Origin of the sequence: Neisseria sp. P0020.S005 (genome assembly GCF_051957055.1) — a bacterium.
GTDB classification, from domain to species: Bacteria; Pseudomonadota; Gammaproteobacteria; order Burkholderiales; family Neisseriaceae; genus Neisseria; species Neisseria subflava_A.
Window position 1 is genome coordinate 1 of record NZ_JBQCWV010000003.1, and the last position, 57,671, is coordinate 57,671.

Here is a 57,671-nt window from a genome sequence, read left to right on the forward strand (position 1 = left end):
GTGGGAAACGGTCGATGTGTTTGGCAATCATGGCTTGTGCGGTTTGCTGGAAGAAGGTGCTCATGGAAAATCCCCTAAATGTCTTAGTAGGAATTTAGGGGATTTTGGGGAATTTTGCAAAGGTCTCGGCCTTTGTCGTCATCAATCGACAATCCTTTTGCCCAAAATCACGACGTCTGCCAACATGGTGTCCAAATCGCAGACTTGCGGCAGCCGCCCCCATTCTTCAAATCCGAAACGGTGAAACAGGTTCAGGCTCGGATAGTTGTGGCCGAACACAAGCGCGATGACGTTGCGGATGCCTAAGGATGGCGCGCGTTCGAGCATATGCCGCAACAGGATTTTGCCCACGCCTGCGCCGCGCATATCGTGGCGGACATAAACGCTGACTTCCGCACTGATGTGGTAGGCGTAGCGCGGATGGTAGTCGCTGAAACTGCCCCAGGCCAATACGGTGCCGTCGGTGTCGTAAAGGGCGTAGATCGGGCGTTTGTCCGTGTGTGCGGCAAACCATATTTCGCGTTCGGCAACCGTGGTCGGCGACAAATCGGCCGTGGATTGGCGCGTGGCCACAGTGCTGTTGTAAATATCGACGATGGCGGGCAAGTCTTGGCGCAGGGCTGGGCGGATGGTGTATTGCATTTCAGACGGCCTGTTATTGAATCAGTTTGGAGATAGTCTTAAAGGCCGGATGTTTGGCATCACCGAGCAGTTGGAACAAAATACTTTCGACATTGGAAATGATAATGTCCTGACGGCTCATTTGCGCCAAACCATTGTCGCGGTTGGCTGTTGTGCGCGAGGCGATGCATTCGAAAGGCAGGGATACGGCGTAACCTTGCGCCTTCAAATCCAAGGCCGTCTGAAGCATACAGATATGCGCTTCCGCTCCAACTAAAATAACGTTTTTGACGTCGTTTTTGCGTAATATTGCCTGAATTTCAGGTAAAAACGCTGAAAATCGGGTTTTCTCGACAATCGGCGTGCCTTCGGGCAACAGCAGCGATACGGCGGACACAGTGTTGCCCAAACCTTTCGGATATTGTTCGGTTACGGCAAAGGGTACATCCAAAGCCGTCAAGCCTTGAATCAGCAGGCGGCAGCGTTCCAACATTTCGTCCGCGCCGGAAAGGGCGGGCAGCAGGCGTTCTTGAATATCGACAATCAGACAAAGCGTATTTTTTGGGGTCATGGCTTTTCCTTTCAGACGGCCTTTACAGCAAAATCGTTGAATCAGAATGCAATCATATAACAAGCCACTGGAAAAGTATTGCAGCTTGCCCTGTTTTAAAGCCCGAAATTCTTTTAAAATACCGCCTGATTTGAATTGATAGAGACCGACAACATGAATTTATACCAAACCGTCGAACGCGAAGCCGCCGCTGCCTTTGCCGCCGCAGGCATCGCCGACAGCCCCGTTGTTTTGCAGCCGACCAAAAACGCCGAACACGGCGATTTCCAAATCAACGGCGTGATGGGTGCGGCGAAAAAAACCAAACAAAATCCGCGTGAGTTGGCGCAAAAAGTGGCCGAAGCATTGGCGAGCAACGCCGTGATTAAAAGCGCGGAAGTAGCCGGCCCGGGCTTTATCAACCTGCGCCTGCGTCCTGAGTTCCTCGCCCAAAACATTCAGACGGCCTTGAACAACGCGCGTTTCGGCGTAGCGAAAACCGACAAACCGCAAACCGTCGTTATCGACTATTCTTCGCCTAATCTGGCCAAAGAAATGCACGTCGGCCACCTGCGTTCCAGCATCATCGGCGACAGCATTTCGCGCGTATTGGAATTTATGGGCAACACCGTTATCCGCCAAAACCACGTCGGCGACTGGGGTACGCAGTTCGGTATGTTGGTTGCTTATTTGGTCGAACAGCAAAAAGACAATGCCGCGTTTGAGCTGGCGGATTTGGAGCAGTTTTACCGCGCCGCCAAAGTGCGCTTTGACGAAGATCCTGCCTTCGCCGACACCGCACGCGAATACGTTGTGAAGCTGCAAGGCGGCGATGAAACCGTATTGGCATTGTGGAAACAGTTTGTCGATATTTCGCTCTCGCACGCCCAAGCCGTTTATGACACGCTGGGCTTGAAACTGCGCCCTGAAGACGTGGCAGGCGAATCGAAATACAACGATGATTTGCAGCCTGTGGTCGATGATTTGGTCGAAAAAGGTTTGGCAGTCGAAGACGACGGCGCGAAAGTCGTGTTCTTGGACGAGTTCAAAAACAAAGACGGCGAACCTGCCGCATTTATCGTGCAAAAACAAGGCGGCGGCTTCCTTTATGCTTCCACCGACTTGGCGTGTTTGCGCTACCGCGTCGGTACGCTTCATGCCGACCGCCTGCTGTACGTCGTCGACCACCGCCAAGCCCTGCACTTTGAGCAACTCTTTACCACTTCCCGCAAAGCAGGCTATCTGCCGGAAGATGTAAAAGCCGAGTTTATCGGCTTTGGTACGATGATGGGCAAAGACGGCAAACCGTTCAAAACGCGCAGCGGTGATACCGTAAAACTGGTTGACCTGCTGACCGAAGCCGTTGAACGTGCCACCACTTTGGTGAAAGAGAAAAATCCTGAATTGGGCACAGACGAAGCAGGAAAAATCGGTAAAACTGTCGGCATCGGTGCAGTCAAATACGCCGATTTGAGCAAAAACCGCACCAGCGATTATGTATTCGACTGGGACGCCATGCTCTCGTTTGAGGGCAATACCGCCCCCTATCTGCAATACGCCTACACACGCGTACAAAGCGTGTTCCGCAAAGCAGGCGAATGGGACGCAACCGCGCCAACCGTTTTGACCGAACCTTTGGAAAAACAACTGGCCACCGAGCTGCTGAAATTTGAAGACGTGCTGCAAAGCGTGGCAGACACGGCGTATCCGCACTACCTCGCCGCCTACCTCTATCAAATCGCCACCTTGTTCAGTCGCTTCTACGAAGCCTGCCCGATTTTGAAATCAGAAGGCGCAACCCGCAACAGTCGCCTGCAACTGGCGAAGTTGACCGGCGACACACTGAAACAAGGCTTGGAGTTGTTGGGCATTGATGTATTGGATGTCATGTAAGTTTTTGAATAAAACGATGAAAGGCCGTCTGAAACGTTGCAGGTTGCAAGGTTTCAGACGGCCTTTTTTATGCTTTGACAGATGTCGTCATGCCGTTGTTTGAGTCTAAGCGGTTTTGAATTTGCTCAGATAATACGTTCAGACGGCCTTATCTTTATTTCAAATTGCTTGCCAACAACCAAGCCTGTGCTTCGGCAGCGTCGCTGAAATATTTGGGATGTTGGTTGGTCAGGAGGCTGGAAAGGCGCGCGCCGAGTTTAATCCAAATGTCGTCGGTAATGACGGCAACGCGGCCGAAGTCGGTTTCGTGTTGGTTGAGAAATTTGATTTGCTCGACCGCCATATCGATGGTGAAGTCTTTCAGCATGGACAAGTCTAACAGGATGTCGGGCAGATGGATTTTTTGTTTCGCGGCCAACAAGGCTTCTTCCAATTGGCGGAAATCGTCCAAAGTGAACTCGTTGTACAGCGCTACGTTTAAGCCGTAAGATTGTTCGCGGATGGAAATCATGGTGTTCTCCTTGTTAAATTATTGCTTCATCAGAAATTTTTTGATTGAGGCCGGAGTAAAACTGCTGAACACGCCGCCTGCAACAATGATAACCATGCCGACAGTTTCCTGCCAAGTGATTTTATCGCCGAAAAGCAGTACGCCGGATAAGGCGGAGAAAACGACGGTCAGGTAGGAAAGCGAGGCAACGGTAAATTTCTTGCCGACCTTGTAGGCGCGGGTCATGGCCAGTTGGGCAATCATGGCGGAGATGCCGATGCCGGCCAGATAGGGCAGGGAAGACGCGGTCAGCGGATGCCAGCCGGTAAAGCAGCTCCAAATGGCGGACATAATCAGGCCGGTAAGCGACAGATAAAACACCACGCGCCAGCCCGGTTCGCCCAAAAGCGAGAGTTCGCGCACTTGCAAATACGCCCAGCCTGACATGGCGCCGCCTGCCAAACTGACCAGTGCGGCAAATTCCTGTCCGCCTTGAAAAGATGGGTTGAGCAGCAGGATAACGCCGACAAAGCCCATAACCAAAATGGCTTGGGTATAAAGCGTAATTCGTTCTTTTAAAATGAAAAATGAAAAAATGGCCAGCCAGATGGAGGAGGTGTAGTTGAGTGTGACGCCTGTTGCCAGCGGCAGATGTATGACGGAATAAAGCGTGCACATCATGGCAAGCGTGCCGATGACGCTGCGGTTGAGATGGGTTTTCCAATGCGGCGTGGAAAATGTGTTGCCTTGCGCTTTGGCCATGATGCCTAAGAACAGGGTGGAGACCAGCATGCGCCAAAAGACCAGCTCACCGCTGGAAAAGCCGAAATGTGTAGAGGCGGCTTTGACGGAGAGGTTCATGACGGTAAAGCTGAGCGCGGCAATAACCACCCATGCCGAGCCGAGCGGATCTTTTCTGATGGTTTCCATTTGATGGGTATGTAAAGCGATTTTATTAATAAGAAAATATTATACAGGTCAATCAGGCCGTCTGAAAAATATCGTTGGGTTTCAGACGGCCTTTTTATTAGAAAATAAGAATTATTATTGAGTAATGAGGTGGGTTTTTATAGAATGGAAGCCCTATTTTAAGAAAGGCTTGCCATGAAAGTATCTAATATTTCTGCTGTATTGCTGTCTGCTTTGTTTTCCGTTGCTGTTTCTGCCGCGCCTTTGGGAGAGGTTTCTTCCGAAAACGGTAAGATTTTCAGCGGCGAAAATTACATGGTCGTTAAGAAAGACATGAAAAAAGGGGAACAGATTAAGCCGCACGATCATCCGGGTTTTAAAACGCTGATTTTTGCCGTTGGAAAAGGAAGTTTTGACGTAACGTTGAATCAGACTGAAAAACATACTGTCGGCGCAGGCTCGGTGTTGCGGTTTGGCGGCGATGCAGTGATTGAGGCAGTTGCAACCGAAGATGCCGATGTAGCAATTACTTTGATTAAGTAAACCGATAGAGGATAAAAGGCCGTCTGAAAAATGATGTTTCAGACGGCCTTGTTTATTCATCCAACCGTTGCCATTAAGCGCAAATCAAATAGATGAAGCCGGAGCCGAACATATCTGCCAAGGCGTGAATCAGGAAAAACGGCAGCAGGTTTTTAACTTTGTATTTGTAGAAGAAGTAGTACATCAAGCCGAAAACAACGCCGATAACGGTCGCCCAAAGCATACCTTGATAAGTATGGAAGGAGATGCGCACCAAGGTCGAATAGGCCAATGCCTGCCATTTGTATTTGTCTTCCACGCAGGTTAAGAGGCCGAGGAAACAGAATTCTTCGTAAAAGCCGTTTAAAAGGCCGTAGAGGATGGCCATCGGCGCAAGGGCGGCGAATTTGTCGAAGATGGATAATGGTTTGATGTATTGGAAAATTTCAGTGGTGAAGTAATTGTAGCCGCCGCTTAACGAAGTCACCGCATCGGCGGTCAGACCCATCAGGATAAAAATCACAGGGGTCCAAAACAATACGCCTAAATTAAAGCGAATCGGCAACTGTTTGAAGTCGAAACGGCGGATAACGAGGTAAATCAGAGCAATAGCAAGCAGCGTCAACTGCAGGCTCATGTTTTCCGAATAAGCCACGCCGGTTACCGCAGTATCGCGCGCCTCTTCGGTAACAGCGGCCGTTTCTATTTGTGGCATCAGGCTGGCGATATAAAGTTGAGTAGAACGGTAGGCAAATTGACCGAACAGGATGGCGGTAACAATCAGCATGTCAAACCAGCGCAGATGGCGCAAAGGCTCTTTAGGGCGGATAGTGGCGAGCATGCTCATAATTCTCCTCTTTACTCTAATTAAATGGCAGTGCGCAATAGTTACATAAACATACAAAAATCGTCAACAATTATCGTAATAAAACATGAATTAAAAATCAGGCTGTTTCAGACGGCCTGAAGTGCTTCTAAAATGCCGTATTTTCAGAAGGGTTTATCTTCAAAAATATGGCATAATCACTTTATTGCAAACTAAGGAATCTTATCGTGAGTATTTCTCTGTCCCAATATCTGCTGTACCTGCAATACATGTTGGCAGGTATCGCCATGACTGTAGTTTTCGGTGCCGTATATCTGCGGATTACCCCCGCCGAAGAATTGCGCCTGATTAAAAACGGCAACCTTGCCTGCGCCTTATCGTTTGGCGGCGCGTTGGTCGGTTTCTGTCTGACGCTTGCCTCAAGCATTGCACACAGCGTCAGCTTCATCGATTTTATCCTGTGGGGACTTGCCGCAGCAGTGATTCAGATTTTTGTCTATTTCGCTGCAACAATGATGATTAAAGACGCTACCCCAGAACTTATCGGCAACAATGTCGCCGTCGGCGCGCTGTTTGGTGCAGTGTCCATCTCGATCGGCATTTTGAACGCTGCTTGCTTGACTTGATTTTGATGGTCGGTTGGATAGCAAAAGATGTGCTGATCCTGACTCCTGCCTGGAAAAATTATCGGTATATTTTTTTGACTGATAAGGTCTTATGTCTGATGGTATTGGCGTTATAGTGAAATTCTGAAAGCATCAAAAAATTCAGACGGCCTGTTATATACAAGGCCGTCTGAAACATTTTAACTACTTAAGTTCATCAAATTAGAAAGAGTATTGCAATCTTACGCCCGCTTCGTGGGTGTGGTTTTTAGGTTCTATAGATCCCAATTCATATGAGTCATACTCTTCCGTAACGGTAAGGTTCGATTCTTTAACTTTCCAGCCGCGATAGAATGGAGTGAGGCTGATTTTGGAGCCGTTAGCGAATTTTTTAGATATAGGCACTTCAACCTCAATACCTTGTCCGCCGCCTTGTTTCATTCGGGTTTCTACCTGGTCGGGTTCGTAAGAATATTGGCGGCCTTTCACGGCACGATTGTAGGCAATGCGGGGAGATATCTCAAAGTTTGCAGGAAGGGCGATATTTACTCCAGTATTGATTTGCGCATATGTGGTTCGGTTTTTGCGGTCATAATCATTAGGATCAATGCGGCTGCTTAAGTCTCTCAGAACACGGTGTCCCAAGCCGGCTCCGGCAGTAATACTAAAGCGATTGTTAATCGGGAGTGTATATTCGTATAAGGCACGGATATCGTATGCGCGGCGTGGTGCATTTTTGAGTGTGGCTGAGCCATAACTTGCTGAATCGTCGATATAATCCTCAGTTATATATTGTACGCTTCCTGTGTAATCTGTTTTACCGCGCGAATAACGGCCTTCTAATTTTGCCGCATGGCGATCGTTGAAACGGTATTTTACACCGGCATTAATAGACCATAAGTTGCCTTTTTGCTGCATTAAGCGACTACCATCTTTTTCGTATTCGCGATAGGTCTCGTTGTAATATTCGCTACCAACGGTAAATTCAACAGGGCGGGCAGCCTGTGTACTTACGGCAGCAGAGAGTGCTAACACTGCAAAACAGAAATGAGCAGAATTTTTCATATAAATTCCTTTTACTTTATGAAAGCCAATGTGATAATTTGACAATACAGCATGATGAATTTCTAGGATTTGGTAAATATTAACAGGTGTAGTGAACGCTTGGTATGGTGTTTAATGATTTTCTACCTGTATTTGTCTTTTTTATGATATAGCGCAGGTAAAAGCAGAAAAATAGTGTAAAACAGAGTCTGCATGAATTTTAATGATATGTTAATGTTTCTGGGTTGGCTAGTGGGTTTAATACTAAAAATAGATAGAGCAACCCACTCTATTCCCATGCATAAAGACATTTTGAATGTTAATATCGTATGACATTCTATTTATATAAAATAAGCGATATTACCGACCAGGCAAATTGACCTGACTGCCCATTAAGTTATCCCTTCTTCTTCAAATAAGGAACTGCGATGTTCAACTTTATCAAGAAACAGTTTATCGACGTCATTCAATGGCCGAATCCCGATGACAGCCTGCTGATGTGGCGTTTTCCGATTGCCGATGAGGAGATCCAAAACGGTGCGAGCCTGACTGTGCGTGAGGCGCAGATGGCGATGTTTGTCGATGAAGGCGTAACCGCCGACGTGTTTAGTCCGGGGCGTTACACGCTTAATACGCAAACGTTGCCAGTACTGACCAACTTGAAAAACTGGGACAAGCTCTTTGAATCTCCGTTTAAATCGGATGTTTACTTTTTTAATACCAAACAGCAGCTTGCACGAAAATGGGGTACGTCCCAACCTGTTACCGTGCGCGATGCCGAGTTTGGCGCGGTGCAATTGCGTTCGTTCGGTATGTATTCTTACCGCATCAGCGATCCGGCAAAATTCTTCAAAGAAGTCAGCGGCGTGGCGGCGCAATACAGCGGCGTAGATTTGGAAAACCAGCTGCGCAATATTGCAGTCACCCAGTTGGCGGCCGCGTTTGGCAGCTCCGGTATCCCATTCTTGGATATGGCGGCGAACCAAGTTTTGCTGTCACAAAAAATCGGCGAATTGCTTGGCGCGGAATTTGCCAAGCTGGGTTTGGCGCTGGAAAACTTCACTGTTGAAAGCATTACCTTGCCTGCTTCTATCCAGGCTGCGTTGGATAAGAAAATTTCGATGGGCGTTATCGGCGATTTGGGACGTTACACCCAATATCAAACCGCCGAATCCATCCCGCTTGCGGCACAAAATGAAGGCGGACTTGCCGGAATTGGTGCAGGTTTGGGCGTAGGTGCCGGTATTGGTCAAGCGATGGCGGGTGCCATGGCGGGCATGATGCAGCCGAATACGCAACAGGCTCAGCAAAATGTTCAGCCGGCTGCCGAAGATCCGCAGGCGAAATTGGTGAAACTCAAGTCTTTGCTGGATGGCGGTTTGATTTCGCAAGAAGATTTTGATAAGGCCAAGGCTGAAGTGTTGAAGCAGCTGATTGGTTAATCAATTGAAGGCCGTCTGAAAAATATCATTCAAAGAAGCGTTGAGCTGCTTCTGTGAAAAGGTTTCAGACGGCCTTTTGAATCATTTGATTGAGTCTGTTCGGCGTTTTAATCTGAAATCATTGATAAAACCAGTTGATATAAACGCTAAGGCCGTCTGAAACACTCCAACCCATTCTGGAAAAGCAAATCCATGTCTCAAACTCCTTTCTTCAAAACCGACTGCCCAAGCTGCGGCGCACCTGTCGAAGCGCATTCTGCTTCTGCCGTGACGCTGGTGTGCGGCTATTGCAACAGCATGCTGGTGCGGCAAGATAACGGCGTTGTCGACTCCGGCCGCGATTCCGCATTGCTGGAAGATTTTAGTCCGCTGCAAATCGGAACCAGCGGCACATTTGTCGCTCAACGCTTTACCTTGGTCGGACGGCTTCAGGTGCAATACGACGATGGTGCGTGGAATGAATGGTATGCGCTATTTGACGACGGCAGAGCCGGTTGGCTTTCTGAGGCGGGTGATTTGTATGTGATGACCATGCCGGTCGAAATCGATAATCCGCCGAAATTTGAAGACACGCGAGCCGGATTTAGCGAGCTGACTTTTCAAGATAAGCACTATATTGCCTCCGATGTCCGCAAAATCAGCTTGAAACGCGCCGCCGCACAGGGTGAATTGCCGTTTGTTTTGAAAGAGGATACAGAAAATCGGGTTTCCGACTGGCGTTGCGAAAACCTTTTCATCACGCTCGATTACAGCAACAAAACACCCAAAGCCTTCTTCGGTCGGATGGTAAACCTAGATGATTTGAAGCTGGAAAACACGCGCCACGAAGATGAAATTAAAGAAAGCGCAGGCCGTCTGAAAGGCAGTATTACTTCAGAAAACTGTCCTAACTGCGGCTCATCCATTCATTGGGTAAACGGGCTGACTTCCCATCTGAACTGTCAAAGTTGCGGCAGCGAATTGGCAGTCGGCAAAGATAAAGCGGAGCTTATTACCGCCAACAATCTGCGTTTGTCCCAAAATACGATGTTTACTTTGCCTGTCGGCTCGACAGGCTGTCTGAAAAATAAAGAGTTTCATGTTATCGGCGCAATCAGATATTTAGAAACAGATGCGCAGGAAACATTTAATAACTTGTTCAAAGGTGCCAAACATACATTGGCACCAGAAGGGCAGTGGACAGAGTATTTGCTTTACAACCCAACTCAGGGTTTCTTATGGCTGGTTGAAGCTGATGAAGGTTGGAATATTTCTGAAACCTTGAACGATTGGCCGCGCCTCGACCGCAACCGCCAACCGCAAGGCTATGGCAAACTTTATGACTATGGCGGACGAGTCAGGATTGCCAGCGGAGCATTTTATTGGCGTGTCCGAAACGGTGATTTGAACTATTACAGCGATTACCGAGACGGACAAAGCCGTAAGATTGGCTCCGAACTAAACAGTCACGAAATGGCATGGACTAGAAGTGCCCCAATTACTTATCGGGAAATTGCGGACGCATTTGAATTGACCAATAAAATATCATCTTACACCGTGAAAATGAGTGCAGATGATATCGATGAAAAATTACGACTTCTGATGATTGCTATTTTGGTTATCGTCAATATTCCGTCATTGTTTATGAATGGCTTCGATGCACTATTCGATATATTTCTTATCGGTTGGGGTGTCTATGCTCTTTTTATAGTCGGACGGAAGAGAGATGAAAATGGCGAACAGAGTATCTCTCGAGTGGGATATGTTATTTGCGCAATGGCTTTGATTGTTTTTGTTACGATGATGAATTATGCAGATTTGTCCGATTTGGATGATGACAGTAGCCGAGTTCATTCAGGAGGAAGCTACGGCGGTTATTCAAGCGGCTATTCCGGAGGCCATAAATGACCCATGCCCCCGGTAACCATGGCCTATTGGACTTATACGGTTGCGACGAAGCCATCTTAAAAGATGAAGGCCGTCTGAAAACCGCTTTGGCAGCTGCCGCACAGGCTGCAGAAGCCATCATATTGACCGAACATTTCCATACCTTCGGCGGCGCAGGCGGCGTAACCGGCGTTTTGCTGCTCGCCGAGTCCCATATCAGTATCCATACTTGGCCTGAACACCGTTTTGCCGCTATAGACGCATTTATTTGCGGAGGTATGAAATTGGAAAAAGTGAAGGAAGTGTTGTGCAGGGAGTTGGCGGCGGAACGGGTGGATTGGACGGTTGTAAATAGAGGCAGTGATTTGACTTTATTTTAGTTTTATCAATATTGGCAAGAGGGGCAAAAGTTCAACGCCAAGCATACGCCATTTGATATTTCAGGAGATGTTAATTTATTGCTGGTTAAGTAAGTGTTATCGGTTCTATAACATGAAGGCATTTGGAAATAATGGGTATCTTACAGAGAAAAGGGTGTATGACTTGCTTTCCTAAAAAATACTGAAAAGCAATAATTTATTATGCTAACCCGCCGTCAATTTCTCAGCTATACCGCCGCGCTTGGCGCTGCCTCTGCTTTCTCTAGGCAGACTTATAAGTACCTCAACCGCAAACCGCCGGTTTCTATTAACCGTGTCGGCTTGCCGTTGGGGCATTTGTTGCGCGATCGAAAATTGTTGCAGGCACCGGCTCGTCGTTATGAATGCAATACGTTGATACTCGGCGGCGGTGCGGCTGGGTTGGGGGCGTTGTGGTATTTGGCGAAGCATAATCACCGCGATGTATTGTTGGCAGAAGGGTTTGAACGTAATGGCAACAATGCCGCCTATACGTCTTCAGACGGCCTGAAAGCGCCGAGTGGTGCGCATTATTTGGCTTCGCCGTCGAAAGAAAGCGTGTATGTGCGCGAGATGTTGGCGGATTTCGGTATTTTGCAGTCGGACGGCAGCTTTAGGGAAACCGATTTGGTCTATGCGCCCGAATCGCGCCTCTTATATCAGGATAAATGGGTAGAACATCTATTGCCGAAAGAAGATGCGGATTCCAAACGGTTTTTTGATTTGATAGGCCGTCTGAAACAGGCTTACGGCAATGATGGTAAGAAAATTTTTGCCATTCCGATTGCGCTGTCATCGGTAGATGAGACATGGCGCAAACTTGATGATTTAACGTTCAAACAATGGCTTGAGCAAGAAGGTTACCACTCGCCCGAGCTTTTGTGGTATCTCGATTATTGTTGCCGCGACGATTACGGACAAGGCATCGGGCAAGTGTCTGCCTTTGCCGGATTGCATTATTTTGCCGCCCGCAACAGCGCGGAAACCGTTCTCACTTGGCCCGAAGGTTTGGCACATCTTTCTGAAAACCTGCGCCGTCATGCTGGTTTGCAGGAAGGCTGGCAATGGCCATCTGAAAACCGTATCCGTTTGGAGAAACCTGCTTCGGTTAATGCTTCCGCCGTCAAAATCAAATCGTTTTCAGACGGCCGGATTGAAGTGTGGCTGCGTGATAATGCAAAAGGGGGAACCGTTGCAGTCACCGCACAAAACGTTATCTCCGCCATGCCGCTGATGGTTGCCGCCCGCATTATTGAATCTCCCGAACAATTTGGTCTAGACATTCCCGAATACGCGCCATGGCTGGTTTCTAATTTTGAATTGCACAGTTTCCCGAAAGAAAAAAACAACAGCGAACTTGCGTGGGACAATGTGGTTTACGGCAGCCAAGGGCTGGGCTACGTTGTTGCAACCAACCAGTTTATTCGGGTTGCCCGTCCTGAACGCACGATTTTTACCGCCTACGCCGCGCTCAACCACGATACGCCACAAGCCGTCCGCCGCCAGCTACTTGAAGCAAGTGACGAAGAGTTGCTCCAGCTTGCCGCCCAAGATCTGCTTACCGCTTACGGCGAAGGCTTTTGGCGGCACGTTTCCCATGTTGACATTATCGTTCGGGGGCATGGCATGAGCGTGCCGAAACCCGGCTATTTAAGCGATGAGGATTTATTAAAAATCAGAAGTCAAAATACCGGATTATTATTTGCACACAGTGATTTAAGCAGCTATTCGGTATTTGAAGAGGCTTTGTATTGGGGTGTGGAAGCGGCACGGAAAGTGTTGGAACAGGGATAATTTGAATTAGGCGGATACTGGACTAAATATCTGTTTGTATTTAAATTTTAATTCTAAAAGGAAATATATGAAATATTTGAGCTTTTCTCTGATTGTTGCCTTAGGATTAGGGAGTGCGGCATTTGCCTCTGCTGAAAAAATGCTGCCTCTGGACGAAACAGGCTGCATTGACCAACCCTTACAGGTTAAACGTGGCCAAGTGTATGGTTTTAATAGTTCGGCAGATGCCGGTTTAGTGCTTTCATTCGCGCCTGTTAGTCCCGGTGTCGTTGTGAAAGACCCGAAAGGCAAACGGATTGCTTTGGAAGTAGGGGCTGATGGTGATACGCCTGAAAACCGCTTCAGCTTTGCCGAAATTGATCAGAAAGGACGTTACACTATCCGCTTCCCGAGGGCGGGTAAGATTGAATCTTTGTGTGTTAATGCCGCCAGTTAGGATAAATATTAAACCGAATAATGTTTGATTCGTATGCTTGCAGTAAAAAAAGGCCGTCTGAAATCATATTCAGACGGCCTTTTCTTTTTTAACCTATAACCTGATTAGGCTTTTGGTTTCAAAGCGGCAGCTTCGCGAGCCAGACGGGTGATGGTATCCCAGTCTTTGTTTTTGATGGCTTCTTTCGGAGTCAGCCATGAGCCGCCGACGCACAAGACATTAGGCAGCGCCAAGTACTCGGGAGCGGTTGCCAGGCTGATGCCGCCGGTTGGACAGAAGCGCACGTCGGCGTAAGGGCCGTACAGGGCTTTGAGCATGGCTTTGCCGCCAACGACTTCAGCAGGAAAGAGTTTGAGGGTGTCGATGCCGTGTTCCAAAGCCAGCTGGACTTCACCCGGAGTGGCAACGCCGGGAATCAGGGGAATGCCGCTGTTGTGGCTGGCTTTGGCGAGGGATTCGTGCAAACCCGGGCTGATGGCGAAAACCGCACCTGCGTCTTCGACGGCTTTGAGCTGTTCGGGATTGGTTACCGTACCCGCGCCGACGATGGCATTGGGCACTTCTTTGGCAATCAGGCGGATGGCGTCGAGGCCGACAGGGGTGCGCAGGGTGATTTCGAGGGTGGGAATGCCGCCTTCGACAAGGGCATGGGATAAATCGACGGCAGTGCTCAAGTCGTCAATCGCCATTACCGGTACAACTGCGCCGGCAGTCAGAATTTCACGAGGGGTCAGTTTAGACATTTTAGGTCTCCGTTGGGGACTGTATCGTAATAGGGTCGATAACATGGTTTCAGACGGCCTGTTTGTTTTAAGAGGCCGTCTGAAAAGGGTTTAGGCAAATTCGCCGCCGAAGCTCATGGCACCGGTTTCTGCGCTGCTGGTCATGCTGCGGAAGTTGGTGAAGAGTTCGCGGCCGCAACCTTGTTGGTTCGCGCTCAAATCGATACGTTCGACTTCGCGAGCGTTCCATTCGGCTTCGTCAATCAGGACGTTGAGTTCGCCGGTAACGGAGTCGAAGCGGATCAGGTCGCCGGTACGAATTTTGGCGATATTGCCGCCCATCAGGGCTTCGGGCGTCATGTGGATGGAGGCCGGAACTTTACCGGACGCGCCGGACATACGGCCGTCGGTCAGCAACGCCACTTTGAAGCCGCGGTCTTGCAGGATGCCCAAAGGCGGGGTCAGTTTGTGCAACTCGGGCATACCGTTGGCGCGCGGGCCTTGGTAGCGGACGACGCAGACGAAATCGCGTTCCAACTCGCCGCGTTCAAATGCGGCCAATACTTCGCGTTGGTCGTTGAATACGATGGCAGGCGCTTCGATGATGCGGCAGCCTTCGCGCACGGCGGATACTTTAATTACGCCGCGACCGATGTTGCCTTTCATCAGGCGCAGACCACCGTCTGGGGAGAACGGATTGTCGGCTTTGCGCAGGATGTCTTCATTGCCGCTGGTTTCGGGTGCTTCACGCCATTCGAGTTTGCCGTCGATGAGGAAAGGCTCTTTGGTGTAGTGGCGCATACCGTGTCCGACGACGGTATCGACATCGTCGTGCAACAGGCCTGCGTCCAACAATTCTCGGATGACGAAAGGCAGGCCGCCGGCAGCAGTAAAGTGGTTTACGTCGGCTTTGCCGTTGGGATACACACGGATCAGCAATGGGATGATGGAGGAAATTTCGTCGAAGTCGTCCCAGTTCAAAATCACGCCTGCGGCACGCGCCATGGCGACGAGGTGCATGGTGTGGTTGGTCGAGCCGCCGGTTGCCATCAGACCGATCAGGGCGTTGATAAAGGATTTTTCGGTCAACATTTCGCCCAATGGTTTGATGGTGCCGTTTTTAATGCCGCGTGCAAGGTGTCCGGCTGCGTAGCGGGTCAGAGCTTCGCGCAGGTCGGTATAGGGATGGACGAAGGCGGCGGCAGGCAGGTGTACACCCATCATTTCCATCATCATTTGGTTGGAGTTGGCGGTGCCGTAGAAAGTACAAGTACCCGGGCTGTGGTAAGAGCCCATTTCGCTTTCAAGCAAGGCATCGCGACCGACTTTACCTTCGGCAAAAAGCTGGCGGGTACGGGCTTTTTCTTTATTGCCGATACCGCTGGACATCGGGCCTGCCGGAACGAAGATGCCCGGAATATGGCCGAAAGACAACGCACCGATCATCAGGCCGGGAACAATTTTGTCGCACACGCCCATAAACAGGCTGCCGTCAAACATTTGATGCGACAGACCGATGGCGGTACTCATGGCAATCACGTCGCGGGAAAACAGCGACAATTCCATGCCGGCATAACCTTGCGTGATGCCGTCGCACATGGCGGGTGTGCCGCCGGCGACTTGTGCGGTCGCGCCGTTTTTCTGTGCTTCGTCTTTGATTTGGTCAGGGAAGTCTTTAAACGGCTGGTGTGCGGAAACCATGTCATTGTAGGCAGTGATGATGCCTAAGTTGGGGACGGTTTCCTGAAGCATTTCGATTTTGATGCTTTTGGGCATGGCGGCATAGCCGTGTGCTAAGTTGCTGCAGCCGAGCTGGTTGCGCTCTAAGCGTCCCATCTGTTTGGCGCTGCGGATTTTCGCCAGATACTTTTCACGCGTCGGGCGGCTGCGCTCGATGATGCGCTCGGTAATTTCGGCGAGTTTCGGGTGAATAGGAGTGGGGTTCATGTGCGGTCTCCTGGCTAAACGATATGATAGGGATTTTGTTTGCGCGTTTCTGATTTTTGTATTGGGTATGTTTCAGACGGCCTTGAGCTGTGGGAATGAATAATAAGGACCGTCTGAATATTTGAAGATTTTCTCTTCGAAGCGTCCGCATATTATAGTACAAAATCTGTAATTTTGTTACAAAATAATTTACTAAGTGGAAGAAATTTGATTTAAATCGAGGTATGGTCAATTCGTAAAATGGCAGGCTGCAAAAGTCATCAAACTTTTATGTTAAATCAAACAATTTGTAAAAATGAGAATAGACAAAATGTGTAGCCATGTGTAGTATTACTACTCATTAGCCCGCTTGTTTGAAATTTTGGTGCAGGCGATTGGTTTTTTACTGCTTATTGCTTAAAGGCTTTTGATTCTAATCGATTTTTATAGATGACGACAGTCCAAAAGTTTTGAAGCAAGCTTCCTCAACGAGAGATGAAACAATGAGTACACAGACAAATTTTGATTTGGTGTTGTTTGGCGCGACCGGCGATTTGGCAATGCGTAAACTTTTGCCTTGCCTGTATCAGGCGCATGTAGCCGGTTTGCTTCATCCCGAAGGTCGTATTTTGGGCGTAAGCCGTAGCGAATTGGATACCGCCGGCTTTTTGGCTAAAGTGGAAACGAATTCTAAAATCCATGTCAAACAAAACTTCTCAGATGAAGCGTGGGCATCGTTCATCCAACGTCTTGAGTATTTGAAAGTCGATGTGACAAAGAAAGGCGATTTCATTGCCTTGGGCGACTTGGTAAAAGCACGCAAGAATACTGAAAATGTCGTGATCTACCTCTCAACTGCGCCGAAATTCTTTGCGCAAGCCTGTGAAAACCTTGCCGAAATCGGTTTGAATGCCGATAACGTGCGCGTGGTTTTGGAAAAACCGTTGGGTACGGACTTGGCCTCTTCCCAACAAATCAATACAGATGTGGCCCGTTATTTCAAAGAAGAGCAGATCTACCGTATCGACCATTATTTGGGTAAAGAAAGCCTGCAAAACCTGCTGGCCTTGCGTTTTGCCAATGTGATGTTCGAGCCTTTGTGGAACAATAAATATATTGAAAGCGTACAGCTGACCATCGCCGAGCAGTTGGGCGTGGAAGAACGCGGTGAGTTTTACGACATTACCGGCGCATTGCGCGATATGGTGCAAAACCACTTGATGCAAATGCTTTGTATGACTGCGATGGAAGCACCGGCGAGCTTGGATGCCGATGCCGTACGCGACGAGAAAGTGAAAGTCATCAAATCTCTGAAACCGCTGACCATCGAATCCGTCAACGAAAATGTTATTCGCGGCCAATATGTTGCAGCAAACGGCATGAACGGCTATCTGGAAGAAGTCGATGTACCGAAAGACAGTTTCACTGAAACCTATGTCGCCATCAAAGCCGAAATTGAAAACGAGCGTTGGAAAGGCGTACCTTTCTACCTGCGTACCGGCAAACGCATGGCAGGCAAAGTGGCGGAAATTGTGTTGAACTTCCGTCCGCTGCAAAACCATATTTTTGACAACAGCCAAGCCGCGCCGAATCGTTTGGTTATTGAACTACAACCGACCGAATCCGTCCGCCTTTACACTCAAGTAAAAACCCCGGGTGCAGGCAACAAAGTCGAAGTTACACCGATTGGCGTAGACTTGGGCACAGCCGTAGAGGGCCGCCGCGCCGAGGCTTATGAGCGCCTGCTGCTGGATGTGATTAACGGCAAACTCGCTTTGTTCAACCGTCGTGACGAACTCGAAGCTGCTTGGGAATATGTGATGCCGATTTTGGAAAACTGGGCGAACAATACAACGCCTCCACATGCTTACGAAGCCCATTCTTGGGGCCCTGAAGCTGCGCGCGCGCTGTTGGCCCGTGACGGCAACAAGTGGCACGAAGAGCAATAATATTTCTTTCAGACGGCCTTGTTTTCCAACAAAAGGCCGTCTGAAACCATGAAAGGACGAAACATGTTTGTTTGGCACGAACAAGAAAACGCTGCAACTGCCGCGCAAGCTTTGGCTGATGCCGTTGCCGCGGCATTGCAAGCCGCATTGAATGAGAAAGGCCATGCGGTTTTGGCCGTTTCCGGCGGCCGTTCGCCGATTGCGTTTTTCGAGGCTTTGTCGCAAAAAGATTTAAATTGGCAAAACGTCGGCATTACTTTGGTGGACGAACGTATTGTCCCGACCACGCATACCGACAGCAATACAGGCTTGGTACGCGAATATCTGCTCAAAAATAACGCGGCCGTTGCCACATGGATTCCTGTTATTGAAGACGGAAAGTCTGAAACTGAATTACAACCTGAAGTTGTCGTTGCTTATGCATTGAAACATTACAAGCAACCTGACGTGCTGGTGTTGGGCATGGGAGGAGACGGGCATACAGCGTCGTTGTTCCCTCAAGCGCCTCAATTACAGGCCGCAATCAATGAAGCTGATGACCCGACATTGATTCATACTACGCCGGTTACCGCGCCGCATGAGCGTGTGAGCATGACTTTGGGTGCGATTGCCAAAACGCCGAATGTATTTTTGGCCATTCAAGGCGCAGAGAAAAAAGCGGTATTCGACAAAGCTGCTGCAAGGGTCGATACCGAATATCCGACCAGCCTGATTCTCAATCACCAAGGAATTAACTGCCATGTCTACTATGCACACTGAAGCTTATCCCCGCCTGGTCGCCGATATCGGCGGTACGAATGCCCGTTTTGCGCTTGAAACTGCACCGCAAGTGATTGAGAAGGCTGAAGTTTTACCTTGTAAAGATTACGATACCGTCGTTGATGCCGCCAAAACTTATTTGGAACGCGCAGGCAGCCCGAAAGTTTTGCACGCCGCCTTTGCGATTGCCAATCCGATTTTGGGCGATTGGGTGCAGATGACCAACCACCACTGGGCATTCTCCATCGAGACTACCCGTCAGGCTTTGGGTTTTGAAACGTTGATTCTGTTGAACGATTTTACCGCCCAAGCTTTGGCAGTGACCAAAACTGAAAAGAATGACTTGGTACAAATCGGCGGTCAAAAGCCCATCGAATTTGCACCTAAAGCCGTTATCGGTCCGGGTACAGGTTTGGGTGTCAGTGGTTTGGTGCACAGCGCTGCCGGTTGGGTGGCGTTGGCAGGCGAGGGCGGCCATACCAGCTTCCCGCCGTTTGACGATATGGAAGTGTTGATTTGGCAATACGCTAAAAACAAATACGGCCATGTTTCTGCCGAGCGTTTTTTGAGCGGCGCAGGTTTGAGCCTGATTTACGAGGCATTAGCCAAACGCGACAACATCAAACAATGCCGTCTGAAGCCTTCTGAAATCACTGATAAGGCATTGAGCGGAACATCGCCGATTTGCCGTCAGACTTTGGATATTTTCTGCGCCATGCTGGGTACGGTTGCTTCCAATTTGGCTTTGTCATTGGGTGCGCGCGGCGGCGTGTATTTGTGCGGCGGCATTATCCCGCGCGTGTTGGATTACTTTAAAACGTCCCCGTTCCGCAGCCGCTTTGAAAATAAAGGCCGCTTTGAGGCTTATCTTGCCGCTATTCCCGTGTATGTCGTATTGAGCGAGTTTCCGGGCATCGTCGGCGCGGCGGTCGCGTTAGACAATCATTTAAATAACGTTTAAACACACAAACGGCGGTGCAGGGCAGGGGGTGGAAAAAACCCTTGTCCTGAACGTCAAAAAATCAAAGGGTAGAGTATATGTTAAGCAAAATCAGCGAATCATTGTCCAACCTCTCCGGCGCAGAACGCAAAGTTGCCGAATCTGCGTTGGCCGAGCCGAAATGGTTCGTTCATGCCGCTGTGGCGGAAATCGCCGAGCGTGCTTCCGTCAGTCAGCCGACTGTAATCCGTTTCTGCCGCAGCTTGGGTTACAAAGGCTTGCCTGAGTTCAAACTCGCTTTGTCTGCCAGCATCGGCCATGAAGGTATGCCTTACGTTCATGAAGAATTGAACGCCGATGACAACATGAGCAGCGTGGTCGAAAAAGTATTGGGCAATGCTGCAGCCTCCCTCTTGGGCGAGCGCCGCTTCCTGAAAGAATCCGAGCTGGAAAACGCGATTGCCATTCTGATGCACGCGCGACGCGTTGAGTTTTATGGTGTCGGCAACTCCGGCATCGTTGCCCAAGATGCGCAACACAAATTCTTCCGCTTCGGTATGTCCACCGTTGCCTATGTCGATACGCATACCCAGCTGATGGCGGCTTCCGTATTGACCGAGCAGGATGTATTGGTGGCGATTTCCAATACCGGCTCGTCTATCGAATTGCTGGACGCGGCCAGTATCGCCAAAGAAAACGGCGCAGCCGTTATCGCGCTGACTCGCAATGATTCGCCGTTGGCTCAAATGGCCGACTGCGTATTGAGTATTGCCACTCAGGAAAATGCCGAGCTTTATACGCCTATGGTGTCCCGTCTTCTGCAGCTGGCCGTTATCGACATTCTTGCCATCGGCTTGGCCTTGCGCTTGGGCGATACTGCCAGCACGCAACTGCAAAAAAGTAAAAAAAGCATACATAACAAACACATCGAATACGATAAAGATTGATTCTTCACTGATATCTTCAGACGGCCCCAACCCACATCAAGGCCGTCTGAAACCTCAAAAAACGGAAACCACCCCGTTCCCGTTTCAGACGACCTCACGGCCGTTTTCTCAACAAAACTGTCCAATATCCAGGAGAGCATCCGATGAAACACCTTCACGATTTACCAGCTTGGTCAAAATTATGGATACATTTTGACGAAACCAAAGAACAACATATGCGCGAAATGTTCGAGCAAGATCCCGAACGTGCCGAGCGCTACTGGCTGCAGGTTGGCGGCCTGACTTTGGATTATTCTAAAAACCGTATCAACGACGAAACCATGTCGCTTTTGTTCGAGTTGGCTCGTGAAGCAGGCGTGCCGGAACGGATGCAGCAAATGTTCCACGGCGAAAAAATCAATACGACAGAAAACCGCGCCGTACTCCACGTTGCCCTGCGCAACCGCACCAATGCCCCCATCGTCGTGGATGGCGAGGATGTCATGCCTAAGGTCAACCATGTCCTGCAACGCATGGGCGAATTCGCGCATGAAGTCCGCAGCGGCAGCTGGTTGGGCTATACCAATCAAGTCATTACCGACGTCGTCAACATCGGTATCGGCGGCTCCGACCTCGGCCCTCTGATGATGTGTACTGCGCTCAAGCCTTTCGGTCATCCGCGTTTGAACATGCACTTCGTCTCCAATGTGGACGGCTCCCAACTGCGCGACGTATTGTCCAAAGTCCACCCCGAGACCACCCTCTTCATCATCGCCTCCAAAACCTTTACCACCCAAGAAACCCTGACCAACGCCCTGACCGCGCGTAAATGGTTCTTGGATCATGCAGGCGATGAAAGCGCCGTGGCCAAACACTTCGTTGCCGTATCGACCAACCAAAAAGCCGTTGCCGAATTCGGTATCGATACCGCCAATATGTTTGAATTTTGGGACTGGGTCGGCGGACGATACAGCCTCTGGTCAGCCATCGGCCTGCCGATTATGCTGTATCTCGGCGAAGAGAACTTCATCGAAATGCTCAACGGCGCGCACTTGATGGACCAACACTTCATCAACACGCCACTGGAGCGTAACCTGCCGGTTATCCTTGCCCTTATCGGCATTTGGTACATCAACTACTACGGCGGCGGCAGCCACGTTATCGCGCCTTACGACCAACATCTCCACCGTCTGCCCAAATTCATCCAGCAGCTCGATATGGAGAGCAACGGCAAACAAGTTACCCTCGACGGTAAACCGGTCGGTTACGAAACTTCCCCGATTATTTGGGGCGAAACAGGTATCAACGGTCAGCACGCCTTCTTCCAACTGCTGCACCAAGGTACGCACATCACACCGATTGACCTCATTGCCTCTCTTGAAAAACGCAGCAATTTGCAAGGCCATCACGAAATCCTGTTGGCCAACGTCTTTGCCCAAGCCGAAGCCTTTATGCGCGGTAAAACGCCTGACGAAGTACGCGCCGAGCTTCAAGCACAAGGCATGGAAGCAGAGCGTATCGAAGAGCTGGTTCCGCATAAAACCTTCTCAGGCAACCGCCCGACCAACCTCATCCTCATGGACAAAATCAACCCGCGCAATATGGGCAGCCTGATTGCCATGTACGAACACAAAACCTTCGTTCAAGGCATTATTTGGGGCATTAACAGCTTTGACCAATGGGGCGTAGAACTCGGCAAACAACTGGCCAAAACCATTCTTGCCGAATTGACCGGCGAGACCGAAGTGCAAAAACACGACAGCTCGACTACACGTCTGATTAATCTTTATTTGAATGCCAACAAATAAAGCATTTATTTAAAACAAAAGGCCGTCTGAAAGTTTCAGACGGCCTTTTGTTTTATTCCGGATCATCCGTAAACGCATTTTCCCGAAATATCGGTACAAACGTGAAAAGATACAGTACGAACACGGCGATGGTCAGAAGCGCAGGAACGGTAATGAAAAATATCGGGTTCACGTTCATCAAGAAAGCGCGCGAGACGGCAGCCATAAAGAGAAGGGGGACGGCAATGCGGCAGAGCTTAGGGTAGTCGAGTTTGGTAAAGCCGCTGTGCCACAGTCCGGCGGTCAGCCACACCATCATCACGCCGCCCATCATACCGCCGAGGGTAATCAGGTGTAATGGGGCGGAGGAGGGCAGATTTTGCAGTTTCGCCGCGCCTGTCCACAGATAGCCTGCGGCGGCAAAAAGCTGGAGCAGGTAATAAGTGCGGACGTAGTGTTTGCGCAGGAGTTCGTGATGGTGCAGTTCGCGCAGCTTGGCGAGCAGGATGAAGCCGACGGCGAGCGCGGTAAAACCGGCGGTTTGCGCGGGCAGCCAAAGCTCGGCGGCGGCGTGCAGCAGCAGGAAGGTGATGGCGATGTTTTTATAGACGACGTTGGGGATGAATACGGGGTCTTTCAGACGACATTCTTTAAGGGCTTCCGCGCCCAGAAGGACGCTGACGCGGACGGATACAAACATGACCGCCGCCATGTTCAGATGCACTTGCGCGCGCAACAGGTTCAAATCACCGCTGACGGCATAGGCCGTCTGAAAAACGGTGAACGCGGCAAGTAACATTAGCAGGGCAAAGTTGTCGGTGTTGCGGTCGAGCCAAATCAGCCAGGCGCAGAACAGCAGCAACACCAGCCAATAGGCGGCGACGAAAAACGAAGAGGTTTGCGTCGCAAACGGCAACAGGACGGATGCGGCGAGCAACAATGCCGCCATCAAAGTAGCAACAGGTTTCAGACGACCTTTATAACCCGTCCATTCGAGCATGGCGGCAGTCAGAAAACCGCCGTATGCCGCAGGCAGCATGAGTTCTAAGAAGATTTGGCGGTGCAAGACGATGGCACCGGGGCTGATGAGAAACACCAACACGCCGAGTATGGCAAGTACCGCCGCGCCGACAAAAAACGGCCGCATGGGGTGGGTGAAAAATTTATTCATGACTTGGCTTGATTCTGCATGAAGATGCTTTCGGATATGGATTTATTGGGCGGACAGGGCCGTATCTTTTGACAAAGAGGCAAGCCTGCGGCTTGCTTACCCTCTCCCTAGCCCTCTCCCACGGGGAGAGGGGATTAGGCTGTCGAGCCCGAGCATTTTCAGGTTTACCTGCCATCTGATTTTCAATCCTGCGCTCTCTGATTTTCAGCAACCTGTTCCCCTCGCCCCGTGGGAGAGGGTTAGGGAGAGGGTAACGAACCGCAAGGTTTGTCAGATACTCAAATGCCCGTATCATTCATATTATTGATATTATTGTTTGAATTGTATTATTTTCAATAATAATAAATAATCCTAAACCAATATAAATAACAGCCATTATCCAACGACTAAACTTCTCTACAATTTCACCAATACCTGAAATATTAGCCAATCTTTGTGCTGTATATACTAAAACAAAAATCAATATTAAAAATACAAGAAGAGTAACTAATAAGTCGACAAGATCTAAAGTCACAAAGTAAGGAACAAAAAGTCCAATATTATCTGCACCACAACTAGCAACTGTAACCAAAGCAACAATACCGACTAATTTTGACAACCCTTTTTCATCCAATTCTTTTTTAGCTCTTTTTTCGCCCTCACAATCGTCGTAAATAGCAACTTTAATACCTAAGTAAATCGGTATTAAACCTAATAAACCCAACACCCATTTTTCCGGAACATAATGCAAAACAAAAGCTAGAAATAAACTAACTAATATTAAAATTACAGAACCTAAATATTGTCCGATATAAATATCTCGATATTCTTTTCTAGTATTTGCTCTAGCAAAAAATATTAATAGTATTACCAACAAATCTACTGCTGTAGCAATATATAAAACAGCAGCAGTAATCACAGTCGAAAACATAAAGCACCTCATAATGAATCCCCTGCCCCCTTGGCACCACGGCTTTTTCAAAAACCGAATCGCGTTCGGATAACAGATTCGTATCTTTCGCTAAAGAGGCAAGCCTGCGGCTTGCTTACCCTCTCCCTAGCCATCTCCCACGGGGAGAGGGAATTGGGCTGTCGAGCCTGAACATTTTCAGGTTTACCTGACATCTGATTCCCAATTCTACGGCTCTCTGATTTTGAGAAACCTGATCCCCTTTCCCCGTGGGAGAGGGTTAGGGAGAGGGTTAGGGAGAGGGTTAGGGAGAGGGCAACGAACCGCAAGGTTTGTCAGAAATTTAAATTCCTATCACTCATAATAATGAATCCCCTGAAACTCTCTTGCCACCACGGCTTCTTCAAAAGCCGAATCGCGTTCGGACAGCGGCGTAGGCAGGGTAATCACGTTTTGCACGTTCATGCCCTTAGTGGAAAGCAGCATGATTTCATGGCTCAGGCGTGCGGCTTCGAAGCGGTCGTGCGTTACCAGCATACACGCCATGCCCTGCCGCTCGATTTTTTCCACCAGCATGGCGACCAAAATATCGCGCAAATCGCGGTCCAAACCGACGAACGGCTCGTCCAGCAAGGCAAGGTCGCAGCCGCACAGCAGCAGGCGCAAAAATGCTACCCGTTTCGCCATGCCGCCGGACAATTCGGTCGGATATTTGTTCAAATCGCCCGCAGTCAGCCCGACTTTCGCCGCCAGCGCGATGATTTCGCCTTCATCGAGTTTGTCCATAAAAATAGCGATATTCTGCATCGCGGTCAAGTTTCCCGGCAGGCGGTTTTCCTGAAACAGAAAACCCGTTTTGCGGAAAGTATTGCGTATCGTGCCCGATTTCGGCGTTTCCAAACCCGCAATCAGCCGCAAAACCGTCGTCTTGCCGCAGCCGCTCGGCCCGAACAAAGCTTTTACTTCGCCGTGTTGCAGGTTCAAACTGAAATCGCGCACAATGGGATCGCGGAGAATTTCAAAACGCACGTTTTCAAGACAGAGCATCATCTCCTCCACGGCATAAACAAAATTTCCAAAGGCTTGGTAATCAGGTATTCAAACAGCGATACAAACACGATAACCAGCACCACATAAGCCATCACCGTCGAAGTTTCCAGCATCGCCCTCGCGTCCGCAATCCGCGCTCCCACGCCTTCGCTCGCGCCCAAGAGTTCCGCCATAATCACCACCTTCACCCCCATCGCCACCGCCACGCCGATGCTGGAAATCACATAGCCCGTCAGATGCGGGATATACAGATAACGGATTTTTTTCAGACGACCCAATTTATAAGCGTCAAACAATTCCTCATGCTGCTTGTTCACACTCGCCATCCCGACCGCCGCACTCGCAAACGTCAGCGGCGCGACCAACACAATGATGGTAAACAGCACGCTCGGATTGCCGAAACCGAACCAAAACAACGCCATCACCACCCAAATAATCGGCGGCATCGCCAACAAAACCGTAATCACAGGCTTGAGCAACGCCATCGCCGTCTTAAAACTGCCCGCCACCAGCCCCGCCGCCAATCCCGCCGCCAAAGCAACCGAAATCCCCACCACCGACCGCCACAGCGAAATCCCGATTTCGTTTTCCTGAAAATGTTTCAATAAATCCAAAGACTTTTGAAACACCTCCACCGGCGCAGGCAGCATAAACTCACCAAACACGGCACTGCCCCATGCCCACAACGCCACCACCACCATCGCCACGCTCAGTCCGGCAAAGCCGCTCCAAAGGTAGTCGATGATGTAAAACACCGCAGGCTGCGGTTTGCGGATTTTGTCGGTTTTAATCATGGTTTGGGTATTGGTTGGTGGGGATGGTTTGGGAACGGTAGGTCGTCTGAAAAAATGGTGATTGGGTTAGATGGAACACCGTAACCCAACGAAACGGTTTGATTTCCCAAAATAGTGTTTTCAGACGACCTTGGTTTGGGATTCATGGTTGGGTTACGACTGTGGCTAACACGACCTACGTTTGTTCTTAATTTAAAGAAAACTGTAAAGGCTGCGGAGCAATTACATTTTTTATGCTTTCTACTTGATTGGAATTTGTACTAATTGATACTTGGTGAGAGTCAGTAATCAAGAGCCCAGGTTGAGCAATAGGAGCAAGAGAATCAATGGCTTCTAAAACGGTTAATTCTCGTCTTTCTTCCAAGCGTTGTGCAACTATTCTGTGAGAACCAACAGAAAGATATTCTGGTTTGGGCATTTTTGCATCCCAATAAATAAAGGATTGAATAATCTGCCATGCAGAGTAAAAAATCTCCATAAAAGAACCGTCATATGGCAAAGGGCACACTACAAGGTTACGGTTTGAATCAAAGACTATTTGATCACCCTTTCCAAATGTTGAAGGAACTATACCTATTCTTAACCCTTGAGCTCCTTCTAACTGAGATTTGTTTATTTTAACGGTCGTTCCCACCCATCTATCAGTATCCCTATTTCCTAGAAATAAATCAGCCTTCCAAAGTCCAGAAATACTGCTAGGCAGTTGATCTCTATAATTCTGCCTACGAAATGCCTGCATTAAGTCTTGAATATATTGTTTTAATTTTGGTGGTTGTGCCTGCGCTCCTGTTAAAATCCTAGAATCATCAGTGAGTAAATCATCTGCATTACCAATAAGCTGCAAAGCTCCGGTCTTTTCTGCTCCAAATAAAATAGATGCAGTATCGTTACCTGGTACACGACAAAAACGGGTCAAACTATCATGCACCCGTTCAATGATCATAGGGTCTTTTCGTTGAATTGCATCATGGACAGCATATTCGAAGCAAATGCCGCAATCACCAGACCCAGGCCTATAAACACGAGGTAGCATAAACAGTTTTAAATTATGTATACCGCCTGTTTCATTTACAACATCATTTTTTATTGCAAATAATAATCCGTGAAGAATTGGACGAATAACCGCAATCAATGCACTTACTTCATCTGCAACACGTCCTTGTTGTTGTTCTACTTGAATATTAATTGAGTTCATATTTTACTCCAGTAAATGGTAATGTTTGTCTTAGTCGAGCGATGGGTTAAGCCGCTGCTTAAAAGTTCGCGGACGGCAACAATGGAGGTGAACGTTTTGGCTCACAAGCCGTCTGAAAATACAATGGGAATGCGACAATTGTTTACTATACCACGACGCGTCCTTACCGATTGTTTACCCGTTATTTTTCCAAACAAGGCTCTTTGTGTACTGTTCGAACTATTATCTGATGGGTCGTCTGAAAAGGGTATATTGGATTCCCCAATACAACTTCCCCCTTTTTCAGACGACCTCTCCTCCTTTTAAGCCAAGAAGAATCCATTATCCGGCAGCTTGCCGCCCAAAAGTTTCGGGTTGAACTGCATCAGGATTTCGTAAAACTTCAAAATCTCGTTCTTCACTTCGCTACCTTTGGTTACCGTCAGCCGCGCGCCGTCCAAGCCCATGACTAGGGCGGGTTCGGGGGCGGGTAGGTAGTTTTTGCCGATTTTCGCGGCGCTTTGGCGGTTGGCCAGTATCCAGTTGAGCGCGTTTTTCAAATCCTGATGGAAGATGTCGAACTGCGCCTTGTGCGCGTGGAAATATTCTTCGTTGGCGATGATGCCCGCCATCGGAATCAGCGGTTTGGTGTCAAACGCCTGCCCCCATGCTTTCACTAAGTCAAAACCGCGCACGACGTTTACGCCCATGGTTTTGCCTTTCAGTAGGCTGGCGGTTGCCATCGGTTCAGGCAGGATGGCGGCGTGGTAGTCCTTGCTTAAAAACAGTCCGACTGCTTCGGGCGGCGTGGCGGTGTAAGTGATGCCGACTTTGTGTACGTCGATTTTCAGTTTTTTCAACAAGGCTTGCAGCACGATGTCGGGCATGTCGTTTTTAAACGGCACAAGGATTTTTTTACCGACCAAATCCTGCGGCGAGGCAATCGCGCTGCCTTTGCACATCAGCTGCGTGATGCCGTTGGTCAAAATATTGACCATACCGACTTTCTGCCCTTGGTTGCGCAGGTTCACGCCGACATTGCTCGGACTCATCATGACTTTAAATTGTCCGCTTGCTACACCTGCGCGCAGTTGGTCGGGCGAACGCCAGATTTTCAGCGATACATCCGCCTGCTTCGCCAGCTTGCCTTGCAACGCCGCTACGGCAATGGTTACGCTGGGCATTGCCGGTGCGCCGTACACGGTAAATTGTTCTTTACCGGCAGCCAACAATGAAGGCGAAACGCCTGCGGCTGCCAGCGCGGCGGTCATTTTTAAGAAATCGCGTCTTTTCATATCCATTTTTTATCTCCTAATTCTTAATAAGCCAGTGTAGGCATTCTTTCAGACGGCCTGATTTTAAAAAGCCGCATGCAAACTTAACCAATATGTCCTGCCCGGTGCATACACCACGCTGGGGGATAGGGCGAGGACGTGGTCGCCGCTGATGTATTCGGCGTATTTTTTGTTGAACACATTGTTCACGCCCAAGCGTAAGCCGTATTTGTCTTTGATGTTTACGCCTGCGTAAAGGTCGGCAACGGTAAAGCCTTTGGCGGCTTCGCGTTTGTCTATGCCCAGACTGCTTGCCGCGTCAAAATCGCCGCGCGTTTGTTTGGCGACAAAGCGTGTTGCGGCGCCGATGTTGTAGCTGCCGTGGGCAAAGTAGTTTTTGTAGTCGGCTTGGACGGCGGCTTCAAACGGACGGATTTGATAGAGCGGCCTGCCGTCGGTTTCATTGTGTCCGTAGTTGTAGGCGGCTTTGATACCTGCCGCCCAATGCGGATTGAAGTTGTAACGCGCGTAGGCCTGCGCGGTAAACAATCGTGCGTCCACGTTGCGTGTGATGATGCCGCTGCCTTTGGAAGCTGTGCCGCTTTGTCCGTGGGCGCGGTCAAAAATAATCAGGTCTTTGACTTTGTCCGCCACAAGTGTGCCGCCCACGTTCCAGCCTGCGCCTGCCAACGAGTTCATGTAGCCGTTGTAGTAGTCGTTGCGGCTGTCGGCGGTGAGCTTGATGCGGTTGTGTTTTTCGGTTTTCAGCAGGGGATTGCCTGCGATGGCGGCGGCTGGATTTTGGTTCATCAACGCGCTGTTCATGCGGTTTTGCACGATTGCGGCAAGTGAGTTGAAGCGTTCGGTGTTGTCGCCGATTCGTTCTAAGTGAGCAAGGGAAACGCTGTATTTTTGAGTTTCAGACGGCGTGAAATCGTATTTGAGTTCGCCTGAGAAGGCATGACGGCGCACTTTACCGTCGAAGTCGTAGCCGTAATGGGTTTTCCAGATTTGTTGTGATGAGGCGAAGGCAAGGTTGCGGTTTATCGGATGGGCGGGCTGCGCCGTATTTTTGCGTACGTCCGCTTCGTTGATTTCGTAGCTTAAGCCCAAGCCCAGTTTGTGTTGGTCGTTGAACTTGTAAGACAGGGTATCGGCAATGCGCCAGCGGTCGATGTGCACATCGGCGAAACGGTAGCCGTTGAGGAAGTCGCGCATGGCGGTGTGGGCGTTGCGCTCGCCGTTTTGGCTGTCGTTGCGGTAGCTGACGGCGGCCGTATTGTGGAACTTGCCGAAATCCGCATCGTGTTTGAGCGAGAAATCATACACTTTGCGGTCAAGCTCTACGAACACTTGCTGCGGCGTGTTGTTTGGTCGCAAGGAGTAATTGTCGGCATGGCGTTTGAGTTTGATGACACCAGCTTCTGCGCTGACCGTATTGCTCAAATCGGCATTGCCCCAACGCGCGTTGAGTTTGGCGATGTGGCGTTCGGTATCCAATGCATCGTTGACGAACTGCGGTTGGCGGTCGTTGTTGATGTCGTCGTGCAGATAAGTGAGGCGGTATTCCTGATTTTCAGACGGCACGAAACCGAGTACCAAAGCTTGATTGAAACGGCTGTATTTCCAATCTGTTTGATTGCCGTCTCCGTCTTTATAGCCGTTGGCCTTGGTGTGATTGAGGTTGGCCACGCCATACACTTTTGCCCCACGCGCTTGTGCGGTAACGGAGTTGTAAAAGCTTTTGCCGTAGAAGCCGCTGTTTGCTTTCAACGGACGGAAGGCTTGGTCTATGTTTTCGGTAACAAAGTAATGATCGCTGAGGTCGGTGCGGTCGAATTGGTTTTCGGGGAAATAGCCTTGTGCGGCGGTCGGCGCAATCGGTTTGGGAGGGGAGAAGGTTTTGACAGGCTGGATTTCATCAGGGTCTGCCAAGGTTTCGGCAAAGCCGTTTGCAGCGGCAAAACTGCTCATTAACAGGTAAACCAAATGTTTTCGTTTCATCTTCATCTCCTGATAATCATTTTTATTCATTATGCTCTTGGAGAAAAACAAAGTAAAGAAACGATAAGGTATTTATTGTCGATAAATACCTAGCGTAGAACACAAATCGGCAAGGAGGAAAATTTTTAGAAGAGGGGAGCGGCGGCGCAGGTTGTATTTGCTCCGAAATCGGGTTTTATCTTCTATTAATATTTCAGGTTAATAAAGCAAAAGGCCGTCTGAAAACCCCTCTCTTTTCAGACGGCCTTTTGCTGGGTATAATAAATTTACGAATCATTATTATTTCTGTTTGAATATAGGAGAAACGCATGAGTACCCGTACCGAACACGACACCATGGGCAATGTCGAAGTCCCATCCGAAGCCTATTGGGGCGCGCAGACCCAGCGCAGCCGCAACAATTTCAAAATCGGCGGCGAAACCCTGCCGCAGCCGTTGATTTATGCTTTGGCGCTGGTGAAAAAAGCCGCAGCTGCCACCAATGTTTCCCTCGGCAGGATTAAGCCCGAACAGGCGGATTTGATTACGCAGGCGGCGGACGACGTGTTGAACGGCAAGCTCGACGGGCAGTTCCCATTGGTAGTGTGGCAGACCGGCTCCGGCACGCAGTCCAATATGAACATGAACGAAGTGCTGGCAAACCGCGCCAACGAAATTGCCGGTACAGGTTTGGCGGCGTATCAGCCCGTCCATCCCAACGACCATGTGAACCACGCGCAATCGACCAACGACGCGTTCCCGACCGCCATCCACGTCGCCGCCGCGATTGAAATCAACCGCCACCTTATTCCGGCGGTAAAAGCCTTGCGCGATACATTGGACAAAAAAGCCAAAGAATTCGCCCCCATCGTCAAAATCGGCCGCACCCACTTGCAAGATGCGACGCCGCTGACTTTGGGTCAAGAATTTTCCGGCTACGTTTCCCAGCTCGATCATGGCTTAGGTCGTCTGAACGATGCGCTTAAAGACTTATATGAACTCGCTTTGGGCGGCACGGCGGTCGGTACGGGTTTGAACAGCCATCCCGAATACGCCGAAAAAGCCGCTGCCAAACTCGCCGAATTGTCCGGCTTGCCGTTTGTCAGCGCGCCGAATAAATTTGAAGCCTTGGGCGGACGCGATGCTGCCGTTGCCGCTTCGGGTGCATTGAAAACACTTGCAGCAAGCCTGAACAAAATCGCCAACGACATCCGCTGGCTGGCAAGCGGCCCGCGTTGCGGTTTGGGCGAAATAAAAATCCCTGAAAACGAGCCGGGTTCGTCCATCATGCCGGGCAAAGTCAACCCAACCCAATGCGAAGCGATGACCATGGTGTGCTGCCAAGTGTTCGGCAACGACGTTACCATCGGCATGGCAGGCGCATCGGGCAACTTTGAGCTGAACGTCTATATGCCCGTTATCGCCTACAACCTCTTGCAATCCATCCGTCTGTTGGGCGATGCGTGCAACAGCTTCAACGAACACTGCGCCGTCGGCATCGAACCCGTACCGGAAAAAATCGACTATTTCCTGCACCATTCCCTGATGTTGGTTACTGCGTTAAACCGTAAAATCGGCTATGAAAACGCCGCCAAGGTCGCCAAAACCGCCTATAAAAACGACAAATCGTTGCGCGAAACCGCCATCGAATTGGGCTTGCTGACAGGCGAAGAGTTTGACGAATTGGTCGTTCCTGCCGATATGGTTCATCCGCGTTAAGCTTTAATAATGAAACATGCCGTCTGAAAATGTTTTCAGACGGCATGTTTTTATGCTGCGGTTGTTTTTTCCTCGAATAGGGTAAAAATCATTGGCGTCAGATTGACGACCATTAGAAACATTATTGAGCTCAAAAATGTACGCCAGGCATAATGCCACGCTTCCGTTTTGTCTGCTTGGGGGAGGAGCGATGCAGTATAGCGGTTGTGTAGGGTTTTTGCGGTGTCATTGTTTTCCAAATAGTCCAACGAAAGTACCAATAATTTGCCCGTGTCTTTGTGTTGCAAGAATTTGGCATGTTCAACCCAGATTCCTGGCTTGGCGTGTTCGCATAAAGATTCAATGCCGACGCAAGAGGCTAAGCTGTTTTGGTTGTTTTGCAAAATCGACAGCTCGTTTTTTTCAGCCTGCATGGCTGCGGGGGAGGTTTGATGAAGGTATACGCTCATGCCGTTGCTCTCTATTGCTTGAAAATCATGGAGCTGGCTGAATCCGCCATTTTCCCAGGCAACGAATACGGCATAGCATCCGCAGCATAAGCAGATCATGATCAATTTTAAGACAATGTTTTTCATCCTTGCTCCTTTAGTATGAAGATGGCGGCAAAGTCAGGAGGCGTGTTTTCTCGTTTGAAGGTAAGTTTAGGTTTATCTGTTTTTATTGTGCGGTTGAGTGTAACACAGGTAATCAAAAGGCCGTCTGAAAATTTTCAGACGGCCTTTTATTATGTGTTTAGATGGGTTTAAGCCAATAATTCACGCCAGCGTTTAACTTGGAAACGGACTTGTTCAGGCGCAGTGCCGCCCAAGTGGTTGCGCGCGTTTAAGCTGCCTTCGGGTGTCAGCACGCTGTAAACATCTTCGGCAATCAAACCGCTGAAACCTTGCAAGACCTCAAGCGGCAATTCGCTCAAATCAACGCCAGCTTCATCGGCATGGCGCACGGCTTGGGCAACGACTTCGTGGCTGTCGCGGAAAGGCATGCCTTTTTTCACCAAGTAATCCGCCAAGTCGGTAGCCGTTGCAAAACCCTGCATTACGGCGGCGCGCATATTGTCGGGTTTGACGGTCACGCCGCGCATCATGTCGGCGTAAATGCGCAGGGTGTCGATAAGCGTGTCGGCAGTGTCAAACAAAGGCTCTTTGTCTTCCTGATTATCTTTGTTATATGCCAAAGGTTGCGATTTCATCAGGGTAACCAGGCCGATCAGGTGCCCAATCACGCGACCGGATTTGCCGCGCACGAGTTCGGGTACGTCAGGGTTTTTCTTTTGCGGCATGATGGACGAGCCGGTGCAGAAACGGTCGGCAATGTCGATAAAGCCGAAACGCGGGTTCATCCACAAAATCAATTCTTCGGAAAGGCGGCTCAGGTGAACCATAATCAGAGAAGCGGCAGCCGTGAACTCAATGGCAAAATCGCGGTCAGATACGGCATCGAGCGAGTTTTGGCAGATTTGTTCAAAGCCCAACAGCTCGGCGGTAATTTCGCGTTGAATCGGGTAGGTGGTACCGGCCAGTGCTGCTGCGCCGAGCGGCATACGGTTGACGCGTTTGCGGCAGTCGGCCATGCGCTCGAAATCGCGGCCGAGCATTTCAACGTAGGCGAGCATGTGATGCCCGAAGCTGACCGGCTGGGCAACTTGCAGATGGGTAAAACCGGGCATGACGGTTTCGGCATTTTGTTCCGCCAAATCAACCAAGGCCGTCTGAAGGTTTTGAATCAGGCTTTGAATAACGGTAATTTGATCGCGCAGCCACAGGCGGATGTCGGTAGCGACTTGGTCGTTGCGGCTGCGGCCGGTGTGCAGGCGTTTGCCGGCGTCGCCGATTTTGTCGGTGAGGCGGCGTTCGATGTTCATGTGGACATCTTCCAAATCCAGCGACCAGGAAATAGTTCCTTCCTTGATTTCTGCTATAATCTCGGCCATGCCCTGACGGATGGCGGAGAGGTCGTCTTCGCTCAAAACGCCCGACTGTGTCAGCATTTGCGCGTGTGCCAGCGAGCCTTGGATGTCCCATTCTGCCAGCCGTTTGTCAAAATCAATCGAGCCGGTATATTTTTTGACCAGCTCGGAAACAGGTTCGTTAAAACGGCCTGACCAGGTTTTGTCCTTGCTCATATCAGCATCCTTAAAATATAAATAAAAAAACAGGGTCTACGTCTTCAATATAGCAGACCCGTCTATACATTATGAAAGAAAACGGTTGAAATCATGTCTATTATACGTCAAATAAACCAGAATTTCGCAGTGCCGGATTTGCGCAATTCCGCAACTCTGGTGCGCCTGCTCATTGTTTTGTTAATCAGTTTGTTTATCTTTCCGTTGATGACGGTATCGGGCGTGCCTTATCCGGAACAGATTTTCCAACATTTTTCATGGGCTTGCCCCGTCATCCTCTTAATTTTACTCAAGGTCTATTTCTTACAGGCATTTGCGCCGTCCCTGCTTCGCTCACAGTATAGCGTTGTGGTTTCCTACGTTTCCAACCTGCTGATTTTCTTGTTTGTCGATTTAGTGATTTTGAAGACAGAAATTTGGCCGCTGATTCAACACTTCTTCTTGCTGACCTTTTTTTGTTTCAGTTTCATGTACATCGAAGCGGCCCGCCGCAACAGCCTCGCGCCTTCCATTTCCGAAGCCAGACTGAGCGCGTTGACAGCGCGTATCCGTCCGCATTTCTTGTTTAACAGCTTGAATGCCGCCATCAGCTTAATCCGTCTGCGTCCGTATGATGCGGAAACTTTGCTGGAAAATCTGGCCAACCTGTTCCGCGCGCAACTGCGCGATGGTAGTCAAAACAGCACCTTAGGGCAGGAAATCGAGTGGGCGCAGGAATATATTGCCATCGAGCAAATCCGCATGGGACATATGCGCGTACAGGTTATGTGGCAGCACCATGCGCCTGATGATGCGGAAACGCCGCATTTGCTGCTGCAACCGCTTTTGGAGAATGCCGTATTTCATGGTGTCGAATCTATCCACCGTCCAGGGATAATTACGGTATTAACAAAATTGGAAAAATCATCTATTTTCATCAGTATCGAAAATCCGTGCGGAACGGAACCTAACGAAAATACCAAGCCGCATAAAGGCAATTCTATGGCTCTGCGCAATCTGAAAGAGCGCCTGACTTTGATGTATGACACCGATGCGAAAATCAGAAACATCCAATCAGACGGCCTGTTCCGCGTTGAAATCATATTGCCGTACCGTAAAAAATCAGCCGAAGTTTCCCGTCTGTTTGGCTAAAACGCTTAGAAGAGGGCGGCTTTGGATAGGTTGGACTATTAATACATTAAATAAAATAGTTTAAATTTATTACACTCAGTAACATAACTGTTCCCATTTTTTGAAAACTGGTCTATGATACTTAAAAGGATTGTTTACAATCCTTAATTGCAAATCATTTGCAATTGTCCAGAAGAAAAAACAGAAAAAGGAACAAAGAGATGTTAGAAGCCTATCGTAAAGCCGCCGCCGAGCGCGCCGCCCTTGGTATTCCCGCCCTTCCTCTGACTGCTCAGCAGACTGCTGATTTGGTTGAGCTGCTGAAAAATCCACCTGCCGGTGAAGGTGAGTTCTTGGTTGAGCTGTTGGCTCACCGCGTACCGCCCGGTGTGGACGATGCTGCCAAAGTTAAAGCCTCATTTTTGGCAGCCGTTGCCGAAGGTAGCGCATCCAGTCCGCTGATTTCCCCTGAGTATGCTACTGAGCTGTTGGGTACCATGCTTGGCGGTTACAACATTCATGCACTCATCGAACTCTTGGATAACGACAAACTTGCGCCTATCGCTGCAAATGGTCTGAAACACACTCTGTTGATGTTTGACTCTTTCCACGATGTTCAAGAAAAAGCCGAAAAAGGCAACAAATACGCGCAAGAAGTATTGCAATCTTGGGCAGATGCCGAATGGTTCACTTCTCGTGCCAAAGTTCCAGAAAAAATCACTGTTACCGTCTTCAAAGTCGACGGTGAAACCAATACAGACGACCTCTCTCCTGCACCTGATGCATGGAGCCGTCCTGATATTCCTCTGCACGCGCTGGCGATGTTGAAAAACCCGCGCGACGGCATCAATCCTGATAAACCGGGCGAAGTCGGTCCGATTAAATTGTTGGAAGAACTCAAAGCCAAAGGCCATCCTGTTGCTTACGTTGGCGATGTGGTCGGTACCGGTTCTTCACGCAAATCCGCAACCAACTCTGTAATTTGGCATACAGGCGAAGATATTCCGTTCGTACCGAACAAACGTTTCGGCGGCGTGTGTCTGGGTGGCAAAATTGCGCCGATTTTCTTCAATACTCAAGAAGACTCCGGCGCATTGCCGATTGAAGTCGATGTATCTGCTCTGAAAATGGGCGATGTCGTCGATATCCTGCCTTATGAAGGCAAAATCGTGAAAAACGGCGAAACTGTTGCCGAGTTCAGTCTGAAATCTCAAGTATTGCTGGACGAAGTGCAAGCCGGTGGCCGTATCAACCTGATTATCGGTCGCGGCCTGACTGCCAAAGCACGTGAAGCATTGAAACTGCCTGCTTCTACCGAATTCCGTCTGCCTCAAGCGCCTGCCGAAAGCAAAGCCGGTTTCACATTGGCTCAAAAAATGGTTGGCCGTGCCTGCGGTTTGCCAGAAGGCAAAGGCGTGCGCCCAGGTACTTACTGCGAACCACGTATGACTACTGTCGGCTCGCAAGATACTACCGGTCCGATGACTCGCGACGAATTGAAAGACTTGGCTTGCTTGGGCTTCTCAGCAGATATGGTGATGCAGTCTTTCTGTCACACCGCGGCTTATCCAAAACCTGTCGATGTGAGAACCCATAAAGAATTGCCAGCCTTCATTTCTACCCGTGGCGGTGTGGCTCTGCGTCCGGGCGATGGCGTGATTCACTCATGGCTCAATCGTCTGCTGTTGCCTGATACAGTCGGTACCGGCGGCGACAGCCACACCCGATTCCCTATCGGTATTTCTTTCCCTGCCGGCTCCGGCTTGGTTGCTTTCGCAGCAGCCACAGGCGTAATGCCGCTCGATATGCCTGAGTCTGTATTGGTACGCTTCAGCGGCAAACTGCAACCGGGCGTAACCCTGCGTGATTTGGTGAACGCCATTCCGCTGTACGCGATTAAACAAGGCCTGCTTACTGTTGCCAAAGCCGGTAAGAAAAATATCTTCTCCGGCCGCATCCTCGAAATCGAAGGTCTGCCTGATTTGAAAGTGGAACAAGCCTTTGAATTGACTGACGCGTCTGCCGAACGTTCTGCTGCAGGCTGTACTGTGAAGCTCAACAAAGAGCCGATTATCGAGTACATGAAATCCAACATTGTGTTGATGAAAAACATGATTGCCGACGGCTATCAAGATTCGCGCACTTTGGAACGCCGTATCAAAGCCATGGAAGCATGGCTGGCGAACCCGGAGCTGCTCGAAGCGGATAAAGATGCCGAATACGCCGCCGTGATTGAAATCAACATGGACGACATCAAAGAGCCGATTATCGCCTGCCCGAACGATCCGGACGATGTATGCTTCATGTCCGAACGTTCCGGAACCAAAATCGACGAAGTGTTCATCGGTTCTTGTATGACCAACATCGGTCACTTCCGCGCTGCTTCCAAACTCTTGGAAGGCAAGAGCGATATTCCTGTGCGCCTGTGGGTAGCGCCGCCGACCAAAATGGATGCAAAAGAATTGTCTGACGAAGGCCACTACGGCGTACTCGGCCGTGCCGGCGCGCGTATGGAAATGCCGGGTTGCTCATTGTGTATGGGTAACCAAGCACAAGTACACGAAGGCGCGACTGTAATGTCCACTTCTACCCGTAACTTCCCGAACCGTTTGGGTAAAAACACCTTTGTTTACCTCGGCTCGGCTGAGTTGGCAGCAATCTGCTCCAAACTGGGTAAAATCCCAACTGTTGAAGAATACCAAGCCAATATCGGTATCATCAACGAGCAGGGCGACCAAATCTACCGCTACATGAACTTCAACGAAATCGACAGCTACAACGAAGTAGCCGAGAAAGTGAATGTTTAATATAGCAAGGTAAACCGATTTTCAGACAGCCTTAAATAATAAAGGCCGTCTGAAACGGAAAAAAAGGACGTGTTCATCACGTCCTTTTTATTTTTAGTTTAATAAAAGGCCGCCTGAAAGATAAGTTTCAGACGGCCTTTGCTTAGGATAAATAATCACAAAACCGATTAATCAGCGTTGTTTACTTTACGCCAAAACCAGGTTGGAGTAGGGCGCAAGGCTGACGCTCGTGACGGCTGCGGCGTGTTCTGCCGGCAATTTTACCGCAGACAATACCCGGATCGTTTTTCTCTTCTGCTTTTTTCGAGTTTTTGTCTGATTTATTCGCGTATTCGTTGCGTTTGTTTCTATCATCGCGGCGGGAGCGGCTGTCGTTGTGCTGAACCGGTTGCGCTTCGGCTTCATCTTGATTGTCGTTGCCCCACCAATGCGGCTCAAAGCCTTCGATGCGTTCCACATTCAAATCGCTGCCGATCAGCTCTTTAATGGATTCAAACATTTTCTGTTCGGTTTTATCCATCAAGGAAATGGCAACGCCGTCAGCACCGGCCCGGCCGGTACGTCCGATGCGGTGGACGTAGTCTTCAGGTTGGGTTGGTAGCTCGTAGTTGATGACGAAAGGCAACTCGGCAATATCCAGGCCGCGTGCGGCAACGTCAGTGGCAACCAAAACGCGTAATGTACCTTCTTTAAAGGCGTTGAGGGTTTCCAGTCGGCTTTGTTGGGATTTGTCGCCGTGGATGGATTGGGCAGCAATGTTGCGGCGGACGAGGTCGCGGGTAACTTGATCGACGCTTTGTTTGGTTTTGCAGAATACAATGACTTGATTCATATGCAAATCAACAATCAGACGTTCGAGCAGGTTGCGCTTTTTGAGTGCATCAACGGCAATGATGTGTTGCTCGACATTGGCGTTGGTGGTATTTTGCGCAGCCACTTCAACCATTTCGGGCGTGTGCATAAAATCTTGCGCAAGCTTGCGGATAGGCGGTGAGAAAGTGGCGGAGAAAAGCAGGGTTTGTCGCTGTTTGGGCAACATCTGCATGATTTTACGGATATCGTCGATGAAACCCATATCAAGCATACGGTCGGCTTCGTCGAGTACGACGATTTCAACTTTGTTTAAATTAATGTTTTTTTGTTTGACGTGGTCGAGCAGTCGGCCAACCGTAGCGACAACGATTTCACAACCAGCGCGCAAGTCGGCAGTTTGTTTGTCCATATTGACGCCGCCGAAGAGTACGGTATGGCGCAAAGGAAGATTTTTAATATATGCCTGCACGTTTTGATCGATTTGATCGGCCAGTTCGCGGGTCGGGGTCAATACCAACATGCGGACAGGGTGCATGGCAGGGGAGGTGCTGGATGTGGCGTAGCGTTTCAGGCGTTCGAGGCTGGGCAGCATAAAGGCGGCGGTTTTACCTGTGCCGGTTTGTGCTGCGGCCAAAAGATCGTGTCCTGCCAAGGCTTTAGGAATCGCTGCGGCTTGGATAGGCGTCGGGTTTTCATACCCTTGATCGGTTAGGGCAGAGACTAATTCGCTGCCTAAACCGAGTGAAGAGAAAGGATTCATGATGGTGGCTTTCTGTTCAGACGGCCTTTTGAATGATAGGCCGTCTGAAAAATCTGATTCTGAAATGGACAAACCGCAGTATGATGTTAATTCTGCGGTTTGAAAAAATGGGGAGCGGAATAATCCGTCAAGTAGTCCATTATGCCATAAAAAGAGGGACTTCCCAAATGATGGTTGCGACTAGGAACAGCCACGTTTTGATATTTTTACAGTAAAAAAAAACAGAAAAAATGACTGGTCTGCAAGATTTTGAGTTTATTGAGGATTAAGCATTTGCCTTAACTTCAATAGAATTAATTTATCAAAAACTTACAGGTTGAAATGAAACTAAATTGCACTCATGTACTCAATATTGAGGTACAGAGCTTGTTTTGTAGCCTGTATCTCCCGTTTAACGGTAAACTATAAAATCAAAATTTAGGAATATATAATTATGAAAACTTTATTAATCGCTCTTGCCACCGGTAGCCTGATGTTGGCAGCTTGTTCTTCTTCCAAACCTGAAGAAGCGGCAGCGCCACGCATCACTGTTGAAGAAGCGATGACTCAATGTCAACAAGCATCTGGTGAAAATGCTGATCGTGCTGTATTTGATGCTTGCATGAAAGGCAAAGGCTATCAACGTACAGCTGAATCAGTTGCTTCCGATCCTGCTGCGAGCCTGTAGCTGATTCTGAAACTGCTGTTCCTGCTAAAAAAGCAGCTGTTAAGAAAGCAAAAAAATAAGCGTCATAAAATTCAAGGAAGTCACTCTCATCAATACTCCGGATGAAGGCAGACTTAGAGCAACTTGAAAACAAAGGCCGTCTGAATATGTTTCAGACGGCCTTTGTTTTTTCATGTATAAGACCATTATTCAAAGATATGCTTTTGGTTTTATTAAAAAATAAAAAAAGACGTGTAACGGGTACACGTCTTTTTCAGAGAATGAGCTTTATTGCTTATATTCGCTGCCGTCTTTGCGGAAAAGTTTTGGCTGATCGCCTTTTTCCACCACTTCTTTATTGATGACGACTTTTGCTACGTCTTTCAAATCTGGCAAGGTGTACATGGTGTCCAAGAGGCAACGTTCGACGATAGAGCGCAGGCCGCGCGCACCGGTTTTGCGTTCCATAGCCAGTTTGGCGATGCTGCGCAAGGCGTCTTCTTCAAACTCAAGGCCGACATCTTCCATTTCAAACAAGGTTTGATATTGTTTGACCAAGGCGTTTTTCGGTTCGGTCAAAATGTTGACCAAAGCATCTTCGTCCAATTCTGCCAATGTGGCAATTACGGGCAGACGGCCGATAAGCTCGGGAATCAAACCGAATTTAATCAAGTCTTCAGGCTCGACTGTTTCAAACAGGGCTGAAATATCGGCATTTTCATCTTTGCTGTGTACAGCCGCACCAAAGCCGATACCGCCTTTTTCAGTACGTTGGCGGATGACTTTTTCCAAGCCGGCAAATGCACCGCCGCAGATAAAGAGGATGTTGGTGGTATCAACGTTGATGAATTCTTGGTTTGGATGTTTGCGGCCGCCTTGAGGGGGAACGCTGGCTACCGTGCCTTCAATCAGTTTCAGCAAGGCTTGTTGCACACCTTCGCCGGATACGTCGCGCGTGATGGACGGATTGTCGCTTTTGCGTGAAATTTTATCGATTTCATCGATATAAACGATGCCGCGCTGGGCTTTTTCAACGTCAAAATCACATTTGCCCAAAAGTTTGGTGATGATTTGTTCGACATCTTCACCGACATAACCGGCTTCGGTCAAAGTTGTGGCATCCGCCATGACAAAAGGTACATCCAGTTTGCGCGCCAAAGATTGCGCCAACAGGGTTTTACCTGAGCCGGTAGGGCCGATGAGCAGGATATTGGATTTGGACAATTCCACTTTGCCCTCCGCTTTCGGGTGGCGCAGGCGTTTGTAGTGGTTGTAAACCGATACTGCCAACGCTTTTTTTGCGTGTTCCTGACCGATAACGTGGTCGTTGAGGTTGGCAACAATTTCGGCTGGGGTAGGCAGTTTTTTCTCGGCGTTTTCTTCTTTCGCTTTGGCAAGCTCGTTTTCAATCTCGCCGGACTCGTTGTCTTGCAGCATTATGCCGCAAGTTTCTACACATTCGTTGCAGATGAAGGCGTGTTCGCCTTCGATCAGGTTTTTAACGTCGTTTTCGGACTTCCCGCAGAATGAACAGGTGCGTTTTTCTTCAGACATAATAATTTCTTCGTATGGTTGTATGGAGGCTGTGTTGTAAAGGGGGAACAGATATTTCGGGCGTATTGCCGGATTGAGGGAATGCCTCTGACAAAGGAGCCTAAGTATAATGACTATCTTGTGTTTTTTCAAATCAGAGCAGGCATTGCGCCGTATCGTCTAAGAAACAGATGCGGACGTTGGATTTGAATATCTCGCAAACAAACGCAAAGTTTTCTCAACTCGCTTTACAATTAGCGAAAAATTTAACAGAATGTTGAATTAAATGTATTTTTTTGAATTGGCAGATATGAAATTCTATAAAACTTTAGGAATGGTATGGACAGGTGTGGCATTGGCCTTTGCTTCTGCGCCTGCCGTTGCCGATGATATGGATGTATTGGGACAATTTTTGGAGCAAAATTTCCCAGTGCAAAATGACCCGCTGGAAGCTTTTGCATTGAGTTATGCCGACCAAGTCGAAGCTCAAGCCGCTTTGGCAGGTCCTCTGCTGTCTTCGCAATCTGCTTTGATTTTCAATAATAAAACCGGTGAAGTGCTGTATCAGAAAAACCCTGATCGTGTCATGCCGATTGCCTCTATTTCCAAATTGATGAGCGCGATGGTGGTTTTGGATGCGCATCTGGATATGAACGAGCCGATTACGATTACCGAGGCTGAAATCGACCGTTTGAAAGGTACGGGCAGCCGTTTGAGCATCGGCACGACGCTGACACGCGGCGAACTGTTGCACCTGAGCCTGATGAGCAGTGAAAACCGTGCTACTCATGCATTGGGCCGTACGTATCCGGGCGGTATGAGCGCATTTGTTGCGGCTATGAATGCCAAAGCGCAAAGCCTGGGTATGACCAGCAGTCGTTTCTATGAGCCTACCGGTTTGAATTTCCAAAACGTTTCCACTGCACGCGATTTGAACCGCATGGTTGCGGCAGCCAGTAAGTATCCGCTGATTCGCAAAAATTCGACTTCAAATTACGGCTCGGTTTGGACGGCAAATGGTCGTCAAAACTACAAAAACTCCAATGCCTTGGTGCGTGAGGGCAGCTGGAATATCGAATTGCAGAAAACCGGCTATATTCGTGAAGCAGGACGTTCTATGGTGGTTAAGGCCAATGTACAGAATCAGCCGATTACCATTGTATTGCTCAACTCTCCGTCTTCCACAACCCGCGTGAACGATGCGCGTAAGATTGAGTCTTGGATGCTGCAGCGCCGTTCTTAAATATTACGCTTAAAGGCCGTCTGAAACCGTTCAGACGGCCTTTTGTGTAAAGGGTATTAAATTTGGGTACAATGTCGTTACATTAATTTTAAAACACAGAGAGAAAACATGTTGAAAAAATGGAATAAAAAATATTGGGCCGGCATGGGTGTGATTTTGGCGTTGACCGGCTGTACTTCTGTAGCGGATATGGTTGGCTACGATACTGCGACTTTAAATGAAGACGCGGCTAAAAGTTACTCACAAGTCATTCAAAACGCGCGTGGTCAAAAAGCTTTGGATGTTTCATCTCCAACTGCTCAACGCGTTCAACGCGTGTTTGCACGTCTGCGTCCTCATGCTGAGCGCGCCAACAAAACTGGCGTGCCTTTCAACTGGCAGATGAACGTTATCCGCAGTGATGAAATGAACGCATGGGCAATGCCGGGCGGTAAAATGGCCGTGTACACCGGTATAGTAGAGAAATTGAAGCTGACGGATGATGAAATTGCCGCCGTTGTCGGCCATGAAATGACCCATGCTCTGTTGGAACACAGCAAAAAAGCTTTGGGCGGACAAGTATTGACCGGCTTGGGCGGTTCGATTTTGGCCAGCTCAACCGGTGTGGATGGTGATTTGGTTGGCTTGGGTGCAGATTTGTTGGCGACAAAACCGTTCTCACGCAATCAGGAAAGCGAAGCGGATGCAGGCGGTGTACGTTTGATGGCTGAAGCAGGCTACAACCCTGAGGCTGCGGTAAGCGTGTGGGAAAAAATGAACAAAGTACAGGGCGGTAGCTCATTGTCTATTTTGTCGACCCACCCAACCAATCAGGCGCGTATCAATGCAATCCGCAAAATGTTGCCTGAAGTAATGCCGATTTATCAGAAAAACAAACGTTAATTTGATGTACTTATAATTTTGCCGGTTTGAACAGATGATTCAAACCGGCAAAGTTTTATGGTTTCAGTCTGACAGTTTGGCAAATTTATCCCAATTTGCTTGAACGTAGGCTGCTGCGGTTTCCAAGTCTTCGTCGGCAACGTCATAATAATCGCCGTCAAGCTCTTCAAAATCGGGAAAAGCTTTACGGATTTCGTCGAAATCCCTTTGCTCATCTGCCATTTTTTCAATGGCTTCGCCGTGTTTTTCGTACAAGGTTTTGGCTTTGTCTAAGATTTTCGGTATCGGTTTGATGCGCCAGCGGCGCAGGCTGTCGGTAACCGGATTGCCGAAGATGTATTCTCCGTATCCTGAAGCGATAAGCTGTACGAAGCCGCCTTCTTGAACCTGGCTGTCGAGATAGCAAAGGGCGGTCAATGTATGCTGTTCGTCGTTAAGGCTGGACATTTCCTCATCTCCTGCCTGTTCGGTGTGGTCCAAATAGGCTGCGCTGAGTGTATAAAGAAATGAAGCGGAATCGGAAGTATCGAAATCTTGAAGGCGGAGCAGGGTAGTCATCATCATCAAAGGCCGTCTGAAAAAAGTGATTATATAATGTTTTCAGTCTGAACCTATCGGCCGTTTTGCTTTACAATATTGGAAGATAAGAAAACATAGTGAGGAACCAAACCATGAGTACACAGTCTGAAAAAAACGTTGTAGTCATCAAGCCGCAGGATTTGCCGCTGCATTGCTCCGGCCCTAATCATGAAACATGGAACGGCCATCCGCGTGTATTCCTGCCGATTCAGTCCAACAGCGAGATTGAATGCCCGTATTGCGGCACTTATTACCGTCTTGATGGCGAGATTCCGCATCACCATTACTGATCTATGCCTATGTTGAACAAAATTATCTGCGCTTTGTGCGTGAGTTTGTGCGCTGCGTGTGGCTCGTATAAGGCTGTGCGCCCTGACGCGCCGTTACCGGTCATTGCACAGGCGCAGACGTATTCTGTCCGTTATCAATCCGCACAAGGTCGGACGATTACTGCAATTTATATCAACAGCCACAGCCCGATGATGGTTGAGCTGCGTGAAGGCAATACGGTTGAGAAACTGGCGCAAGTCCGTTTGCGGAGTCAGGGCGTCGAGTACGCCAATCCAAGCTCGCGTTGGCAGATTGGCGATGGGTTTGCCGTATTGATTCGCGGCGGAAAAGAAGTTGTATTTAAAGAGATTGTGGAATAGGACGGTTTAGCCTTTAGCCAAATACTTGAGTAAAGGTTTGGGCAAGCCATAATCCGCTAAATGTTTCGCTGATACCCAAAGGCCGTCTGAAAGATGTTCAGACGGTCTTTGTTGCGTCTGAAAAGGGGTAATCATCAATAAGCGGTGGGTCAGGCGGTGGGTAAACGTGGTTTGTTCTTCAAGGCCGTCTGAAACAATGCCGAAGCGTTCGGCGTAAGCATACAAATCGTCTAATTTTTCAAAACAGGGTACGCAATACAGACCGCCCCAAATGCCTTTGGCAGGGCGTTTTTCAAGCAATAATGTGTCGTCAGCGTTATGCATAATCAGCCAATAAAGCGGTAGGGTTTGCACTTCGGGAGCAGTTTTTTTGCGGGGCAGCTCGTCAATGCGGTTTTGTTTTTTTGCTTCGCAGATGTCTGCCATAGGGCATTGATGGCACAAAGGTTTTGTCCGTTTGCAGACGGTTGCACCCAAATCCATCAGCCCTTGTGTATAGGCAGGCATATCGGCGTTTTCAGACGGCAGCAGGCTTTCGGCAAGTGTCCAGAGCGAGTTTTCAAATTTTTTGTCTTGCGGATTGCCGTCTTGGGCAAAGACACGGCAGAGAACGCGTTTGACGTTGCCGTCCAAGATGGTTTCTCGTCGGTTGAAAGCAAAGGCAGAAATGGCGGCGGCTGTACTTCTGCCTACGCCGCAGAGTGTTTCCAAGTCTTTGCGCTCGGATGGAAAGATACCGCCGAATTGTCCGACGACTTGTTGCGATGCTTTGTGCAGATTGCGTGCGCGGCTGTAATAGCCCAAGCCTGCCCACAAGGATAAAACCTCGTCTTGCGGCGCGGCGGCAAGCGATTGCACAGTTGGGAATTTGGCTAAGAAACGCGGATAGTAGTCCAATACAGTAGCAACCTGTGTTTGTTGGAGCATGATTTCTGAAAGCCAGACGGAATAAGGGTCTTTGACCTGCCAAGGCAAGTCGTGACGGCCATGCTGCCGTTGCCAATCGATGAGTCGTTGAGAGAAGGATAGGGGTGTGTTCATTAATATTTACTTTTTAATTATTTATTTTTAAAACAGTATGTTACAGCATAATATATAAAATAATAATCAGGATTGACTTATCTAGTGGAGGGATATATAAATATAGTTAACGTGGATTTACGCTGTATTGTTAAAGTTTATTAACCGCTCAAGGAGATTCACATGAAAGCAATGGTTTATCATGGCGCAAACGACATTCGTTTCGAAGAAAAACCCCGCCCTCAAATTATCGATCCAACCGATGCAGTCGTCAAAATCGTTAAAACCACGATTTGCGGTACTGACTTGGGTATTTGGAAGGGTAAAAACCCTGAAGTTGCCGACGGTCGTATTCTCGGTCATGAGGGCATCGGTATTGTAGAAGAAGTCGGCGACGCTGTAAAAAACATCAAAGTCGGTGATAAAGTCATTATTTCATGTGTCAGCAAATGCTGTACTTGCGACAACTGTAAAATCCAACTTTATTCACACTGCCGCAACGGTGGTTGGATCTTGGGCTATATGATTGACGGTACTCAGGCCGAATACGTCCGTACGCCTTATGCCGACAACAGCTTGGTTCCGCTGCCTGACAACGTCAACGAAGAAGTTGCCCTGCTGTTGAGCGATGCCCTGCCGACCGCCCACGAAATCGGCGTGCAATATGGCGATGTGAAACCTGGCGATACCGTATTCATCGCCGGTGCAGGCCCTGTCGGTATGTCTGCGTTGTTGACCGCGCAACTGTATAGCCCTGCCGCCATCATCGTTTGCGATATGGACGAAAACCGCTTGAAACTAGCGAAAGAATTGGGCGCAACCCATACCATCAACCCTGCTTCCGGCGATGTAAGCAAGCAAGTTGCTGACATTGTTGGCGAAGATGGCGTAGATTGCGCCATCGAAGCGGTCGGTATCCCTGCAACTTGGAATATGTGCCAAGACATCGTGAAACCTGGCGGCCATATCGCTGTGGTTGGTGTACATGGCCAATCCGTTGATTTCAAACTGGAAAAACTGTGGATTAAAAACCTTGCCATCACTACCGGCCTGGTTAACGCCAATACTACCGAAATGCTGATGAAAGCCATTTCCAGCAGCTCAGTGGATTACACCAAAATGATGACCCACCATTTCAAATTCAGCGAATTGGAAAAAGCTTACGATGTATTCAAACACGCTGCTGAAAACCAAGCCATGAAAGTGGTTTTGGAAGCGGATTGATTTGAAAATCGCTTAATATGCCGTTAATTAAAGGCCGTCTGAACATTCAGACGGCCTTTTTGTATGGTTTTATTTTTTCTTCAACCAAACGCCGCTTTCGATATGGTGGGTAAATGGGAATTGGTCGAATAGGGCGGCGCGTTCGATGGTATGGGTTTGACAGAGCTTGTCGAGGTTGGTGCGCAGGGTCTCAGGATTGCAGGAAATATAGAGGACGTTGTCGAATCGGGCAACCAATTTGAGCGTCTCATCATCAACACCAGCGCGTGGAGGATCAACGAAAATGGTTGAAAAATCATAGTTTTTCAAGTCGATGCCTTGTTCTTGCAGGCGGCGGAATTCACGGTTTTGCGTGTAGGCCTCGGTAAATTCTTCCGCAGACAGACGAGCGATTTTGAGATTGGTAATTTGGTTGGCTTCAATATTCCATTGGGCGGCATTGACGGAGGTTTTGGAAACTTCGGTTGCCAATACTTGATTGAAATGTTGCGAAAGCGGCAGGGTGAAATTGCCGTTGCCGCAGTACAACTCAAGCATGTCTTTGCCTAAGTTTTGCGCGGCATCACACGCCCAAGTCAGCATTTTTTGGCATACTTGGGCATTGGGTTGGGTAAAGCTGCCCTCGATTTGACGATAGCGGAAGGTCTTGCCGTTGACTTCCAATGCTTCGGTCACAAAATCTTGGCTTAATACGATTTTTTGTCCGCGGCTGCGGCCGATGATGTGGATGCCCAAATTCTGCGCCAGCTCTTGCGCGGCTTGTTGCCATGCTTCGTTCAGCTTCTTGTGGTAAATCATGGTAACCAGCATTTCGCCGCTTAAAGTGGACAAAAATTCGACAGCGTACCAGCGGTTTTTCAGCTCGGGATGATTTGACGCGGTTTCAATCAATTTCGGCATCAAGGCATTGATGGATTCAGACGCGGCAGGAAATTGGTCGCAACGGATCAGGCTTGCCCCACTTGCCTTTTGCCCGCGCTCAAACATGGCGTAAAACATTTCGCCGCCCTCATGCCAGATACGGAACTCGGCACGCATCCTGTAATGCTGTTCCGGAGATTCAAAGACTTCGATTTCAGGGAAATCCAGTCCTTGGAAAAGTTGCTGAAGATATTGCTTTTTGTCGGCTAGTTGTTGCTGGTAGGCAGTCATTGGGGCAGTCTTTCAGAAAATAATGGCGAATTATAATATAGTTGGCGCAAAGATACGAAAGACCGTCTGAAACATCGGTTTCAGACGGTCTTTGATTTCAAAGCATCAGCTTGTCAATCAGCCTTGCATTTGTTTGGCTTGAACGGCAGTCAGGGCGATGGTGAAGACGATGTCTTCAATCAATGCTCCGCGGGACAAGTCGTTAACCGGTTTACGCAAACCTTGCAACAACGGGCCTACGCTCAGGACGTTGGCGCTGCGTTGTACGGCTTTGTAAGTACAGTTGCCGGTATTGAGGTCTGGGAAAACCAAAACGGTTGCTTGACCGGCGACAGCACTGCCCGGAGCTTTGGTTTGGCCGATAGATGGAACGGTAGCTGCATCGTATTGCAATGGACCTTCGATAGCCAAGTCAGGGCGTTTTTCATTAGCTAGTTTGGTTGCTTCGATCACTGCATCGACATCAGGGCCGCTGCCTGAGTTGATGGTAGAGTAGGAAATCATGGCTACTTTTGGATCGATACCGAAGGCTTTGGCGCTGTCGGCAGATTGGATAGCGATGTCGGCCAGTTGCTCAGGTGTTGGGTTTGGATTAACCGCGCAGTCGGCAAATGCCAATACTTGGTTAGGCAGCAACATGAAGAATACGCTGGATACGAGGCTTGCGCCCGGAGCGGTTTTAATCAGTTGCAGGGCAGGGCGGATGGTGTTGGCAGTAGTGTGGACTGCACCGGAAACCAAACCGTCTACGTCGTTTTGAGCCATCATCATGGTGCCCAGTACGACGGTATCTTGCAGCTGTTTGCGAGCATCTTCCGGAGTCAGGCCTTTGGATTTGCGCAATTCGCACATTGGCTCGACGTATTGCTCAACCAAAGAGGCAGGATCGATGATTTCCAAAGAATCAGGCAGGGAAATGCCACGCTCTTTAGCTACGGCTTCAACTTCTTCGCGGGTCGCCAACAGTACGCAACGGGCGATGCCTTTTTCGTGACAGATAGCGGCAGCGGCGACGGTGCGTGGTTCTGCGCCTTCAGGCAGGACGATGCGCATATCGGCTTTGCGGGCAAAATCGATCAGGTTGTAGCGGAATTGGGCTGGAGACAGGCGTTTGGCTTCGCGTTTGGCCAAAGCGGATACGTCTTGTAGGTTGTCGCTGGAGCCGAAGAAAGTCAGGCCGGTTTGCTCGGCAACTTGTGCGCCTAAAGCGGCTGCTGCGCCGTCAATGATAAAGCCTTCCAATAAGCCTGGGGAGTTAGTGTAGAGCTGTTTGGCGAGGTTTAATTGTTGGGCGATGGCGGCCGCGTCGGTATTGTCGGATTTCAGCGCCAATACAACGCCAGCGTCTAAAGACAGCGCCAATTCGACGTTTTTGCCTGCCAAGAACAATTTGTCTGCATCAGGAGTGATGCCTTCGATAACGAGATTGTCTGCATTCAATGCTGCAACTTTACCGACAAGCGCGTCAAACCAGTCGTCGCTCTTGCCTTGAGCCAACAGGGTTTCTGTAGTGGAGTCAACGGCTTGGAAAACTTGCGCATTCAATGCCGCTGCAAATGCTTTTGCCGCTGCATCGGCGCTCAGGCCGGTAGATACCGGTGCGATCAGGATTTTTGCCATTTTGTGTCCTCTCTTTCGGTGATTGTAGAAGGGTGTTGCTGTTGTGCAGCTGGTGCTGCATTTTATCACTTTGGGATAACATATACACGGTCATATTGACATATGTCATCAGGCCGTCTGAAAAAGTATAAACGCAATGGACCAAATCCATCAATCCCCCATTGCCGCCAAAAGCTCGGCTTGATGCTCGGCAATCAGGGCATTGGTGATTTCTTCCAAATCGCCGTCCATCACAAAATCCAGTTTGTGCAGGGTAAGGTTGATGCGGTGGTCGGTCACGCGGCCTTGCGGGTAGTTGTAGGTGCGGATGCGTTCGCTGCGGTCGCCGCTGCCGATCAGGGATTTACGTTCGGCGGCTTCTTTGGCTTGGGCTTCGCGTTTTTGCGCGTCATTTAAGCGGGCGGCGAGGACTTTCATCGCCTGCGCTTTATTGGCATGCTGGCTGCGGCCGTCTTGGCATTCGACTACCATGCCTGTCGGTAAGTGGGTAATGCGGACGGCGGAGTCGGTTTTGTTGATGTGCTGACCGCCTGCGCCGGATGCGCGGAAGGTGTCGATCCGCAGATCGGCCGGGTTCAGTTCAATGTCTTCCAGTTCGTCTGCTTCGGGCATGACGGCAACGGTACAGGCGGAAGTATGGATACGGCCTTGGCTTTCGGTGGCAGGAACACGTTGCACGCGGTGGCCGCCGGATTCAAATTTCAGACGGCTGTATGCACCCAAGCCGATAATGCGGGCGATGACTTCTTTATAGCCGCCCAATTCGCTTTCGTTGGCGGAAACGATTTCAACCTGCCAGCGGTTGCGCTCGGCGTAGCGGCTGTACATACGCAGCAAATCGCCTGCAAACAGCGCGGCTTCGTCGCCGCCGGTACCGGCGCGCACTTCGATAAAGATGTTTTTGTCGTCATCGGCATCTTTTGGCAGCAGCAGTTTTTGCAATTCGGTATCGAGCGTGTCGATTTTGGCTTTCGCCGCTTCGATTTCTTCGGCGGCAAAGTCTTTCATTTCGGGGTCGGACAACATTTCTTCGGCATCCGCCAAGTCGCTTTGCGCCAGCTGATAGTTTTGGAACACTTCGACCACAGGCATCAATTCGGCGTGTTCGCGCGTGAGTTTGCGGTAGTTGTCCATGTCGGACGTGGCTTCAGGCTGACCGAGCAAGTGCGTGACTTCTTCCAGTCGGTCGCTGAGTTGTTGTAGTTTTTCTAAGATAGACGGCTTCATAAATTTTCCAGAATACGGATGCCGTCGAGTGGTCTGCAACGGCGAAATAAGGAGTCATTATAATGGGTTTGAATGAAAATTCAAAAAGATATGATTGATTAGAAAGGCCGTCTGAAACCTGTTTTTAAGTTTCAGACGGCCTTTTTTATATGGGTTTACTTAGGCGCAGCCAAGATGCCTGTTTGGTTCAGCAGGAACAAAACGGTAAAGCCGGTCAAATAAATCAAACCGATAATGGCGAGGAAGTTCATACCCATGGTCAGTTTGTGGCGTTTGTCGCCTTTGACGAGGCGGTAGTTCAGCCAAGCGAATACAGGGGCGGCAACGAAGGCAGTAATCATGGCGAATTTGAGCAGTTCCGCCATTGCGCTGTTGAACCAGAAAATCACGGCCAAGCCTGAGCCTGCAACCCAAATGTTCCAAGCAAACAATTCGGCATTGCCGGTTTTGTCTTTACCGCGCAGCAGGCGTACCGGCTCGGCAATCGCGCGCGCGTAGCCGTCTACTACGGTAATGGTGGTGCCGTACATGCAGGCGAAAGCAATAAATGCCACTAATGGACGAGACCAGTCGCCGATGGTCACAGCGTACATATTAATCAGCTGGCCGACATATTTGCCGCCCGCCATTTGCACTTCCTCGCCGTTGCCGTATTGTACATATGCACCCAAGGCGAGGAAAACGACCGCCAAAATCGCGCTGGTAATGTAGCCGACGTTGAAGTCAAAAATGCCGTCGCGGTAGCTGGAAGGGTTGATGCGTTGTTTTTCAGTAACCCACAAAGAGTTGATGGCGGAAATTTCAATCGGTGCAGGCATCCAGCCCATCAGCGCGATGAGGAAGCCCAAGCCTGCCAGTGTCCACGGGGTAGGCTCGATAAAGTCGGGTTTCATCTGCATGCCGCGAGACATGGCCACGGCTGCTGCGGCGACGGTGGCGATGGTCAGGCTGACGATGATGATTTTGGAAACGTTGTCCAATGCTTTATAGCGGCCACTTGCCAAAATCAGCAGGCAGGAAACCATAATCATGACGGACACCATGCCGGCATCGAAAGTCAGCGACGGGATCGCCATTTTGACGATGGCGGCGGTAACGATGGCGACTGCACCGGCATTAATCGTTGCTGATGCAATACATAAAATCAAAAATACCCACAAATAAACGCTGCTTTTTTCGGCATAGCCCTCAATCAGGCTTTTGCCCGTGTCCAGCGTGTAATGTGCGCTGAAGCGGAAAAACGGGTATTTGAACAGGTTGGTCAGAATGATAATCAGCGCAAGCTGCCAGCCGTAAAGTGCGCCTGCCTGCGTGGAGGCAATCAGGTGCGAGCCGCCGACTGCCGCCGAAGCCATCATGATACCCGGGCCGAGAGCATTGATTTTGCTCTTCCAGGTGGAAGTGTGTGTATGTTGTTCAGCCATAATTAGTTTCCGCCTTTTTCAGACGGCCTTATTATCAAAAAAAGGCATATTTTAACGTAAATAAAAAGTTTGCCCAATAATATGCGTAATACTTTTTATCAATCAAAGGGAAAATACGGTGTTAAAAAGCCGAGATGACGGAGTGAACGATATTTTGTGCCAAAAACATTTTTTCAGACGGCCTTGTATCGCTTTTTATTCATGAATATGGGGTAGGGAGGGCAGAGTGTGTCGGTTTGGAAACGAAATGGCCGGGCAAGGCTTTTTGATGCCTTGAGGTCGGCATATCAAGGGGAAGTATGGAGCAGGGAATCCACGTTTTGCTCGGTGATTTCAGACAGTTGTGCCAGCGGTACGCCGCGCAGTTCGGCCGCGATTTCGGCGATACGGCGGATGTTGGCTGGGGTATTGGTTTCGTGGCCGAGCATAAAGGGGCTGTCGGTTTCGAGAACGAAATCCCTGTCGTTTAAAGCTTGTAAGGCGGCACGGACTTTTTTTGCATTGGGATTGAGCAGCAGCGAGCCTATGCCGATTTTAAAGCCGAGTTTCACCAAAATCTCTGCTTCTTCTACGCTGCCGGAGAAGGCGTGAACGATACCGCCTCGTGTGAAACCGGCGGTTTTGACGGCGGCGGCAATGGCGGCGGTGGCTTTCAGATTATGGATGATGACGCGGCGGTTGAGGTGTTGGGCGAGGATGAGTTGGCGGATAAAGACATCGGTCTGCGTGTCGCGTTGCGCTTGGGTTTGCTCTTTGCCATAAAAATCCAAGCCGATTTCGCCAACCCATGCTTGCGGATGCCGGATTAATTCTTTCTCTAACTGTTGAAACGCTGTTTCATCAATGCCGTCTGAAAACCACGGATGGATGCCCAAAGTGATATGAATGTTTTCAGACGGCCTCTCCAACTGCGCAACTGCCTGCCAATCATTTGGAGATGTAGCCGGTACGATAAAACGCGCTACGCCGACGGCTTGCGCTTTGGCAAGCACGGCAGGCAGCGTGTCGGCAAGTTTGGGATCGGCAAGATGACAGTGGGTGTCGGTGAAAGTCATGTTTAATGGCGGTTTACAGCAGATTTAATTGACGCAATTCTTGTTGCACCTTATCCGCACTCCAGTCATGGGATACGGCAAGGGTCATCAGCGCAGTGGCGGTTTCAAGGTTGCATTTGCCGCCGTTGATAATACCTGCCTGACGCAAAGCATCGCCTTGGGCATAGACGGCGGCGGCGCAACCTTGCGGCACTTGGCTGATGTTAAGCAGCAATTTGCCTTGTTGCGTAAAGGCTTGGACGGCTCGGACAAACGCATCGTTGCTCGGCGCATTGCCGTGGCCGTAGCTTTGCAGGATTAGGGCTTGGGCGGAAAGGTGGGGCAGGCCGTCTGAAAGTTCTTGCGCGGCATAACCGGGAATCAGCGTGCGGACGGAAACTTTGGCTTCAGGATTTGGAAGACGCGGTTTGAAGCCGTCTGAATGTTGGGTCAGAGCGGTACGGATATTGTGCCAACCTTTGTTTTCCTCCCATTCGGCGAGCGCGCCAAAATGCAGGTTGTCAAAACCTGCGGCAGTTTCCGTGCTGACTTTGCTGCTGCCGACGGCTGGGAAGAGCTTGCCGTCAAAGGCAATCGCCACTTGTTTGAGTTTGAGCGAGAAAGCGGAAACGGCGGTGGCAAGGTTGCGCGGCGCATCGCTGTTGGTGGCATCGTAAGGCCATTGCGAGCCGGTCAGGATAACGGGTTTGTCCAAACCTTGCAGCGAAAGGGCGAAGAGGTTGGCGGTGTATGCCATGGTATCCGTGCCGTGCAGCACCAAAATGCCGTCATAGTCAGGCAGTCTGGCGATAATAAGCTCCAACCAGTCGCGTTGGTTTTGCAGCGTTACTGCGGAAGAATCAATGAGCGGCTGGCAAACGTGCCATTCGAAATCAAGGCCGTCTGAAAAGGGGGCAAGGGCTTTATCGACGAGAGCGGTGTCGGGACGCAGGCCGGCGCTGCTTTGGGTCATGCCGATGGTGCCGCCGGTGTAGAGGACGAAGATTTTTTGTTTCATGGGGTTTCTGATGAATGATTGAGGCCGTCTGAAAGCGGGGAAGTGTTTCAGACGGCCTGGAATGGTTTATTGATTGGCTTGTTTTTTGGCTTTTGCAGCGCGTTTTTCGTGTAATTTTTCACGGAAGAAGGTATGGCGGCGGTGTTTTCTCCACCAAATCCAGCCGACAATGACTGCACCTATGCCCAGTACCGCAAAGATACCGGATTGCAGGCTGTGCATTTTTTCCATCAACCAGTCAGTATTGCGTGCGCCGTATTCTCCTAGATAAATCCAAACCGGAACGGAAATCAGCGCGGCCAAGCCGTCCATCAGGATAAAGCGCAGGTAGGAAACCTTACGGCTGATGCCTGCAGTCACGAAAACGGCGGTACGCAGGCCGGGCAGGAAACGGGCGACGAATAAAACCCAGTTGCCGTATTTGTCGAATTTTTCCTGTACTTGGGCATAGCGTTTAGGCGTCATCACGCGCGCAATCGGTTTGAATTTAAGGATTTTTTGCCCCCAAATCCGGCCGGCCGCAAACATAAAGCCATCGCCCGCCAATACGCCGAGCATGCCGACAAGAAACATAATATGAGAGTTGGTATAACCCAGGCCGGAAATCACGCCGCCGGTTACCAGCGTCAAATCTTCAGGAATCGGCACACCGAAGCCGCAAATAACCAAAACGAAAAACACGGCCGCATAGCCGTATTCAACGAAAAAAGATTCTAAAATTGCAAACATGGCCGCTGTCCCACGATAGATATTGATTGATGACTGGATTAAGTTGGAATTTTACCAAAGATAAGGCCGTCTGAAAGCAATCACAAGCAGATATTGTTTAAATTTGACGGTAGTTTGCAAAAAATCTCAAAATTCGGACGTGGAAAGTTGGGATTTGAACAGATTTGGCAGGTACAATAGCCGCTGGTTTATCTTTCAAACCCGAAATGGCGGTCTGCTTTCAGACGGCCTGTTCAGGAAAATGAAATCATGAAATACAGAGATTTGCGAGAATTTATCGCCGGATTGGAAGCTGATGGCAAACTCAAGCGTATTCAGCATCCGGTGTCGCCGCATTTGGAAATGACCGAAATCGCCGACCGCGTATTGCGCGCCGAAGGGCCGGCGTTGTTGTTTGAAAACCCGATTAAGCCTGACGGTACACGTTATGATTATCCTGTGTTGGCGAATCTGTTCGGCACGCCTGAGCGTGTGGCGCTGGGCATGGGTGCGGACAGCGTATCCAAGCTGCGCGAAATCGGGCAGACGCTGGCGTATCTGAAAGAACCCGAACCGCCCAAAGGCATTAAGGACGCGTTTTCCAAACTGCCGTTGCTGAAAGATATTTGGAGCATGGCGCCGAACGTAGTGAAAAACGCGCCGTGTCAGGAAATTGTGTGGGAAGGTGAAGACGTTGATTTGTATAAACTTCCGATTCAGCATTGCTGGCCGGAAGACGTTGCGCCGCTGGTAACGTGGGGCTTGACCGTCACGCGCGGGCCGCACAAAAAACGCCAAAATCTCGGCATTTACCGCCAACAATTAATCGGCAAAAACAAGCTGATTATGCGTTGGCTGTCGCATCGCGGCGGCGCGCTGGATTATCAGGAATTCCGCAAACTCAATCCTGATACGCCGTATCCCGTCGCCGTTGTGCTCGGTTGCGATCCTGCTACCATTTTGGGCGCGGTAACGCCTGTTCCCGATACCTTGAGCGAATACCAATTTGCCGGACTGTTGCGCGGTTCGCGGACGGAGCTGGTGAAATGTATCGGCAACGATTTGCAAGTGCCTGCCCGTGCAGAAATCGTGTTGGAAGGTGTTATCCATCCCAACGAAACCGCGTTGGAAGGCCCATACGGCGACCACACCGGCTATTACAATGAGCAGGACCATTTCCCTGTGTTTACGGTCGAGCGCATCACCATGCGTGAAAACCCGATTTACCACTCTACCTACACAGGCAAACCACCCGATGAGCCTGCTGTTTTGGGCGTGGCGTTGAACGAAGTGTTCGTCCCGCTTTTGCAAAAGCAGTTCCCCGAAATCACCGATTTCTATCTGCCACCCGAAGGCTGCTCCTACCGCATGGCGGTGGTCAGCATGAAAAAACAGTACGCCGGACACGCCAAGCGCGTGATGATGGGTTGCTGGTCGTTCCTGCGCCAGTTTATGTACACCAAATTCATCATCGTAGTCGATGACGATGTGGACGTGCTCGATTGGAAAGAAGTCATCTGGGCGGTAACCACGCGCATGGACCCTGTACGCGACACTGTTTTGGTAGAAAATACGCCCATCGATTATCTCGACTTCGCCAGCCCTGTCAGCGGACTCGGCGGCAAAATGGGTTTGGATGCG

The 57,671-nt window shown here is 49.5% G+C and carries 51 protein-coding genes (1 of these 51 running past the window's edge); 23 read left to right on the plus strand and 28 right to left on the minus strand.

The window, feature by feature from the left end; translation table 11 throughout:
* Positions 1-141: 141 nt before the first annotated feature.
* Positions 142-642, minus strand: coding sequence for an N-acetyltransferase family protein (locus ACTHTU_RS03275; RefSeq protein ID WP_440361744.1), 501 nt, complete (start codon positions 640-642; stop codon positions 142-144).
* A gap of 13 nt (positions 643-655) precedes the next feature.
* Complete coding sequence (locus ACTHTU_RS03280) at positions 656-1,192, minus strand: isochorismatase family protein (protein ID WP_440361745.1); 537 nt, start codon at positions 1,190-1,192, stop codon at positions 656-658.
* Between the two features lie 153 nt (positions 1,193-1,345).
* Here ACTHTU_RS03280 and argS point away from each other — a divergent pair, with 153 nt between their 5' ends.
* Positions 1,346-3,064, plus strand: a complete 1,719-nt coding sequence (gene argS, locus ACTHTU_RS03285) for an arginine--tRNA ligase (RefSeq protein ID WP_440361746.1) — start codon at positions 1,346-1,348, stop codon at positions 3,062-3,064.
* A 154-nt stretch (positions 3,065-3,218) separates the two neighbouring features.
* Here the strand turns inward: argS and ACTHTU_RS03290 are convergent, their stop codons facing one another.
* Positions 3,219-3,575, minus strand: coding sequence for an STAS/SEC14 domain-containing protein (locus ACTHTU_RS03290; protein ID WP_063067994.1), 357 nt, complete (start codon positions 3,573-3,575; stop codon positions 3,219-3,221).
* Positions 3,576-3,593: 18 nt separating this feature from the next.
* A complete protein-coding gene (locus tag ACTHTU_RS03295) occupies positions 3,594-4,484 on the minus strand; it encodes a DMT family transporter (protein ID WP_440361747.1) in 891 nt (296 codons plus the stop codon).
* 174 nt (positions 4,485-4,658) lie between these two features.
* On the opposite strand from ACTHTU_RS03295, the gene ACTHTU_RS03300 reads away from it, so the two are divergent.
* The gene (locus tag ACTHTU_RS03300) at positions 4,659-5,006 is read left to right on the plus strand and encodes a hypothetical protein (RefSeq protein ID WP_003686176.1); all 348 of its coding nucleotides are present in this window, start codon (positions 4,659-4,661) and stop codon (positions 5,004-5,006) included.
* Between the two features lie 73 nt (positions 5,007-5,079).
* On the opposite strand, the gene ACTHTU_RS03305 is transcribed toward ACTHTU_RS03300, so the two are convergent.
* Positions 5,080-5,832: a CPBP family glutamic-type intramembrane protease gene (locus ACTHTU_RS03305; RefSeq protein WP_440361748.1), complete on the minus strand. Its 753-nt coding sequence runs from the start codon at positions 5,830-5,832 to the stop codon at positions 5,080-5,082.
* Between the two features lie 206 nt (positions 5,833-6,038).
* On the opposite strand from ACTHTU_RS03305, the gene ACTHTU_RS03310 reads away from it, so the two are divergent.
* A complete protein-coding gene (locus ACTHTU_RS03310) occupies positions 6,039-6,437 on the plus strand; it encodes a DUF350 domain-containing protein (protein ID WP_210389033.1) in 399 nt (132 codons plus the stop codon).
* Positions 6,438-6,638: 201 nt separating this feature from the next.
* Here ACTHTU_RS03310 and ACTHTU_RS03315 read toward each other — a convergent pair whose 3' ends face one another.
* The gene (locus tag ACTHTU_RS03315; RefSeq protein ID WP_440361749.1) at positions 6,639-7,481 is read right to left on the minus strand and encodes an outer membrane beta-barrel protein; all 843 of its coding nucleotides are present in this window, start codon (positions 7,479-7,481) and stop codon (positions 6,639-6,641) included.
* A gap of 407 nt (positions 7,482-7,888) precedes the next feature.
* On the opposite strand from ACTHTU_RS03315, the gene ACTHTU_RS03320 reads away from it, so the two are divergent.
* From ACTHTU_RS03320 to ACTHTU_RS03340, 5 genes are all read left to right on the plus strand, one after another.
* On the plus strand, positions 7,889-8,902 hold the full coding sequence (locus tag ACTHTU_RS03320; protein ID WP_440361750.1) for an SPFH domain-containing protein: 1,014 nt from the start codon (positions 7,889-7,891) through the stop codon (positions 8,900-8,902).
* A gap of 192 nt (positions 8,903-9,094) precedes the next feature.
* A complete protein-coding gene (locus ACTHTU_RS03325; protein WP_440361751.1) occupies positions 9,095-10,789 on the plus strand; it encodes a DUF4178 domain-containing protein in 1,695 nt (564 codons plus the stop codon).
* A complete protein-coding gene (speD, locus tag ACTHTU_RS03330) occupies positions 10,786-11,148 on the plus strand; it encodes an adenosylmethionine decarboxylase (RefSeq protein WP_440361752.1) in 363 nt (120 codons plus the stop codon). The genes ACTHTU_RS03325 and speD overlap by 4 nt, the downstream gene beginning before the upstream one ends.
* Before the next feature lie 201 nt (positions 11,149-11,349).
* Positions 11,350-12,960: an NAD(P)-binding protein gene (locus ACTHTU_RS03335; protein WP_440361753.1), complete on the plus strand. Its 1,611-nt coding sequence runs from the start codon at positions 11,350-11,352 to the stop codon at positions 12,958-12,960.
* 67 nt (positions 12,961-13,027) lie between these two features.
* Positions 13,028-13,396, plus strand: coding sequence for a hypothetical protein (locus ACTHTU_RS03340; RefSeq protein ID WP_440361754.1), 369 nt, complete (start codon positions 13,028-13,030; stop codon positions 13,394-13,396).
* 104 nt (positions 13,397-13,500) lie between these two features.
* Here the strand turns inward: ACTHTU_RS03340 and ACTHTU_RS03345 are convergent, their stop codons facing one another.
* Positions 13,501-14,139 carry a bifunctional 4-hydroxy-2-oxoglutarate aldolase/2-dehydro-3-deoxy-phosphogluconate aldolase gene (locus tag ACTHTU_RS03345; protein WP_003745733.1) on the minus strand — a complete coding sequence of 213 codons (639 nt, stop codon included), beginning with the start codon at positions 14,137-14,139 and terminating at the stop codon, positions 13,501-13,503.
* 90 nt (positions 14,140-14,229) lie between these two features.
* Positions 14,230-16,065 carry a phosphogluconate dehydratase gene (gene edd, locus ACTHTU_RS03350; RefSeq protein WP_440361755.1) on the minus strand — a complete coding sequence of 612 codons (1,836 nt, stop codon included), beginning with the start codon at positions 16,063-16,065 and terminating at the stop codon, positions 14,230-14,232.
* A 482-nt stretch (positions 16,066-16,547) separates the two neighbouring features.
* Here edd and zwf point away from each other — a divergent pair, with 482 nt between their 5' ends.
* The 5 genes from zwf to pgi all read left to right on the plus strand — a co-directional run bounded on the left by zwf (position 16,548) and on the right by pgi (position 22,426).
* Complete coding sequence (gene zwf, locus ACTHTU_RS03355) at positions 16,548-17,993, plus strand: glucose-6-phosphate dehydrogenase (protein ID WP_440361756.1); 1,446 nt, start codon at positions 16,548-16,550, stop codon at positions 17,991-17,993.
* Positions 17,994-18,056: 63 nt separating this feature from the next.
* Positions 18,057-18,752 (plus strand): 6-phosphogluconolactonase, encoded by a 696-nt coding sequence (pgl, locus tag ACTHTU_RS03360; protein WP_440361757.1) that lies wholly within the window; start codon positions 18,057-18,059, stop codon positions 18,750-18,752.
* The gene (locus tag ACTHTU_RS03365; protein ID WP_070713189.1) at positions 18,733-19,713 is read left to right on the plus strand and encodes a glucokinase; all 981 of its coding nucleotides are present in this window, start codon (positions 18,733-18,735) and stop codon (positions 19,711-19,713) included. Before pgl ends, ACTHTU_RS03365 begins: the two co-directional genes overlap by 20 nt.
* A 77-nt stretch (positions 19,714-19,790) precedes the next feature.
* Entirely contained in the window at positions 19,791-20,639 is an 849-nt protein-coding gene (gene hexR / locus ACTHTU_RS03370) for a DNA-binding transcriptional regulator HexR (RefSeq protein WP_049352085.1), read from the plus strand.
* A 143-nt stretch (positions 20,640-20,782) separates the two neighbouring features.
* A complete protein-coding gene (pgi, locus tag ACTHTU_RS03375; protein WP_440361758.1) occupies positions 20,783-22,426 on the plus strand; it encodes a glucose-6-phosphate isomerase in 1,644 nt (547 codons plus the stop codon).
* 52 nt (positions 22,427-22,478) lie between these two features.
* Here the strand turns inward: pgi and ACTHTU_RS03380 are convergent, their stop codons facing one another.
* The 7 genes from ACTHTU_RS03380 to ACTHTU_RS03410 all read right to left on the minus strand — a co-directional run bounded on the left by ACTHTU_RS03380 (position 22,479) and on the right by ACTHTU_RS03410 (position 30,761).
* Positions 22,479-23,576 (minus strand): NnrS family protein, encoded by a 1,098-nt coding sequence (locus tag ACTHTU_RS03380; RefSeq protein WP_440361759.1) that lies wholly within the window; start codon positions 23,574-23,576, stop codon positions 22,479-22,481.
* A gap of 295 nt (positions 23,577-23,871) precedes the next feature.
* Entirely contained in the window at positions 23,872-24,486 is a 615-nt protein-coding gene (locus ACTHTU_RS03385) for a CadD family cadmium resistance transporter (RefSeq protein WP_004519352.1), read from the minus strand.
* A 333-nt stretch (positions 24,487-24,819) separates the two neighbouring features.
* Positions 24,820-25,512, minus strand: coding sequence for an ATP-binding cassette domain-containing protein (locus ACTHTU_RS03390; RefSeq protein WP_206193499.1), 693 nt, complete (start codon positions 25,510-25,512; stop codon positions 24,820-24,822).
* Positions 25,512-26,309, minus strand: coding sequence for an ABC transporter permease (locus tag ACTHTU_RS03395; protein WP_009310823.1), 798 nt, complete (start codon positions 26,307-26,309; stop codon positions 25,512-25,514). Before ACTHTU_RS03395 ends, ACTHTU_RS03390 begins: the two co-directional genes overlap by 1 nt.
* A 187-nt stretch (positions 26,310-26,496) precedes the next feature.
* Positions 26,497-27,504, minus strand: coding sequence for a hypothetical protein (locus tag ACTHTU_RS03400; protein WP_440361760.1), 1,008 nt, complete (start codon positions 27,502-27,504; stop codon positions 26,497-26,499).
* A 302-nt stretch (positions 27,505-27,806) separates the two neighbouring features.
* A complete protein-coding gene (locus ACTHTU_RS03405; protein WP_440361761.1) occupies positions 27,807-28,784 on the minus strand; it encodes an ABC transporter substrate-binding protein in 978 nt (325 codons plus the stop codon).
* 57 nt (positions 28,785-28,841) lie between these two features.
* Positions 28,842-30,761 carry a TonB-dependent receptor gene (locus ACTHTU_RS03410; RefSeq protein WP_440361762.1) on the minus strand — a complete coding sequence of 640 codons (1,920 nt, stop codon included), beginning with the start codon at positions 30,759-30,761 and terminating at the stop codon, positions 28,842-28,844.
* Positions 30,762-31,069: 308 nt separating this feature from the next.
* Here ACTHTU_RS03410 and fumC point away from each other — a divergent pair, with 308 nt between their 5' ends.
* Entirely contained in the window at positions 31,070-32,458 is a 1,389-nt protein-coding gene (gene fumC / locus ACTHTU_RS03415; RefSeq protein WP_070823307.1) for a class II fumarate hydratase, read from the plus strand.
* 50 nt (positions 32,459-32,508) lie between these two features.
* Here the strand turns inward: fumC and ACTHTU_RS03420 are convergent, their stop codons facing one another.
* Both ACTHTU_RS03420 and argH read right to left on the minus strand, forming a co-directional pair.
* Positions 32,509-33,033 carry a hypothetical protein gene (locus ACTHTU_RS03420; RefSeq protein WP_440361763.1) on the minus strand — a complete coding sequence of 175 codons (525 nt, stop codon included), beginning with the start codon at positions 33,031-33,033 and terminating at the stop codon, positions 32,509-32,511.
* A 167-nt stretch (positions 33,034-33,200) separates the two neighbouring features.
* Positions 33,201-34,580, minus strand: coding sequence for an argininosuccinate lyase (argH, locus tag ACTHTU_RS03425; RefSeq protein ID WP_440361764.1), 1,380 nt, complete (start codon positions 34,578-34,580; stop codon positions 33,201-33,203).
* A gap of 93 nt (positions 34,581-34,673) precedes the next feature.
* Between argH and ACTHTU_RS03430 the strand changes: the two genes are divergently transcribed.
* Positions 34,674-35,711, plus strand: a complete 1,038-nt coding sequence (locus tag ACTHTU_RS03430; protein ID WP_049331614.1) for a sensor histidine kinase — start codon at positions 34,674-34,676, stop codon at positions 35,709-35,711.
* Positions 35,712-35,911: 200 nt separating this feature from the next.
* Entirely contained in the window at positions 35,912-38,497 is a 2,586-nt protein-coding gene (gene acnB, locus ACTHTU_RS03435) for a bifunctional aconitate hydratase 2/2-methylisocitrate dehydratase (RefSeq protein WP_440361765.1), read from the plus strand.
* Positions 38,498-38,678: 181 nt separating this feature from the next.
* On the opposite strand, the gene ACTHTU_RS03440 is transcribed toward acnB, so the two are convergent.
* Positions 38,679-40,073, minus strand: coding sequence for a DEAD/DEAH box helicase (locus tag ACTHTU_RS03440; RefSeq protein ID WP_315114259.1), 1,395 nt, complete (start codon positions 40,071-40,073; stop codon positions 38,679-38,681).
* Between the two features lie 430 nt (positions 40,074-40,503).
* Between ACTHTU_RS03440 and ACTHTU_RS03445 the strand changes: the two genes are divergently transcribed.
* Positions 40,504-40,737 (plus strand): hypothetical protein, encoded by a 234-nt coding sequence (locus ACTHTU_RS03445; RefSeq protein ID WP_070814360.1) that lies wholly within the window; start codon positions 40,504-40,506, stop codon positions 40,735-40,737.
* A 267-nt stretch (positions 40,738-41,004) separates the two neighbouring features.
* Here ACTHTU_RS03445 and clpX read toward each other — a convergent pair whose 3' ends face one another.
* Positions 41,005-42,270 (minus strand): ATP-dependent Clp protease ATP-binding subunit ClpX, encoded by a 1,266-nt coding sequence (gene clpX, locus ACTHTU_RS03450; protein ID WP_440361766.1) that lies wholly within the window; start codon positions 42,268-42,270, stop codon positions 41,005-41,007.
* A gap of 313 nt (positions 42,271-42,583) precedes the next feature.
* On the opposite strand from clpX, the gene ACTHTU_RS03455 reads away from it, so the two are divergent.
* Both ACTHTU_RS03455 and ACTHTU_RS03460 read left to right on the plus strand, forming a co-directional pair.
* Positions 42,584-43,492 carry a serine hydrolase gene (locus ACTHTU_RS03455; RefSeq protein ID WP_440361861.1) on the plus strand — a complete coding sequence of 303 codons (909 nt, stop codon included), beginning with the start codon at positions 42,584-42,586 and terminating at the stop codon, positions 43,490-43,492.
* Positions 43,493-43,600: 108 nt separating this feature from the next.
* Positions 43,601-44,374, plus strand: coding sequence for a M48 family metallopeptidase (locus ACTHTU_RS03460; RefSeq protein WP_440361767.1), 774 nt, complete (start codon positions 43,601-43,603; stop codon positions 44,372-44,374).
* A 63-nt stretch (positions 44,375-44,437) separates the two neighbouring features.
* Here the strand turns inward: ACTHTU_RS03460 and ACTHTU_RS03465 are convergent, their stop codons facing one another.
* Positions 44,438-44,932 (minus strand): DMP19 family protein, encoded by a 495-nt coding sequence (locus ACTHTU_RS03465; protein ID WP_440361862.1) that lies wholly within the window; start codon positions 44,930-44,932, stop codon positions 44,438-44,440.
* Between the two features lie 113 nt (positions 44,933-45,045).
* Between ACTHTU_RS03465 and ACTHTU_RS03470 the strand changes: the two genes are divergently transcribed.
* Positions 45,046-45,243 carry a zinc-finger domain-containing protein gene (locus ACTHTU_RS03470; RefSeq protein WP_003745781.1) on the plus strand — a complete coding sequence of 66 codons (198 nt, stop codon included), beginning with the start codon at positions 45,046-45,048 and terminating at the stop codon, positions 45,241-45,243.
* A gap of 3 nt (positions 45,244-45,246) precedes the next feature.
* Positions 45,247-45,603 carry a hypothetical protein gene (locus ACTHTU_RS03475; RefSeq protein ID WP_315040339.1) on the plus strand — a complete coding sequence of 119 codons (357 nt, stop codon included), beginning with the start codon at positions 45,247-45,249 and terminating at the stop codon, positions 45,601-45,603.
* Positions 45,604-45,609: 6 nt separating this feature from the next.
* Here ACTHTU_RS03475 and mutY read toward each other — a convergent pair whose 3' ends face one another.
* The gene (gene mutY / locus ACTHTU_RS03480; RefSeq protein WP_440361768.1) at positions 45,610-46,644 is read right to left on the minus strand and encodes an A/G-specific adenine glycosylase; all 1,035 of its coding nucleotides are present in this window, start codon (positions 46,642-46,644) and stop codon (positions 45,610-45,612) included.
* A 162-nt stretch (positions 46,645-46,806) separates the two neighbouring features.
* Between mutY and ACTHTU_RS03485 the strand changes: the two genes are divergently transcribed.
* Positions 46,807-47,847 (plus strand): zinc-dependent alcohol dehydrogenase family protein, encoded by a 1,041-nt coding sequence (locus ACTHTU_RS03485; RefSeq protein WP_107858123.1) that lies wholly within the window; start codon positions 46,807-46,809, stop codon positions 47,845-47,847.
* A gap of 69 nt (positions 47,848-47,916) precedes the next feature.
* Here ACTHTU_RS03485 and trmA read toward each other — a convergent pair whose 3' ends face one another.
* The 7 genes from trmA to ACTHTU_RS03520 form a co-directional block, all read right to left on the minus strand.
* The gene (gene trmA / locus ACTHTU_RS03490) at positions 47,917-48,999 is read right to left on the minus strand and encodes a tRNA (uridine(54)-C5)-methyltransferase TrmA (RefSeq protein WP_440361769.1); all 1,083 of its coding nucleotides are present in this window, start codon (positions 48,997-48,999) and stop codon (positions 47,917-47,919) included.
* A 117-nt stretch (positions 49,000-49,116) separates the two neighbouring features.
* Positions 49,117-50,619, minus strand: coding sequence for a phosphate acetyltransferase (pta, locus tag ACTHTU_RS03495; RefSeq protein WP_440361770.1), 1,503 nt, complete (start codon positions 50,617-50,619; stop codon positions 49,117-49,119).
* Positions 50,620-50,769: 150 nt separating this feature from the next.
* Complete coding sequence (gene prfA, locus ACTHTU_RS03500; RefSeq protein WP_070849404.1) at positions 50,770-51,846, minus strand: peptide chain release factor 1; 1,077 nt, start codon at positions 51,844-51,846, stop codon at positions 50,770-50,772.
* Between the two features lie 155 nt (positions 51,847-52,001).
* Complete coding sequence (locus ACTHTU_RS03505; protein WP_440361771.1) at positions 52,002-53,270, minus strand: NRAMP family divalent metal transporter; 1,269 nt, start codon at positions 53,268-53,270, stop codon at positions 52,002-52,004.
* A 287-nt stretch (positions 53,271-53,557) separates the two neighbouring features.
* Positions 53,558-54,325, minus strand: a complete 768-nt coding sequence (locus ACTHTU_RS03510) for a TatD family hydrolase (protein WP_440361772.1) — start codon at positions 54,323-54,325, stop codon at positions 53,558-53,560.
* 13 nt (positions 54,326-54,338) lie between these two features.
* A complete protein-coding gene (locus ACTHTU_RS03515) occupies positions 54,339-55,322 on the minus strand; it encodes an asparaginase (protein WP_440361773.1) in 984 nt (327 codons plus the stop codon).
* A gap of 66 nt (positions 55,323-55,388) precedes the next feature.
* Complete coding sequence (locus tag ACTHTU_RS03520; RefSeq protein WP_440361774.1) at positions 55,389-56,051, minus strand: DedA family protein; 663 nt, start codon at positions 56,049-56,051, stop codon at positions 55,389-55,391.
* Positions 56,052-56,300: 249 nt separating this feature from the next.
* Here ACTHTU_RS03520 and ubiD point away from each other — a divergent pair, with 249 nt between their 5' ends.
* Positions 56,301-57,671, plus strand: the 5' portion of a protein-coding gene (gene ubiD, locus ACTHTU_RS03525; protein ID WP_440361775.1) for a 4-hydroxy-3-polyprenylbenzoate decarboxylase. The gene runs 108 nt beyond the window's last position; 1,371 of the gene's 1,479 nt are visible here — the first part of the coding sequence; its start codon is at positions 56,301-56,303; its stop codon lies off the right edge, out of view.

What these genes read in the sequence shown, in the direction of transcription:
- ACTHTU_RS03410 (WP_440361762.1), bottom strand. Translation starts at nt 30,761, where the DNA reads ATGAAACGAAAACATTTGGTTTACCTGTTAATGAGCAGTTTTGCCGCT.
- ACTHTU_RS03510 (WP_440361772.1), bottom strand. Translation starts at nt 54,325, where the DNA reads ATGACTTTCACCGACACCCACTGTCATCTTGCCGATCCCAAACTTGCC.
- ACTHTU_RS03315 (WP_440361749.1), bottom strand. Translation starts at nt 7,481, where the DNA reads ATGAAAAATTCTGCTCATTTCTGTTTTGCAGTGTTAGCACTCTCTGCT.
- ACTHTU_RS03295 (WP_440361747.1), bottom strand. Translation starts at nt 4,484, where the DNA reads ATGGAAACCATCAGAAAAGATCCGCTCGGCTCGGCATGGGTGGTTATT.
- ACTHTU_RS03455 (WP_440361861.1), top strand. Translation starts at nt 42,584, where the DNA reads ATGGTATGGACAGGTGTGGCATTGGCCTTTGCTTCTGCGCCTGCCGTT.
- ACTHTU_RS03445 (WP_070814360.1), top strand. Translation starts at nt 40,504, where the DNA reads ATGAAAACTTTATTAATCGCTCTTGCCACCGGTAGCCTGATGTTGGCA.
- ACTHTU_RS03520 (WP_440361774.1), bottom strand. Translation starts at nt 56,051, where the DNA reads ATGTTTGCAATTTTAGAATCTTTTTTCGTTGAATACGGCTATGCGGCC.
- zwf (WP_440361756.1), top strand. Translation starts at nt 16,548, where the DNA reads ATGAGTACACAGACAAATTTTGATTTGGTGTTGTTTGGCGCGACCGGC.
- clpX (WP_440361766.1), bottom strand. Translation starts at nt 42,270, where the DNA reads ATGTCTGAAGAAAAACGCACCTGTTCATTCTGCGGGAAGTCCGAAAAC.
- ACTHTU_RS03300 (WP_003686176.1), top strand. Translation starts at nt 4,659, where the DNA reads ATGAAAGTATCTAATATTTCTGCTGTATTGCTGTCTGCTTTGTTTTCC.
- hexR (WP_049352085.1), top strand. Translation starts at nt 19,791, where the DNA reads ATGTTAAGCAAAATCAGCGAATCATTGTCCAACCTCTCCGGCGCAGAA.
- ACTHTU_RS03465 (WP_440361862.1), bottom strand. Translation starts at nt 44,932, where the DNA reads ATGACTACCCTGCTCCGCCTTCAAGATTTCGATACTTCCGATTCCGCT.
- ACTHTU_RS03515 (WP_440361773.1), bottom strand. Translation starts at nt 55,322, where the DNA reads ATGAAACAAAAAATCTTCGTCCTCTACACCGGCGGCACCATCGGCATG.
- ACTHTU_RS03325 (WP_440361751.1), top strand. Translation starts at nt 9,095, where the DNA reads ATGTCTCAAACTCCTTTCTTCAAAACCGACTGCCCAAGCTGCGGCGCA.
- ACTHTU_RS03365 (WP_070713189.1), top strand. Translation starts at nt 18,733, where the DNA reads ATGTCTACTATGCACACTGAAGCTTATCCCCGCCTGGTCGCCGATATC.
- edd (WP_440361755.1), bottom strand. Translation starts at nt 16,065, where the DNA reads ATGAACCCCACTCCTATTCACCCGAAACTCGCCGAAATTACCGAGCGC.
- pgl (WP_440361757.1), top strand. Translation starts at nt 18,057, where the DNA reads ATGTTTGTTTGGCACGAACAAGAAAACGCTGCAACTGCCGCGCAAGCT.
- ACTHTU_RS03430 (WP_049331614.1), top strand. Translation starts at nt 34,674, where the DNA reads ATGTCTATTATACGTCAAATAAACCAGAATTTCGCAGTGCCGGATTTG.
- ACTHTU_RS03420 (WP_440361763.1), bottom strand. Translation starts at nt 33,033, where the DNA reads ATGAAAAACATTGTCTTAAAATTGATCATGATCTGCTTATGCTGCGGA.
- ACTHTU_RS03320 (WP_440361750.1), top strand. Translation starts at nt 7,889, where the DNA reads ATGTTCAACTTTATCAAGAAACAGTTTATCGACGTCATTCAATGGCCG.
- fumC (WP_070823307.1), top strand. Translation starts at nt 31,070, where the DNA reads ATGAGTACCCGTACCGAACACGACACCATGGGCAATGTCGAAGTCCCA.
- ACTHTU_RS03485 (WP_107858123.1), top strand. Translation starts at nt 46,807, where the DNA reads ATGAAAGCAATGGTTTATCATGGCGCAAACGACATTCGTTTCGAAGAA.
- ACTHTU_RS03340 (WP_440361754.1), top strand. Translation starts at nt 13,028, where the DNA reads ATGAAATATTTGAGCTTTTCTCTGATTGTTGCCTTAGGATTAGGGAGT.
- ACTHTU_RS03475 (WP_315040339.1), top strand. Translation starts at nt 45,247, where the DNA reads ATGCCTATGTTGAACAAAATTATCTGCGCTTTGTGCGTGAGTTTGTGC.
- acnB (WP_440361765.1), top strand. Translation starts at nt 35,912, where the DNA reads ATGTTAGAAGCCTATCGTAAAGCCGCCGCCGAGCGCGCCGCCCTTGGT.
- pgi (WP_440361758.1), top strand. Translation starts at nt 20,783, where the DNA reads ATGAAACACCTTCACGATTTACCAGCTTGGTCAAAATTATGGATACAT.
- pta (WP_440361770.1), bottom strand. Translation starts at nt 50,619, where the DNA reads ATGGCAAAAATCCTGATCGCACCGGTATCTACCGGCCTGAGCGCCGAT.
- ACTHTU_RS03470 (WP_003745781.1), top strand. Translation starts at nt 45,046, where the DNA reads ATGAGTACACAGTCTGAAAAAAACGTTGTAGTCATCAAGCCGCAGGAT.
- ACTHTU_RS03345 (WP_003745733.1), bottom strand. Translation starts at nt 14,139, where the DNA reads ATGTCTAAACTGACCCCTCGTGAAATTCTGACTGCCGGCGCAGTTGTA.
- argS (WP_440361746.1), top strand. Translation starts at nt 1,346, where the DNA reads ATGAATTTATACCAAACCGTCGAACGCGAAGCCGCCGCTGCCTTTGCC.
- ACTHTU_RS03405 (WP_440361761.1), bottom strand. Translation starts at nt 28,784, where the DNA reads ATGGATATGAAAAGACGCGATTTCTTAAAAATGACCGCCGCGCTGGCA.
- trmA (WP_440361769.1), bottom strand. Translation starts at nt 48,999, where the DNA reads ATGACTGCCTACCAGCAACAACTAGCCGACAAAAAGCAATATCTTCAG.
- ACTHTU_RS03380 (WP_440361759.1), bottom strand. Translation starts at nt 23,576, where the DNA reads ATGAATAAATTTTTCACCCACCCCATGCGGCCGTTTTTTGTCGGCGCG.
- ACTHTU_RS03305 (WP_440361748.1), bottom strand. Translation starts at nt 5,832, where the DNA reads ATGAGCATGCTCGCCACTATCCGCCCTAAAGAGCCTTTGCGCCATCTG.
- ACTHTU_RS03275 (WP_440361744.1), bottom strand. Translation starts at nt 642, where the DNA reads ATGCAATACACCATCCGCCCAGCCCTGCGCCAAGACTTGCCCGCCATC.
- ACTHTU_RS03290 (WP_063067994.1), bottom strand. Translation starts at nt 3,575, where the DNA reads ATGATTTCCATCCGCGAACAATCTTACGGCTTAAACGTAGCGCTGTAC.
- ACTHTU_RS03385 (WP_004519352.1), bottom strand. Translation starts at nt 24,486, where the DNA reads ATGTTTTCGACTGTGATTACTGCTGCTGTTTTATATATTGCTACAGCA.
- prfA (WP_070849404.1), bottom strand. Translation starts at nt 51,846, where the DNA reads ATGAAGCCGTCTATCTTAGAAAAACTACAACAACTCAGCGACCGACTG.
- ACTHTU_RS03395 (WP_009310823.1), bottom strand. Translation starts at nt 26,309, where the DNA reads ATGATTAAAACCGACAAAATCCGCAAACCGCAGCCTGCGGTGTTTTAC.
- mutY (WP_440361768.1), bottom strand. Translation starts at nt 46,644, where the DNA reads ATGAACACACCCCTATCCTTCTCTCAACGACTCATCGATTGGCAACGG.
- ACTHTU_RS03400 (WP_440361760.1), bottom strand. Translation starts at nt 27,504, where the DNA reads ATGAACTCAATTAATATTCAAGTAGAACAACAACAAGGACGTGTTGCA.
- ACTHTU_RS03460 (WP_440361767.1), top strand. Translation starts at nt 43,601, where the DNA reads ATGTTGAAAAAATGGAATAAAAAATATTGGGCCGGCATGGGTGTGATT.
- ACTHTU_RS03280 (WP_440361745.1), bottom strand. Translation starts at nt 1,192, where the DNA reads ATGACCCCAAAAAATACGCTTTGTCTGATTGTCGATATTCAAGAACGC.
- ACTHTU_RS03335 (WP_440361753.1), top strand. Translation starts at nt 11,350, where the DNA reads ATGCTAACCCGCCGTCAATTTCTCAGCTATACCGCCGCGCTTGGCGCT.
- speD (WP_440361752.1), top strand. Translation starts at nt 10,786, where the DNA reads ATGACCCATGCCCCCGGTAACCATGGCCTATTGGACTTATACGGTTGC.
- argH (WP_440361764.1), bottom strand. Translation starts at nt 34,580, where the DNA reads ATGAGCAAGGACAAAACCTGGTCAGGCCGTTTTAACGAACCTGTTTCC.
- ACTHTU_RS03390 (WP_206193499.1), bottom strand. Translation starts at nt 25,512, where the DNA reads ATGCTCTGTCTTGAAAACGTGCGTTTTGAAATTCTCCGCGATCCCATT.
- ACTHTU_RS03505 (WP_440361771.1), bottom strand. Translation starts at nt 53,270, where the DNA reads ATGGCTGAACAACATACACACACTTCCACCTGGAAGAGCAAAATCAAT.